The sequence below is a fragment of the Streptomyces sp. NPDC045026 genome, from assembly GCF_056432625.1.
In genome coordinates this window covers 1-57,671 of sequence record NZ_JBWKIS010000029.1, presented here as the reverse complement: position 1 = coordinate 57,671, position 57,671 = coordinate 1, and the positions used below count along the sequence as shown (strand labels likewise).

Sequence of the window (57,671 nt, the reverse complement as noted above, 5' to 3'; positions counted from 1 at the left end):
GGCGCGGGCGACGTACCGGAAGTAGCCGTCGCTCTCGCGGACGTACGTGTCCCCGGTGATGTTCCAGCCGCCGCGGACGTACGTCGTCTGCCGCTCGTCGGCGAGATAGCGGCAGCCCACCGGTCCGCGCACGGCGAGCAACCCCGGTTCCCCGTCCGGCAGTTCGGTGCCCGTTTCGTCGACCACGCGGGCCTGCCAGCCGGGCACGGGTACGCCCGTCGTCCCGGGGCGGATCGCGTCGTCGGCGGCGGAGATGAAGATGTGCAGGAGTTCCGTGGCCCCGATGCCGTTGATGATGCGGATGCCCGTCGCCTCGTGCCAGGCCCGCCAGGTCGAGGCCGGCAGGTTCTCGCCCGCGGAGACGCACCGCCGCAGCGACGCGAGGGCGTGCCCGCCGGTGCCGCCGATCCCGTCGAGGAGCGCGCGGTACGCGGTCGGCGCGGTGAACAGGACGGACACTCCGTGCTCGGCGATCGCGGGCAGCAACTGCCTCGGACCCGCCTGTTCGAGCAGCAGCGACGATGCGCCGGCCCGCAGCGGGAAGACGACGAGCCCGCCGAGACCGAACGTGAAACCGAGCGGCGGGCTCCCCGCGAACACGTCGTCCGGCGTCGGCCGCAGCACATGGCGCGCGAACGTGTCGGCTATGGCGAGGACGTCCCGGTGGAAGTGCATGCAGCCCTTGGGGCGCCCGGTCGTGCCCGAGGTGAAAGCGATCAGGGCGACGTCGTCGGCGGCGGTCGGCACGGCCTCGTACGTCTCGGGCAGTCCGGAGCCGCGGCGCAGGAGGTCGTCGGGCCCCTCGCCGCCGAACGGCGTGACGCGCAGCCCGGGGACCTCGGCCTTCACGAGGTCGTCCAGCGTCCTCGCGTCGCACAGTGCGTGCGTGACCTGCGCGATGGAGCAGATCGTCGCCAGCTCCGGAGCCCGTGCCTGCGCGAGCACGGTGACGGCGACCGCGCCCGCCTTCATCACGGCCAGCCAGCAGGTCGCGAGCCAGGGCGTGGTGGGGCCGCGCAGCAGCACGCGGTTCCCCGGCCGCACGCCCAGTTCGCCGCTGAGCAGATGCGCGATCCGGTCGACGCGGCGGCGCAGCTCCCCGTACGTCCACACCTCGCCGTCGCCCGTGCGGAAGGCGGGACGCTCCGCGCCGAACCGTTCGGCGGTGCGGTCGAGCAGTTCGGTCCCGCAGTTGAGCATGCGGGGATAGCGCAGCTCGGGGAGGTCGAAGACGAGGTCGGGCCAGAGTTCGGGCGGCGGGAGGTGGTCGCGCGCGAAGGTGTCGACGTGGGCCGACGTGTGCTGCGGCGGAGCGTCTGTCATGGCCGTGCGCCCCCTTGTCATGGTGGGCTCGCGCAAACAGGTATCGGTGGGCTCGCGGAACGAGCGTATCGTGATGGTGACGACAGTCAACGGTCCGCGATACGGTGACGGAGCCGGCCCGAGCCGCCGGCGAACCGGGAGGCGCCGCCAGATGACCGGAAAGTCCGCAGCTCCGTCATTCTCGCTCGACCCAGTACAGACCGCCTGGTGTGCGGAGCTGTGCGCGCTCGCCGCCGAGCGGCTCGCCCCCCTCGTCGAGAAGGGCGAGCCTGGCAAGGTGAACCGGCCGCTCGTCGCCGAGCTCGGCCGGCTCGGGCTCCTGGAGCGGCTGTTCCGCTCCGGCGCCCTCGACCTGTGCCTGATGCGCGAGTCCCTCGCCCGCGTCTGCACGGAGGCCGAGACCGCGCTCGCCCTCCAGGGGCTCGGCGCGCACCCCGTGCACGCGTACGGCACCGACGCGCAGCGCGCGCGCTGGCTGCCGCGCGTCAGCGACGGCACGGCCGTCGCGGCCTTCGCGCTCAGCGAGCCGGGCGCGGGCTCCGACGCCGCCGCCCTCGTCCTGCGGGCCGAGCCGGACGGCACCGGAGGCTGGTGCCTCATCGGCGAGAAGACCTGGATCTCGAACGCCCCCGAGGCCGACTTCTACACCGTCTTCGCCCGTACGGCCCAGGACGCCGGCGCCCGCGGCGTCACCGCGTTCCTGGTCCCCGCCGACCGCCCCGGCCTTTCCGGCACCCCGCTGGACATGCTCTCCCCGCACCCCATCGGCTCCCTGGACTTCGACGCGGTCCCGGTCACCGCCGACGACGTGCTCGGTGAACTTGACCGTGGCTTCCGCGTCGCCATGACCACCCTGAACCTCTTCCGCCCGAGCGTCGGCGCCTTCGCCGTCGGGATGGCGCAGGCCGCGCTCGACGCGACGCTCGACCACACCGCCCGGCGTGACGCCTTCGGCGGCAAGCTCAAGGACCTGCAGACGGTCGCCCACCAGGTGGCCGATCTCGCCCTGCGCACGGAGGCGGCCCGCCTCATGGTCTACGCGGCGGCCTCGGCGTACGACGCGGGCGCCCCCGACGTGCCGCAGCGCGCCGCGATGGCGAAGCTCCTGGCCACCGAGACCGCCCAGCACGTCGTCGACACGGCCGTCCAGTTGCACGGCGCGCGCGCCCTGCAACGCGGCCACCTTCTCGAACACCTCTACCGCGAGGTGCGGGCCCCCCGCATCTACGAAGGGGCGAGCGAGGTCCAACGCGCCATCATCGCCAAGGAGTTGTACGCGTGAGCAGCATCGAGCGGATCAACCCGCCTGAACTCTCCCCGCCCACCGGCTTCTCGCACGCCGTCACCGCCACCGGCGGCCGCCTCGTCTTCCTTGCCGGCCAGACCGCGCTCGACGCGGACGGCAAGGTCACCGGCGACACGCTCCCGGAGCAGTTCGAGCGGGCCCTGACCAACCTCCTCACCGCCCTGCGCCACGCGGGCGGCACCCCGAGCGCCCTCGCCCGCGTCACCGTCTACGCCACCGACATCGCCGACTACCGGGTCCACGCGCGCGAACTCGGCCGCATCTGGCGCGAGTTGGCGGGCCGCGACTACCCCGCGATGGCGGTGATCGGCACGACCCGCCTGTGGGACGAGCAGGCACTGGTGGAATTGGACGGACTGGCGGTCGTGCCGGACACCCCCTAGGGCCTCTCGTCAGGGCGGGGCCCGTCGGTCCCGGCCGGCTACTGCTGCGGCAGGATCACCGCGCGCCCGCGCACGGTCCCGTCGTGCAGCCGCTGGTACGCGGTGGGCGCGTGGTCGATCCCGTAGGTCTCCACGTGCACGGAGAGGGCCCCGGCCCGCGCCAGGTCGAGCACCTCCATCAGTTCGCCGCGGCTGCCCCAGTACGGCGCGCTCACCGACACCTCGTACGGTGTGGTGCCGAATCCGACCGCGAGGCTGCCGCCGCCGAGACCGACGATGGTGACATCGCCCTCGACCGCGGCGCAGCCGGCCGCCGTCGTCACCGTGGGCGCGGCTCCGACGAAGTCGAAGACCGCCTCGGCACCCCTGCCGCCCGTCAACTCCCTTACTTCTTCGACAGCTTGGGAGTCCGACAGGATCGCCTCGTGGGCGCCCACCTCGCGGGCGAGCGCCAGTTTCTCCTCGTTCACGTCGAGCGCGATCACCCAGGCCGGGGACAGCGCGCGCAGGAGCTGGATCGCGACGTGCCCGAGCCCGCCCGCACCGATCACGACGGCCGTCGACCCCGGCACCAGCTTCGGCAGCGACCGCTTGATCGCGTGGTACGGGGTCAGGCCGGCGTCCGTCAGCGGCACCGCCTGCACCGGGTCGAGGGCGCCGAGCGGCACGAGATGGCGGGGGTTGTCCACGACCATGTACTCGGCCATGGCGCCGGGCGCGCCGAGGCCGGGCGGGAAGATGCCGAGTTCCCTGGCGCGCAGGCAGTAATTCTCCTTGCCCTCCGCGCACTTGGCGCAGGTGCCGCAGCCCCACGGCCCGTAGACGGCGACGGCGTCCCCGACCTTGACGGCCACCACCCCGTCACCCACCTCCGCGACGGTGCCGACGCCCTCGTGGCCGAGCGTGAGCGGCAGCGGGAAGCCCAGCTGCTCGGCGGGCAGGCTCATCACGGCGATGTCGGAGTGGCAGACACCGGCCGCCGTCATCCGCAGCAGGACCTGGCCGGGACCGGGGGTGGGCACGGGGATCCGCACGACTTCGGGGGCGGCACCCACAGTGCGGTACTGGACGGCCTTCATCAGCTCGGTCATCGTGCGTTCCTCCCGGGGGGCGGTGCGGGGGCCCGGTGGCCGCCCTCCCCGGGATGAATGTCACCGGGCGGCGGCCGTCACACCCGCAGACGTGCTCAGTGGTCCATGTGCGCCGCGATGTCCTCCGCGCACGCGCGCAGGGCCGCGACGTGCGCGCGCAGTTCGCCGGCGCCGGTCAGGGCCACGGCCGCGCCGAGCGAGACGGCGAGGCGCGGCGGGTCACCGTGCGGCGAGGGCACGGCGACGGCGATCGACCGGACGCCGACCTCGTTCTCCTCGTCGACCTCGGCCCAGCCGCGCTCGCGCACCGCGTCGAGCTCCTCGCGGACCGCCGCCGGGTCGGTCACCGTGCGGCCGGTCACCGCGGCCAGCCCGGCCGCGAGCAGCTCGTCGCGCTCACGCTCGGGCAGGCCCGCGACGAGGACCTTGCCGAGCGAGGTCGCGTGCCAGGCGTTACGGGTGCCCTCCGCGCTGCGCAGCTGGAGGTGCTGCGTGCCCTGCGCGGTGAGGACGAGCAGCACCTCCGCGTCGTGGAGGACGCCCGCGATGGCGGGCAGCCCCGTGCGGTCGGCGAGCCTGCGCATCGGCGCCGCCGCCGCGGAGTAACCGGCCGGTGAGCGCTGGAAGCCCCGCGACAGTTCGAGCACCCGGACCCCCAGCGCGTAGCGCCGGGTGTCCTCGTCGTACGCCACGAACCGTTCCGCGGCGAGCCGGCCGAGGAGCCGGTGGGCGCTGCTGACCGGGAGCGCCGCGGCGCGGGCCGCGGCGCTCACCCCCAGGCCCGCGGGGTGGTCGGCGAGCACGGTGAGGAGTCGCAGGCCCCGGCCGAGCATGTCGTCGCCGGACGTCGTGGTCACGCTGCTCGTCTCCCGTGTGCTGCGCCCGTACGCGGGGACCGGTCCCCGGCGCACTCAGGTGGTGGTGGCAGCGGTGGGCTGCCGGTTCACCGTACCCGGGCGGGGGCTGGAGGGACGGGGCTCGTGCACCGCCAGCATCAGCGCGGCCGAGACCAGCGCCCCCGCCGCCATGAATGCGAAGGCTCCCGCGTCCCCGAGCGAGGTGCCGCGCACCCAGCCCACGAGATACGTCCCGGCGAACGAACCGAGCGCGCCGAACGAGTTGACCAGCGCCACCGCCGCACCCGAGACACCGGCCGGGGCGAGCGTGGAGACGAGGGCGAAGTACGGGCCGTAGGGCGCGTACAGGCACAGCCCGGCCACCACGAGCAGCGCGAGCGCGACGGGGAAGTGGGACCCGGCCGCGTACGAGCCGAACAGGGCGAGTCCGCCGCCGGCGAGCCAGGGCCACACGGCCGCCTTTCGTCGCCCGCTGCGGTCGGACATGCGGGAGTTGAGCAGCATGGCGAGGACCGCGAAGGCGTACGGCACGGCGGTCAGCAGGCCGGTGGTGCCGATGCCCTCGCCGGAGCCCTTCTTCACGATCGACGGCAGCCAGAAGATGAAGCCGTACATGCCGAACGACCAGAAGAAGTACTGCACCGCCATCAGCAGCACGGGACGCGAGCGCAGGACCTTGCCGTACTCCTCGCGCACGTTCCCGGAGACGGCCGGCACGGCGGCGCGGTCCTCGCGCAGGGCTGCCAGCTCGCCCGGCGCGACCCACTTGGCGTCCTCGGGACGGTCCTTGATGAGCCGCAGGCAGAACAGGCCCCAGACGACCGAGGGCACGCCCTCGACGATGAACATCACGCGCCAGTCCGTCACCGACACCAGCCAGCCCGACAGGGCGGAGAGCCACATCACGGTGACCGGATTGCCCAGGATGAGCAGGGTGTTGGCGCGGCCGCGCTCGCCGTGCGTGAACCAGCGGCTGAGCAGCATGACCATTGACGGCAGCACCGCACCTTCGACGACACCGAGCGCGAACCGCACGGCGATCAGCTGACCCGGGCTGCTGAGCAGGCCCTGCACGACGGCGAGGAGCCCCCACAGCACGGTCGACCAGGCGACGAGGCGGCGGGCGCTGCGCTGCTCCGCGTAGATCGTGCCGGGGATCTGGAAGACGAAGTAGCCGAGGAAGAACGACGCGGCGATCAGCGAGTCGAGGCCCGCGGACAGATGCAGCTCGTCGGCCATGCCGCCGGCGGACGCGATCGCGTAGTTGGACTTGTCGAGATAGGCGAGCGAGTACGTGATGAACGCGACCGGTATCAGGTGCCGGGCGCGGGTCGAGCTCCAGAAGCCGCCGGTGGACGGCCGGGAGGGCGACGGCGCTGTCATCCCTTGACCCCCTGTTTTCCGTGAGATGGAAAGTGTTTCACTGGGCGGGAAGACGTTACGAGGGAGTGGCGGCCGGGTCAATGGGTCGCCCGCATGCCACGACGGCAAGCAGCAGAAGGAGAAACCCGCGATGACCGAAACCGACGTACTCGTCCCCTGGCCGCAGCTCGACCAGCGGCACGGCCCCTGGCCCGACGGTGTCCGCGTCCACGTGTGGGACGGCGTGACGCCCGTATCCGAACTCCCGCAGGAGACCCTGGACGCCGTGGAGTTCTGGGTCATGCCCTACGCGGCCCCCGACGCGGACCGGCTGCTGCCCCGGCTCCCGCGCCTGCGCGCCGTCCAGTCCCTCAGCGCCGGAGTCGAGAAGCTCCAGCCGCTGCTGCCCGAAGGCGTCACCCTGCACAACGGCCGCGGCCTGCACGACGCCTCCACCGCGGAGCACGCCCTCGGCCTGATCCTCGCGGCCCAGCGCGAGCTGCCCCGCTGGGCCGCCGACCAGGTGGCGGGCCGCTGGGACCCGCACTTCACGCGCTCACTCGCGGACAGCCGCGTCGCGATCGTCGGCTACGGCTCGATCGGCTCGGCTCTGGAGGCCCGGCTCCTCGCCTGCGAGGCGGAGGTCGTCCGCGTCGCCCGGCGCGCCCGCCCCGACGAGCGGGTCCACGCCATCGCCGACCTGCCCGAACTGCTCCCCGGCCTCGACATCGTGGTCCTCGTCCTGCCCGAGAACCCGGCCACGGTCGGCCTGTTCGGCCCTAAGGAAATGACCGCACTGCCGGACGGCGCCCTCGTCGTCAACGTCGGCCGCGGCCGCACCCTCGACACCGAGGCCCTGCTCGCCGAGACCGCGACGGGCCGGCTGCGCGCCGCCCTCGACGTCACCGACCCGGAGCCCCTCCCCGCGGACCACGCCCTGCGCCACGCCCCCGGAGTCCTCATCACCCCGCACGTGGCCGGCGGTTCGGCAGCCTTCCGCCCGCGCGCCGAGTGCCTGATCGCGGAGCAGATACGCCGATGGGCCGCGGGAGAGGAACTGCTCAACCTCTTCCCGCGGCCCTGAAGTTCAACAATTGCGTCAGATGTCCCGGAACGTCTCGATCTGTGCGCCGACGGAGTTGAGCCGCTCGGCCAGGTCCTCGTAGCCGCGGTTGATCACGTAGACGTTGCGCAGCACGGATGTGCCCTCGGCGGCCATCATCGCGAGGAGCACGACGACGGCGGGGCGCAGCGCGGGCGGGCACATCATCTCGGCGGCGCGCCAGCGCGTCGGGCCCTCGACGAGGACGCGGTGCGGGTCGAGCAGCTGGAGGCGCCCGCCGAGCCGGTTCAGGTCGGTGAGATAGATCGCGCGGTTGTCGTAGACCCAGTCGTGGATGAGGGTCTGACCCTGGGCCGCCGCCGCGATGGCCGCGAAGAACGGCACGTTGTCGATGTTGAGGCCCGGGAACGGCATTGGGTGGATCTTGTCGATCGGCGCCTCCAGTTTGGAGGGCCGGACGGTGAGGTCCACCAGGCGCGTGCGGCCGTTGTCCGCGAAGTATTCGGCCGTGCGGTCGTGGTCGAGGCCCATCTCCTCCAGGACCGCGAGCTCGATCTCCAGGAACTCGATCGGCACCCGCTTCACGGTCAGTTCGGACTCGGTGACCACCGCGGCGGCCAGCAGGCTCATGGCCTCGACCGGGTCCTCGGACGGCGAGTAGTCCACGTCGACGTCGATCTGCGGCACGCCGTGCACGGTGAGGGTGGTCGTGCCGATGCCCTCGACCCGTACGCCCAGGGCCTCCAGGAAGAAGCAGAGGTCCTGGACCATGTAGTTCGAGGACGCGTTGCGGATGACGGTGGTGCCGTCGTGGCGGGCGGCCGCGAGCAGCGCGTTCTCGGTCACGGTGTCGCCGCGCTCGGTCAGCACGATCGGCCGCCCGGGGGAGACCCCCGCCTCGACCTGTGCGTGGTAGAGCCCCTCGGTCGCGGTGATGTCCAGACCGAACCGGCGCAGCGCGATCATGTGCGGCTCGATGGTGCGGGTGCCGAGGTCGCAGCCGCCCGCGTACGGGAGCTTGAAGTGGTCGAGGCGGTGCAGGAGCGGGCCGAGGAACATGATGATCGAGCGCGTGCGGCGGGCCGCGGCCGCGTCGATGGCGTCCATGTCGAGGGCGGCCGGCGGCACGATCTCCAGGTCCACGCCGCCGTTTGTCCACCGGGTCCGGACGCCGATGGAGTTCAGGACCTCGAGGAGGCGGTAGACCTCCTCGATGCGGGCGACGCGGCGCAGGACCGTGCGGCCCCGGTTGAGGAGCGAGGCGCACAGCAGCGCCACGCAGGCGTTCTTGCTCGTCTTCACGTCGATCGACCCGGACAGGCGACGGCCGCCGACCACGCGCAGGTGCATCGGACCCGCGTAACCCAGAGAGACGATTTCACTGTCGAGCGCTTCGCCGATGCGGGCGATCATCTCAAGGCTGATGTTCTGGTTGCCGCGCTCGATGCGGTTGACGGCGCTCTGGCTGGTGCCGAGCGCCTCGGCCAGCTGTGACTGTGTCCAGCCCCGGTGCTGGCGGGCGTCACGGATGAGCTTGCCGATACGTACGAGGTAGTCGTCTGCCATGTCGGCAGGCTATCTCAGATATGAGATGCCGCATTCTGGGGGGTCCATTGGAGTGACGGGCCGTCAATCGGCCCTGGTGGCGTGCGGGCGCGGGTGCGGGACGATGAGGGGGACGGTCCGCCGGTGGCGCGGCGGGACGGCTCGGCGAAGGCCGGGCATGACCAGTCCGGCCTCATGTACTAGAGTTATCTCGACATCGAGATATCTACAGAGGCACACCGCAGCCGCCGCGCTCGGTAAGGGTTACCTAACTTAGCCTTACCTTAGCGGATCGGCGAACCCGTCGTGGCGGCAGGATGCGGTGGAACGCGCACATATATGAAGGAGACTGTCGTGTCGGCGAACAGCTTCGACGCCCGCAGCACGCTGCGCGTGGGCGACGAGTCGTACGAGATCTTCAAGCTGGACAAGGTCGAGGGCTCCGCGCGCCTCCCTTACAGCCTGAAGGTTCTCCTTGAGAACCTGCTCCGCACCGAGGACGGCGCGAACATCACCGCCGACCACATCCGTGCGCTCGGCACCTGGGACTCCCAGGCCCAGCCGTCCCAGGAGATCCAGTTCACGCCGGCCCGCGTGATCATGCAGGACTTCACCGGTGTGCCCTGTGTCGTGGACCTCGCCACCATGCGTGAGGCCGTGAAGGAGCTCGGCGGCGACCCGGCGCAGATCAACCCGCTGGCCCCGGCCGAGCTGGTCATCGACCACTCCGTCATCGCCGACAAGTTCGGTACCGCCGACGCCTTCGGTCAGAACGTCGAGCTGGAGTACGGCCGCAACAAGGAGCGCTACCAGTTCCTGCGCTGGGGCCAGACCGCCTTCGACGAGTTCAAGGTCGTCCCCCCGGGCACCGGCATCGTCCACCAGGTCAACATCGAGAAGCTGGCCCGTACGGTCATGGTCCGTAACGGCCAGGCCTACCCCGACACCCTGGTCGGCACGGACTCGCACACCACGATGGTCAACGGCCTGGGCGTCCTGGGCTGGGGCGTCGGCGGCATCGAGGCCGAGGCCGCGATGCTCGGCCAGCCGGTCTCCATGCTCATCCCGCGCGTCGTCGGCTTCAAGCTGACCGGTGAGCTGCCGGCCGGTACCACCGCCACCGACCTCGTGCTGACCATCACCGAGATGCTGCGCAAGCACGGCGTCGTCGGCAAGTTCGTCGAGTTCTACGGCGAGGGTGTGGCGGCCACGAGCCTCGCCAACCGCGCCACCATCGGCAACATGTCGCCCGAGTTCGGCTCCACCGCCGCGATCTTCCCGATCGACGACGAGACGCTGAAGTACCTGAAGCTGACGGGCCGCGACGCCCAGCAGGTCGCGCTCGTCGAGGCGTACGCCAAGGAGCAGGGCCTCTGGCTCGACCCGGCCGCCGAGCCCGACTTCTCCGAGAAGCTGGAGCTCGACCTCTCCACGGTCGTCCCCTCTATCGCCGGCCCGAAGCGTCCGCAGGACCGCATCGTCCTCGCGAACGCCGCGCAGCAGTTCGCGCTCGACGTGCGCAACTACGTCGAGGACGACGACGAGGCGGGCAAGGAGTCCTTCCCGGCCTCCGACTCCCCGGCCTCCACCAACGGCGTTCCCTCGCGCCCGACCACGGTCACGGCCCCCGACGGCTCGACCTACGAGATCGACCACGGCGCCGTCACCGTCGCCGCGATCACCTCCTGCACCAACACGTCGAACCCGTACGTGATGGTCGCCGCCGCGCTCGTCGCGAAGAAGGCCGTGGAGAAGGGCCTGACCCGCAAGCCGTGGGTCAAGACCACCCTCGCCCCGGGCTCGAAGGTCGTCACCGACTACTTCGACAAGGCCGGTCTGACGCCGTACCTGGACAAGGTCGGTTTCAACCTCGTCGGCTACGGCTGCACCACCTGCATCGGCAACTCGGGCCCGCTGCCCGAGGAGGTCTCGAAGGCGGTCAACGAGCACGACCTGGCGGTCACGTCGGTCCTGTCCGGCAACCGCAACTTCGAGGGCCGCATCAACCCCGACGTCAAGATGAACTACCTGGCGTCCCCGCCGCTGGTCGTCGCGTACGCCCTCGCCGGTTCGATGAAGGTCGACATCACCAAGGACGCCCTGGGCATCGACCAGGACGGCAAGCCGGTCTACCTCGCGGACATCTGGCCGACGGAGGCCGAGGTCAACGACGTCGTCGCCAACTCCATCGGCGAGGACATGTTCAACAAGTCCTACCAGGACGTCTTCGCGGGTGACGCCCAGTGGCAGGCCCTGTCGATCCCGACCGGCAACACCTTCGAGTGGGACACCGAGTCCACCTACGTCCGTAAGCCCCCGTACTTCGAGGGCATGACGATGGAGACCACCCCGGTCTCCGACATCACGGGCGCGCGCGTCCTGGCCAAGCTGGGCGACTCGGTCACCACCGACCACATCTCCCCGGCCGGTGCGATCAAGGCCGACACCCCGGCCGGTCAGTACCTCACGGAGCACGGCGTCCAGCGCCGTGACTTCAACTCCTACGGCTCGCGCCGTGGCAACCACGAGGTCATGATCCGCGGCACGTTCGCCAACATCCGCCTGCGCAACCAGATCGCGCCGGGCACCGAGGGCGGCTACACCCGCGACTTCACCCAGGCCGACGCGCCGGTGTCGTTCATCTACGACGCCTCGCGCAACTACATCGAGCAGGGCACCCCGCTGGCCATCCTGGCCGGCAAGGAGTACGGCTCGGGCTCGTCCCGTGACTGGGCCGCCAAGGGCACCGCGCTCCTCGGCGTCAAGGCCGTCATCGCCGAGTCGTACGAGCGCATCCACCGCTCGAACCTCATCGGCATGGGCGTCCTGCCGCTCCAGTTCCCGGAGGGCGCGACCGCCGACTCCCTCGGCCTCACCGGCGAGGAGGCCTTCTCCTTCACCGGCGTGACCGAGCTGAACAACGGCACGACCCCCCGCACGGTCAAGGTCACCACCGACACCGGTGTGGAGTTCGACGCGGTCGTCCGCATCGACACCCCCGGCGAGGCGGACTACTACCGCAACGGCGGCATCATGCAGTACGTGCTGCGCAGCCTGATCCGCAAGTAAGCGGTCCGGCAAGCCAGTTGAGGGCCGCATCTCCGGCGACGGGGGTGCGGCCCTCCGCGCGTTTGATGTTGCTCCCGGCTGCCGGTAAGGTCGCGCTCTTCGCCGGTGTCGGCCGCGCGGAGTCCTCCGGCAGGTCACGTCAATGACCGAATCTCTCGTGCTCGACCCGTACGCGATGTGGCGCGACGCGCTCGCCGAGGTGGACGCCGCCTTCGCCTCGCCACCCGCACTCGACCGTCCCGTGTGGGGCTGTACGCACTGCACCCCTGAGTCGGAGCTGGCTCTCCTCGGCGGCGACCCGTCCCAGGTGCCGGACGACCTCCTCGGCCACTTCATGCGCGAGGTGGCGAGCCACTGGGCTCAGGACCAGTACCCCGTCCTGTGGCGCCGCTTCATCCCCCGCGCGCTGCGCCTGTGGGGCCCGGACGGGGACGGCGGCACCGACCCGTCGTACGAGATGGGACGCCTCGGACCCGGCGGCGCCCGCCTCGCGGACTGGCCCGTGGCCGAGCGCGTCGCGGTCGAGCGTGCCTTCCGGGCGCTGCTGACCGTCGCGGTGACCAGCGGCCGCCCACATGAGTGGTGCACCGAACTGATCGAGGGGATCGCCCATGCGACGGGCGCCCTGGACCCCTGGCTGGACCACATATACGGCCTCGCCGGCCCCGAGGCCGACGCCGGAGTGGTCCGCCTCGCGACCGGCTGGTCCGTCGAACTCCTCTGGGGCGAGATGGAGTTCACCTGGTGGTACGACGGCGATCCGCAGCTCATCGCCCGCCGGCTTCCCACCCTGCGCCCCCGCATCGAGGCCTTCGCCGCGCGGCACCCCCGCTGCAAGAACGCGTCCGACGCGCTGATCGGGCTCGACGCACTCGATGCCGGTGCCCGGAGTCCCTGGCTCTACCCGTACTACGAGGGGGCGGTTCAGGTACCGCTGGCCAAGAACGCGGTCCAGGCCTCCGGGGCGACCGTGAAGTGAGGCGACTTCGAGGCGGGCGGGCGTGAACCGACCACGCCCGCCCGTGACTTCACCCGGCCGGCGTCAGTTGCGGTACCGGTAGAGGATCCGGCCGCGCGTGAGGTCGTAGGGGCTGAGCTCCACGAGCACCCGGTCGAACGGGAGGATCTTGATGTAGTTCTTCCGGATCTTCCCGCTGATGTGCGCGAGCACCTTGTGCCCGCTCTCCAGTTCCACCTGGAAGGTGGCGTTGCGCAGGCACTCGACGACGGTGCCCTCGATCTCGATTCCTGGGTTTGTTTTCGGCATCAGTGAAGTACGACCTCCAGGTTGGCGCCGACGCGCTCGGCGCCGATCTTTTCGAAGAGTTCCGAGGCGGCGACGTTCCGCTCGCCGACCTCGGCCGTCGCCGTCGGGACCCCGGACCGGTGCAGGGAGCCGAGGACTTCGGCGAGCAGCGTGCGGGCGATGCCGTGGCGCTGCCGGTCGGCCCGGACCGCGATGAGGCCGATCCGTGGCTGCCGCGGCACCGGCGCCACCCGGAGCAGTCCCACGTACTCGCCGGACTCCACCTCCATCGCGACCGCGTACTTCGTCGGGTCCACGACGACGTCGTCGTCCAGGCGCGGCAGCACCTCGGCCGGCATCTCCTGCCAGCCGACGGAGGCCCCGACCTCGTCCCGGATCGCTCGGTCGAGGGCGCGCAGGGGGTCCTTCTCCGACGTGCCTGGGGGGAGGATCGTCACGCCTGACGGCGGCTGCGCCGAGCCGAGTCCCGTGACCTGCGGGTCGGTGGGTACTCGGTACAGCCACTCGCGGCGCCGGACGGTGAAACCGGCGCGCTCCCACCGGGACCTCAGGTCCACGTCGGAGTCGTCGACGATCGTGTACAGCGGCCTCGGCAGGTCCGCGAGCATGGCATCGGCCAGCTGCTCGAACGCCGCTTCCTGCCAGGTGTCGATACTGAGGAACAGCCGTCCGTCGTACCGGGGCCACGCCTCGCCCCGGCCGACCACCTGGTCGTCCTCCAGCGCGTGCCACTGCCTCTCGGCGACGCGCGTGATCACTGTTGTCTTCATAGGTCTCTGCCTTTCGGGATCGCCTTGTCCAGGCGCTCCCGGGCGACCTACGTCAGTCGACCGACCGTGGGGAGGGGAGGAGCACCCACATACGTACTGCGGTCATGGGTCCCACCTCCTCGGCACTGCGTCACGGTTCGGGCCAGACACTAGGCGGGCCGACGAGGCCCTGTCCACGCAATTAAATGCGCGCCAGTGAACGCGCGATGGCGCCGCTGAGTTCAGCGGCGCCATCACACTTCGGACCACCCAGGGCCTAGCCCAGCAGTTCCACCTCCGCCAGCGTCGCGGCCCCACCGGTGAACACCAGCCGGTAGTGCTTGTACGTGCCCGGCTTGCTCACCGAGAACGCCCGCGTCTGCTTGTCCCAGGAGAAGGACTCGCCGGACCGCTGGTCCAGCGTCTGCCACGACGAGCCGTCGGCCGAGGCCTCCAGCTTCCAGCCCGCCGGGGCCTTCGCCGCCTCGTCCGACGTCAGCGTGTACTGCACGGCCTTCGCGCCGTCAGCGCCGACCGGCAGCTCGACCGACTCCGAACTCGCGCTCGTGGCGGAGGAGTTGTCGAACAGCGGACCCGAACCCGTGATGGCGTCCTTGCGCGGCGACGGCACCTTGTCGTCCTGCGTGATCGAGACCGGCGCCGCGTTCTTGCCGGTGCCCCACTTGGACGGCTTCGGGCCCATGGCGAACTCCAGGACCCCGCCCTTCGCGACGACCGAGTGCGGCAGCGACGTCGACGTCCAGTTCTTGCCGTTGACCTTCAGGCCCTGCACGTAGATGTTCTTCGCGCTGTTCTTCGGGGCCTTGACGACGAGGTCCTTGCCGTTCTCCAGGTGCAGCGTCATCTTCGTGAACTGCGGTGACCCGATGGCGTATTCACCGCTGCCCATGACCAGCGGGTAGAAGCCGAGGGAGGAGAAGAGGTACCAGGCCGACTGCTCGCCGTTGTCCTCGTCGCCGTGGTAGCCCTGGCCGATCTCGCTGCCCGTGTAGAGCCGGGACAGGACCTCGCGGACCTTCTCCTGCGTCTTGTAGGGCTGGCCCGCCGCGTCGTACATGTACGTGATGTGGTGGCCCACCTGGTTCGAGTGGCCGTACATGCCCATCCGGACGTCACGCGCCTCCGTCATCTCGTGGATGACGCCGCCGTACGAGCCCGCGACGTCGTTCGTCGCCGTCTCCGGGGTGGCGAAGAACGTGTCGAGCTTCTTGGCGAGGCCGTCGCGGCCGCCGTAGAGGTTGGCGAGGCCGCGCGAGTCCTGCGGGGCGGTGAAGGCGTAGCCCCAGGCGTTGGTCTCCGTGTAGTCGTAGCCCCAGATGCGCGGGTCGAACTGCGACGACTCGACGCGCCAGTCGCCCTTCTCGCTCTTGCCCTGGAAGAAGCCCGCCTTCGGGTCGAACATGTTCACGTAGTCGCGGGCCCGGTTGAGGAAGTAGTCCGACTCCTCCTTGTAGTGCTTCTCGCCGGTCTTCTTGTAGAGGGCCTGGCCCATCTGCGCGATGCCGTAGTCGTTGAGGTAGCCCTCAAGAGCCCAGGACAGTCCCTCGTGGGTGTCCGTGCTCGTGTAGCCGAGGAACGGCGACGTCTGCATGCCCTTGCGGCCGACGCCGGCCGCGGGCGGCACGACGCTCGCGTTCTTCAGAGCCGCCTTGTACGCCGCCTCCGCGTCGAACTTGACGCCCTTGACGTACGCGTCGGCGAACGCCACGTCCGAGGACGTGCCCGTCATCAGGTCCGCGTAGCCCGGCGACGACCAGCGCGAGATCCAGCCGCCGTCCTTGTACTGCTGCACGAACCCGTCGACGAGCTCGCCCGCCTTCTTCGGCGTCAGGAGCGAGTACGCCGGCCACGTCGTGCGGTACGTGTCCCAGAAGCCGTTGTTGACGTACGGCTTGCCGTCGACGATCTTCGCGCCGGTGTGGGTCGGGGTGTCCGGGCCCGGCATCGGCGAGAACGGCGACGCGTACTGGTACTTCGAACCGACCTTCTCGAAGCCGGAGTTGGGGTACAGGTACAGCCGGTACAGGGACGAGTAGAGCGTGGTGCGCTGGTCGGCCGTGGCACCCTCCACCTCGACCTTGCCGAGGAGCTTGTCCCACTGCGCGCGGGCGCTGTCCCGTACGGACGTGAACGACGAGCCGGACGGCAGCTCCTGCGCGAGGTTGTCCTTGGCCTGGTCGATGCCGATCAGGGACGTCGCCAGACGCAGGGTGACCGTCTTGTCGGCGCCCGGCTTGAAGCGGAGGTAGCCCTTGGGGCCGGTGGAGTCGCCGCCGGTGACCGGGGTGTCGAAGACGCCGTAGACGAAGAGCCGGGTCGCGCCCGCGGAGAGCCCGGACTTCACGTCCGAGTAGCCGGTGACGATGCCCTTGTCCTTGTCGAGCGTGAGGCCCGCCTGGTCGGAGACGTTGTCGAAGATCACGCTCGCGTCGTCACCGGGGTAGGTGAAGCGCAGCATCGCCGCGTGGTCGGTCGGCGTCATCTCGGCCTTGAGGCCGTTCTCGAAGCGCACCCCGTAGTAATAGGGGCGGGCCGTCTCGTTCTCGTGCTTGAACGGCAGCGCGCGGCCGGTGCGGGAGGTGTCCGGGGTGCCGGACGCCGCCGATGGCATCATCTGGAACGTCTGCCGGTCGCCCATCCAGGGGCTGGGCTCGTGGCTGGCGCTGAACGCCTCCATCGTCGGCAGGTTGTCCGCGTTGTTGTCGCGGCTGTAGTCGTAGAGCCAGCTGAGCGAGCCGGCGTTGGTCACCGGCGTCCAGAAGTTGAAGCCGTGGGGGACCGCGGTGGCCGGGAACGTGTTGCCGCGCGAGAAGCCGCCGCTGGAGTTCGTGCCGCGGGTCGTGACCGCGTAGTCCGCCGGATGCGCCTTCGGCGGCTCCGGCTTCGCGGCCTTCAGCGAGATGTCGTCGACCCAGCCGCGGAACTTCGCCGGGCCCTTCGGCGAGTCGTACGCCACCAGGATCCGGTCGACGGTCTTGCCGGCCGCGACGGAGCCGATGGAGGAGGCGACGGCGTTCCACTGGTTGACGTAGAGCCGCTTGGCCGCGCCCTGGCCCTGCGGCGTCAGCAGCCCGCCGTTGCTGTCGGTGGCCTTCAGGTCGCTCAGATAGGTGCCGTCGGTGAAGGCGAGGTCCACGGAGACGTTCGTGGCGTCGTAGTCGCGGTCGCCGTCCGCCATCGACGGGAAGATCTTGTACGAGAGCTCCGTGTCACGGGCGACGGCCACGTCGACGTCGAAGACCTTGTTGTACGAGTACGCGCGGGAGTCGGCCTTGTGCGTGCCCGCGTAGCGCAGGGCCTTCTTGCCGGTGAAGCCCGCGCCCGCCTTCGCGGTGGGGGAGCCGCTGGGGCCCTTGTCCACGAGGGACAGCATGTCGTCGGGCGTGGGCGAGCCGGTGTCGGCGGTGGCCAGCTGGAGATCCGCGAGCTGCGTGGCGTCGTCCGCGCCGTTGTTCTTGGTGACCTCGATCCGGAAGTGCTGGTACTCGGCCGGGTTCTGGAGGTCGTACTTCTTGGTCTGGAAGCGGTCGGCGAAGCTCTCCCCGGTGCGGGTGTCGAGCGTCGTCCACTCCTTGCCGTCGGTGGAACCCTTGAGGGTCCAGTCCTTCGGGTCGCGCTCGGAGTGGTCGTTGGCCGACGTCAGGGCGTACGTCGTGATCTTGGCCGGCGCGTCCAGGTCGTACTCGACCCAGGCCGTCGGCTCGAAGGAGAGCCATTTGGTGCTCGACTCGCCGTCGAGGAGGTTCTCCTTGGTCTCACCGCCGCCCGCGTTCTCGTCGCTGGCGCGGACCTCCGTGACGTGGCTGTTGACATTGCCCGGAAATCCGCCGCTGTCGCCGCCGTCGACCCCTGACGACCGCTTCGTGCCGTCTGCAGTGGTATCCACGGTGTTCAGCCAGGTGGGGGCGGGATCGCCCGATTCGAACGAGGAGCTGAACTCGCGGTCCGCGTGCGGCCGTTGGCCGGGGGACGCGGCGGACGCTCCCTGGCCGGCGGCGACGAGCGCGAGTGAGGCCGCCCCCAGGGCTGCCGTGGACCTGAGTCTGTGTCTGGATCTGCCGACCATTCGCGAGCACCCTCCCGGCGCGAGACAACGTTGTCAATTCACAGCGCAGGGTCCAGTAGGGAGGTAAGTCGCCTGTGGTGTCAAGGGTGTTGGGATCGGCGTGTGGGACGCACGGGGAGAGAAGACTGGCGCGACCATCCATTAAACGAGGTCATCGGCCGCCCGGGGCCGCACGGGCCGCCCATGGGCGCCGCATATATCCGAGAGGTCTCAACTCGGGAAAGAACGCCGTCCAAACCTGCATTCGATCTTGCCCAGTTGACGTGAAGTGGACTATACCTGTCGGCGTCTGCCCAGCCGTTTCCACCGGCCGCGGACAGCGCGGGGGGATGGGGGAAACGGTGAGGTGCGCTCGAAGCGCCGTCGGCCGTGTGTTTCCGACCGATCCCGGCGTGTAGACATATCAGGCACGACCCCAGCTTCACATCACCGCGGTGCCGGGGAGGATCCGGTTCACCGCCTGAGTCCTGGAGAAGGCGAGGACTTGAGCATGGGATCCACTTCCGCCCAGAACAATGGTGAGGGCTTCGGCCGCCGCGATCTGATCAAGCGGTCCGCCGCACTCGGTCTGGTCGCCGTTCCCACGATGAGCTTCCTGTCGGCCTGCGCGAGCAGCGACAGCGGCTCGGGGGACAAGGCCGAAAAGGGCAAGACGTCCAAGAAGAACCCGCTCGGCGTAAATGAGACCGCGCCGCTCGCGGTCACCATCTTCGACGGCGGCTTCGGCACGAAGTACGCCACGGACGCCAACGCCGAGTACAAGAAGGCGTTCCCCAAGGCCAAGATCGACTTCCACAAGACGCAGAAGATCCAGTCGGAGCTGCAGCCGAAGTTCAACGGCGGCACGCCCCCCGACCTGATCGACAACTCGGGCGCCGAGCAGATGGACATGGGTGTCCTCGTCGGCCAGAAGCAGCTCACCGACCTGACCCCGCTCCTGGACGCGCCGTCGATCGACGACCCGTCGAAGAAGGTCCGCGACACCCTGCGCCCGGGCATCGTCGAGATGGGCCAGTTCGACGGCGACCCGGTCTGGATCATGTACTACGCGTACACGGTCTACGGCGTCTGGTACTCGCAGACCGCGCTCGAGAAGTTCGACGCGCAGTACCCCGAGACCTGGGACGACATGCTCGCCCTGTGCGCCAAGGCGAAGAAGAAGGGCGTCGCCGGCTGGACGTACGCGGGCAAGTACCCGTACTACCTGCCGTTCTCGCTCTACCCCTTCATCGCCAAGATCGGCGGCCGCGAGGTTCTCGACAAGATCGACAACCTGGAGCCGAACGCCTGGAAGGACCCGGCCGTCAAGTCCGCCTTCGAGGCGTACTACGAGCTGTACAAGAAGGGCTACATCCTCCAGGGCACGCCCGGCATCGACCACATCCAGTCGCAGACCGCCTGGGCCAAGGGCAAGGCGCTGTTCATCCCGAACGGCTCCTGGGTCGAGAACGAGTCGGCGAAGGTCATCCCCGCCGACTTCAACCTCGCGGTCTCCGCGCCCTCCAGCCTGGACGCCAGTGACAAGCTGCCCTTCGGCACCATCTGGGCCTCCGGCGGTGAGCCCTTCATCGTCCCGGCCAAGGCGAACAACGCCGAGGGCGGCATGGAGCAGCTGCGCATCATGCTCTCCGAGGCCTCCTCGAAGAACTTCACCTCCTCGGTCAAGTCGCTCACCGCGCTCAACGGCGGCACCGACGGCATCGAGCTGACCCCGGGCCTCAAGGCCGGTGTCGCGGCGCTGGAGAAGGCCGGCGACAACGTGGTCAACCCGCGCCTCCAGGACTGGTACGTCAAGCTCCAGAAGGAGCAGATCGGCGTCTCCGTCCTCGGCGAGATGATGGCGGGACGGCTGACCCCGGCCGAGGCCATCAAGAAGGCGCAGGGCTACGCGGACGCGGCCGCCAAGGACTCGTCCATCAAGCACTACAAGCACCAGTAACAGCTCGTGCGCACGCGTCATCAGCGGCGGCACCCGCGAATCGATCGGGGTCGGTAAACCATGCAACACGGCAAGTACAGGTTCATTGTGGGGTTCCTGGTAGCCCCCTTGGCGTTGTATGCAGTCTTCGTCATCTGGCCGTTCATCCAGTCCATCTACTATTCGTTCACGGACTGGACCGGCCTGAGCCCGGACTTCAAGATGGTCGGCTTCGCCAACTACAAGCGGATGTTCCAGGACGATGTCTTCTGGAAGTCCTTGCAGCACAGCGTGCTACTGGCTTTGCTGCTGCCGCTGGTGACGCTGGGCCTCGCGCTCTTCTTCGCCTTTATGCTCAATGTCGGTGGGCGGCGCCGAAAGGGCGCCGCCATCACCGGAGTGCGCGGTTCTGGTTTCTACAAGATCGCGTATTTCTTCCCGCAGGTGCTTTCGATCGCGATCGTCGCCATTCTCTTCCGGTTCGCCTTCAACCCCAATGACGGCGTGATCAACGGGACGCTGAAGGCGATCGGTCTCGGCAGCATCCAGCCGGACTGGCTGGGCGACCCGAACTTCGCTCTGTGGTGCGTCATGTCCGTCCTGGTCTGGAGCACCGTCGGATTCTTCGTCGTGCTCTTCTCGGCGGGCATGGCGTCCATTCCGAAGGACTTCTACGAGGCGGCGCTGCTCGACGGCGCGAGCCGCTTCACCACCTTCTTCAAGATCACGCTGCCGCTGCTCTGGGACACGGTGCAGTCCGGCTGGGTCTACATGGGAATCCTGGCCCTCGGCGCGGAGGCCTTCGCCTCGGTGCAGATCATGACGGTGGGCCCCGGCGGCCCCGACTACTCGACCACGGTCCTGCCGCTGTACGTCTACCAATCGGCGTTCCGCGACGCCAACGCTGCCTACGCCACAACGATCGGCGTCGCCCTGCTCATCGTCACGCTGCTCTTCGCGGCGATCGTGATGCGGCTCGGCCGGCGCGAGCGGCTGGAGTTCTGAGCATGAAGACCACCGACATCCCGCCCGCCGGCCCCATCGAGGACCGTCCGCCGGTGCGCAAGACGGCGGCTCCGGCCGTCAAGGAGAAGAGCAGCGAGGGCGGCGCCCTCAACGTCTTCTCACACGGTGTCCTCGTCATCTGGGCGATCATGGTCGTCCTGCCGCTGCTGTGGGCGGTGATGACGTCCTTCAAGGACGACAACTCGATCTTCGGCTCGCCCTGGTCACTGCCGGACAGGCTGCACTTCGAGAACTGGTCGCGCGCCTGGTCCCAGGCGCACATGAGTGACTACTTCGCCAACACCCTGATCGTGGTGGGCTTCTCGCTCGTCGGCACGCTCGTCCTCGGCTCCATGGCCGCGTACGTCCTGGCACGCTTCGACTTCCCGGGCAAGCGGTTCATCTACTTCCTCTTCGTCGGAGGAATGAGCTTCCCGATCATGCTGGCCCTGGTGCCGCTGTTCTACGTGATGCAGAACTTGCACCTCCTGAACACACTGCAGGGCCTGATCGTCGCCTACATCGCGTACTCGCTGCCGTTCACGGTCTTCTTTCTGACCTCCTTCTTCAGGACGCTGCCCAGCTCGATCGCGGAGGCCGCGTTCGTGGACGGTGCCTCGCACACCAGGACGTTCTTCCAGATCATGCTGCCGATGGCCAAGCCCGGCCTGATCAGCGTGGGGATCTTCAACTTCCTGGGGCAGTGGAACCAGTACATGCTGCCGACGGTGCTCAACACCGACCCCGACAAAAGGGTGCTGGCGCAGGGGCTTGTGGAGCTCGCGACGAGTCAGGGCTACCAGGGCGACTGGTCCGGTCTCTTCGCCGGCCTCGTGATGGCGATGCTGCCGGTGCTCGGGGCGTACATCATCTTCCAGCGGCAGGTCGTGCAGGGCCTGACCGCGGGAGCGCTCAAGTAACGCCACGAACACGTCGAGTGAGGGCCCGGTTCCGGAACATCTCGTCCGGAACCGGGCCCTCACCCCTGTCCGGGCCCGTGTGTGCTCTTCTGTGCTCTTCTGCGCCGGGTATCGCTCAAGCTCTTGACGGGAGGCAACCCGAAAGGCTCAGCTTAGAGTTCAATAGTTGGACATACGCCGAGGCCTCATCGAAGCGGCCTCGCACGCAGGAGGTCGTCGTGGAGACTCCGGGGTCGCAGTCGTCGCTGCATCGGGCCAATCTCGAGCGGGTCGTACGCGCCGTGCGGCTCGCCGGATCGCTCACGCAGGCGGAGATCGCGAGGTCGACCGGCCTGTCCGCGGCCACGGTCTCCAACATCGTCCGCGAGCTCAAGGACGGCGGCACGGTCGAGGTCACGCCCACCTCGGCGGGCGGCCGGCGGGCCCGCAGCGTCTCGCTCAGCGGCGACGCGGGCATCGTCATCGGCGTCGACTTCGGCCACACCCACCTGCGCGTGGCCATCGGAAACCTCGCCCACCAGGTCCTCGCCGAGGAGGCCGAGCCCCTCGATGTGGACGCCTCCGCGGCGCAGGGCTTCGACCGGGCGGAGGAGCTCGTCGAGCGGCTCGTGGCGGCCACCGGTGTGGACCGTACGAAGGTGGCGGGCGTCGGCCTTGGCGTGCCCGGCCCCATCGACGTGGAGAGCGGCACGCTGGGCTCCACGTCGATCCTGCCGGGCTGGACCGGCACCAAGCCCGCCGAGGAGATGAGCACGCGCCTCGGCGTCCCCGTGCACGTCGACAACGACGCCAATCTGGGTGCCCTCGGCGAGCTGGTCTGGGGCAGCGGGCGCGGCGTCAAGGACCTCGCGTACATCAAGGTCGCCAGCGGTGTCGGCGCCGGGCTCGTGATCGACGGCAAGATCTACCGGGGCCCCGGCGGGACCGCGGGCGAGATCGGGCACATCACCCTCGACGAGTCGGGTCCCGTCTGCCGGTGCGGCAACCGCGGCTGCCTGGAGACCTTCACGGCGGCCCGCTACGTGCTGCCGCTCCTGGAGTCCAGTCACGGCACCGGGCTGACCATGGAGTCCGTCGTGCGGCTCGCGCGGGACGGCGACCCGGGGTGCCGGCGGGTGATCGCCGACGTCGGCCGTCACATCGGCAGTGGTGTCGCGAATCTCTGCAACCTTCTCAACCCCAGCCGGGTCGTCCTCGGCGGCGATCTGGCGGAGGCCGGAGAGCTGGTCCTGGGGCCCATCAGGGAGTCCGTGGGACGCTACGCGATCCCCAGCGCCGCGCGTCAACTGTCCGTCCTTCCGGGGGCGTTGGGCGGCCGCGCGGAGGTGCTCGGGGCGCTCGCCCTGGCACTCAGCGAGATGGGCGATTCGACCCTTTTGGACGGTTCGCTGTCCGCCGTGGCACCTGCCTTCACTTAGAGAACGCATGACACCGTTGCCATCTCGTTAAGGATTTACTCCTTGACGCTGGGGTTGCGGCCGAGTTGACTTCCCGCTACCTCGGCCGCAACGTCGCGGCCTCGTCAGGGAGGTTTCTGAAGTGAACACGCGTATGCGTCGCGCCGCCGTTGCGTTCTGTGCCACTGGTATGGCTGTCTCTCTCGCCGCTTGCGGCAGCGCCAAGGAGTCCGGCGACAAGGGCAGCGACAAGGCGAGCCCCAAGAAGGGCGACGACATCACTGTCGGCCTGCTACTGCCGGAGAACCAGACCGCGCGCTACGAGAAGTTCGACAAGCCGATCATTGAGAAGCAGATCTCGACGCTGACCAATGGCAAGGGCAAGGTCGAGTACCTGAACGCCAAGCAGGAAGCGACCCTCCAGTCGCAGCAGATCGACACGATGATCACCAAGAAGGTCGACGTGCTGATCCTGGACGCGGTCGACTACAAGGCGGTCGCCGGCGGCGTGCAGAAGGCCAAGGAAGCCGGCATCCCCGTCGTCGCGTACGACCGCCTGGCCGAGGGTCCGATCTCCGCGTACACCTCGTTCGACAACACCGAGGTCGGCAAGACGCAGGGCGAGGCGCTGCTGAAGGCCATGGGTGACAAGGCCAAGCCCAGCTCCAAGATCGTCATGATGAACGGCGCGATCACCGACCCGAACGCGAAGCAGTTCAAGGACGGCGCGCTCTCGGTGCTCAAGGGCAAGGTGAACATCGCCAAGTCCTACGACACCAAGGAGTGGAAGCCGGAGAACGCCAACCAGAACATGGATGCCGCGATCTCCGCGATCGGCAAGGACAAGATCGCCGGCGTCTACTCCGCCAACGACGGCATGGCGGGCGGCATCATCACCGCGCTCAAGGGCGCGGGCCTGAGCAAGCTCCCGCCGGTCACCGGCCAGGACGCCGAGCTCGCGGGTGTGCAGCGGATCGTCACGGGCGACCAGAACATGAGCGTCTTCAAGTCGTACCCGCAGGAGGCCGAGACCGTCGCCAAGATGGCCGTCGCCGTCGCCAAGGGTGAGAGCCTCGACTCCATCAAGACCGGCACGGTCGACAGCGGCACCAAGAAGGGTGTCCCCTCGGTGATCGTCCCGGTGGTCTCCCTGACCCAGGACAACATCAAGGACACGGTCATCAAGCAGGGTTACTACACCCTCGGCGAGATCTGCACGGCCAAGTACAAGGCCGCCTGCGACAAGATCGGCCTGAAGTAGCCAGACCGGAGTCGCCTTGCGGCAACTCCCTTGTCCTGCACGGGACGTGAGCGCACCTTGAAGGAGCGCCCCGTGTGAGCACGTCCGGCGCCCCGCCGCCGAAAGCCCCGCAAGCTCAACGGCGGGGCGCCGGACGGAACGACGTACGACAGCACCACCCCTGCGCGTACGCACCCCCCTCTCAGTCTCTTCTGTTCAACCTCCCGCCGGGTCAGGCCTTTGGCGGCGAAGGAGATGGTTCACGTGTCCGCTACGCCCGTGCTGGCGTTGCGCGGAGTCTCCAAGCGATTCGGTGCCGTCCAGGCGCTCACCGATGTAGAGCTTGAGGTCCACGCCGGTGAGGTGGTCGCCCTGGTCGGCGACAACGGTGCCGGAAAGTCCACCCTTGTCAAGACGATCGCCGGCGTGCACCCCATCGATGACGGTGTCATCGAGTGGGACGGCAAGGCCGTCGCGGTCAACCGGCCGCACGACGCCCAGGCCCTGGGCATCGCGACCGTCTACCAGGACCTCGCGCTGTGCGACAACATCGACGTCGTCGGCAACCTCTTCCTGGGCCGTGAGCTCAAGCGCCGCGGTGTCCTCGACGAGGTCGAGATGGAGCGCCGCTCCAGGGAGCTCCTCGAGACGCTCTCCATCCGCATCCCGAGCGTGCGCATCCCGATCGCCTCGCTCTCCGGCGGTCAGCGCCAGGTCGTGGCCATCGCCCGCTCCATGCTCGGCGAGCCCAAGCTGGTCATCCTCGACGAGCCGACGGCAGCCCTCGGTGTCGAGCAGACCGCGCAGGTCCTCGACCTCGTCGAGCGTCTTCGCGAGCGCGGGCACGCGGTCATCCTCATCAGCCACAACATGGCCGATGTGAAGGCCGTCGCTGACAAGGTCGCCGTCCTGCGGCTCGGCCGCAACAACGGCGTTTTCGAGGTCAAGACCACCTCGCAGGAAGAGATCATCTCCGCCATCACCGGCGCCACGGACAACGCCGTGACCCGTCGTGCGGCGCGCAGCAACGCGGAGGCTCAGAAGTGAGCATCGAAAAGACCGACCAGCCGCAGGCCACCGTGGACGCCCCGGCGGCCGCCGGTGACGCCAGCGTCGCCATCGACCCCCGCCTCCTCGTGCGCGAGCAGGGATTCGCGGGCTACATAGGCGAGTTCAAGCGCAAGATGCGCGCCGGTGACCTCGGCGCGACGCCGGTCGTCATCGGCCTGATCGTCATCTGCGCGATCTTCCAGAGCCTGAACTCGGCGTTCCTGGGCGCGGAGAACCTCAACAACATCTTCGTCGCCATGGTCGCGACGGGCATGATGTCGGTCGGCATCATCTTCGTGCTGCTGCTCGGTGAGATCGACCTGTCGGTGGGCTCCGTCTCCGGTGTCTCCGCGGCGATCACGGCCGTGCTGAGCGTCACCCACGGCGTCAACGAGTGGCTCGCGGTCCTCACCGCCCTCGCCGCCGGCGCGGTCATCGGAGCCCTGCACGGCTTCTTCTTCGCCCGGATCGGCGCCCCCGCGTTCGCCGTGACCCTGGCGGGCCTGCTGTTCTGGAACGGCTTCATGCTCCAGATCCTGGGCTCCAACGGCACGATCAACATCGACGGCGACGGCGTGGTCGGCAAGCTCACCACGTACTACTTCTCCGATGTCGCCGCCGCCTACGGGCTCGCCGTCGTCGCGGTCGCCGCCTACTTCCTGTCGGCCTTCTTCGGCAACCGGCGCCGCGAGGCCGCCGGGATCCCGTCCCGCCCGCTGAGCGAGCTCGTGCTGCGCACTGTGCTGCTCGCGATCGCGGCCTTCGCCGTGGCGATCATGTTCAACCAGTACAAGGGCCTGCCGCTCGCCGTGCTGCTGTTCGCGATCGTCCTCGTCGCCACCGACTTCGTGCTGCGCCGCACCTCGTACGGCCGCAAGATCTTCGCGCTCGGCGGCAGCGTCGAGGCGTCGCGCCGTGCCGGTATCAACGTCACGGCGGTCCGTGTCTCGGTCTTCGCCGTCGCGGGTCTGTTCGCGGCGGTCGGCGGCCTCTTCTGGGCCTCCAAGATCGCGGCGGCCAACCAGAGCGCCGGTTCCGGTGACCTCCTGATGAACGTCATCGCGGCGGCCGTCATCGGCGGCACCAGCCTCTTCGGCGGCCGGGGCCGCACCTGGAACGCCCTGCTCGGTGTCCTCGTGATCACGTCGATCCAGTACGGCCTGGCCCTTCAGGGGATCGCCACCCCGATCCAGTACATGATCACCGGCGGTGTGCTCCTCGCCACGGTCGTCATCGACTCGGTCACCCGCAAGACCCAGAAGTCGGCGGGCCGCGCGTAAGCGCTCCGCTCGGCCACGTGTGAACTCTGCGGACCGGCTGTGGCTGGTCGCGCAGTTCCCCGCGCCCCTTGGGCGCGGGGCTTGTGCCCGGTGTCAACGAAGACGCCGGGCACAGGCGTGTCCGCACCGATTTCCTGAACACGCGTACGTCTCGCGTACGGCCGATCGCGTGACGTACAACGCATAGCCCGGGCGCCGCGCGCTGAGGCGGAACATTAGACTCGACAGACCCGGCAAAAGCTCGAACAGCTCTATCGCAAGGAGGCACGGGTGCCGCTGCTGACCCGCATCACGGGACCGCGCGATCTGGACCGGCTCAGCCCGGAACAGCTGGACCAGCTGGCCGGTGAGATCCGGACCTTCCTGGTCGACGCGGTATCCAAGACCGGCGGCCACCTCGGCCCCAACCTCGGCGTCGTCGAGCTCACCATCGCACTGCACCGCGTCTTCGACTCGCCGAAGGACCGGGTGCTCTTCGACACCGGCCACCAGTCCTACGTGCACAAGCTGCTCACGGGCCGCCAGGACTTCGGCAAGCTGCGCACCAAGGGCGGCCTGTCCGGCTACCCCTCGCGCGCCGAGTCCGACCACGACGTGATCGAGAACTCGCACGCCTCCACAGTCCTCGGCTGGGCCGACGGCCTCGCCAAGGCGAACGAGGTGCGCGGCAAGGACGACCACGTCGTCGCCGTGATCGGCGACGGAGCCCTCACCGGCGGCATGGCCTGGGAGGCGCTGAACAACATCGCGGCCGCCAAGGACCGCCCCCTCGTGATCGTCGTCAACGACAACGAGCGCTCGTACGCCCCCACCATCGGCGGCCTCGCCAACCACCTGGCCACCCTGCGCACCACGGACGGCTACGAGCGGTTCCTGGCCCGCGGCAAGGACCTCCTGGAGCGCACGCCGGTCGTCGGCCGCCCGCTCTACGAGACCCTGCACGGCGCCAAGAAGGGCCTCAAGGACTTCATCGCCCCGCAGGGCATGTTCGAGGACCTCGGCCTGAAGTACGTCGGCCCCATCGACGGCCACGACATCGAGGCCCTGGAGTCGGCCCTGGCCCGCGCCAAGCGGTTCGGCGGACCCGTCATCGTGCACTGCCTCACCGAGAAGGGCCGCGGCTACAAGCCGGCCGAGCAGGACGAGGCCGACCGCTTCCACGGCATCGGCCCGATCCACCCGGACACCGGCCTGCCCATCAAGGCCTCGGCCGCCAGCTGGACGTCCGTCTTCGGCGACGAGATGGTCAAGCTCGGCCACGACCGCGAGGACATCGTCGCGATCACCGCCGCGATGCTCCAGCCCGTCGGCCTGAAGAAGTTCGCCGACGCCTTCCCCGACCGCATCTACGACGTCGGCATCGCCGAGCAGCACGCCGCCACCTCGGCCGCGGGCCTCGCCACCGGCGGGGTGCACCCGGTCTTCGCGGTCTACGCGACGTTCCTCAACCGCGCCTTCGACCAGGTCCTCATGGACGTCGCGCTGCACAAGTGCGGTGTCACGTTCGTCCTGGACCGGGCGGGCGTCACGGGCGACGACGGCGCCTCGCACAACGGCATGTGGGACATGTCCATGCTCCAGGTCGTCCCCGGCCTGCGCCTGGCCGCCCCGCGCGACGCCGAGCAGCTGCGCGCCCAGCTGCGCGAGGCCGTCGAGGTCGACGACGCCCCGACCGTCGTGCGCTACTCGAAGGGTGTCGTCGGACCCGCGGTCCCGGCCGTCGGCAAGGTCGGCTCGATGGACGTGCTGCGCAAGCCGTCGGCGGTCAAGCCGGACGTGCTCCTGGTCTCCGTCGGGGCGCTCGCCCCGATGTGCCTGGAGATCGCCGGCCTCCTCGACAAGCAGGGCATCACCACGACCGTCGTCGACCCGCGCTGGGTCAAGCCGGTCGACGAGGCGCTCGCGCCGCTCGCCGAGCAGCACCGCGTCGTCGTCACCGTCGAGGACAACTCCCGTGTGGGAGGCGTCGGTTCGGCGATCGCGCAGGCCCTGCGTGACGCGGGCGTCGACATGCCGCTGCGGGACTTCGGCATTCCGCCGCGCTTCCTCGACCACGCCTCGCGCAAGGAGGTCATGGCCGAGATCGGCCTCACGGCCCCCGACATCGCGCGTCAGGTCACCGGTCTGGTCGCCAAGCTGGACGGCCGCTTCGAGCGCGCCACGGCCACCGACGCGGTGGAGCCCGCGCGCGACTGACCCACACAGGCTGCTGCTCCATGGGCCGGTCCCACCACCCCGCAAGGGTGGTGGGACCGGCCCATTCGCGTGAATGCCCCCGCGCCGGGACATAAGGGGAGAAAGCCCCCTCGATCATGTCGGGGACGACAATGCGTGGGAGGTACGCCCGTGAGCAGCACCCTCTTCAGGACGAAGAAGGTCGAACAGTCGATCTTGGACACTGAGGAGCCGGAGCACGCACTCAAGAAGTCGCTGTCCGCTCTGGACCTCACCGTGTTCGGTGTCGGAGTCATCATCGGCACCGGCATCTTCGTCCTCACCGGCAAGGTCGCCAAGGAGAACGCGGGCCCCTCGGTGGCCCTGGCGTTCATCGTGGCCGGCGTCGTCTGCGGCCTGGCCGCGCTCTGCTACGCGGAGTTCGCGTCCACTGTCCCGGTCGCCGGATCCGCGTACACCTTCTCCTACGCGTCACTCGGCGAACTCCCCGCCTGGATCATCGGCTGGGACCTGGTGCTCGAATTCGCGCTCGGCACGGCGGTGGTCGCCGTCGGCTGGTCCGGATATGTGCGCTCGCTGCTGGACAACGCGGGCTGGCATCTGCCCGCGTCCCTGAGCGGGCGGGACGGGGCCTCAGGATTCGGCTTCGACATCCTCGCCGCCGCCCTGGTCCTGGTGCTCACCGTCATCCTCGTCCTCGGGATGAAGCTCTCCGCCCGCGTCACCACGGTCGTCGTCGCGATCAAGGTGGCTGTCGTCCTCATCGTGATCGTCGCGGGGGCCTTCTTCGTCACGGCCGACAACTACAAGCCCTTCATCCCGAAGGCGCAGGCGCAGGAAGCGGGCCCCAGCCTCCAGTCCCCGCTCGTGCAGCTGATGTTCGGCTACACGCCGACCGACTTCGGCGTCATGGGCATCTTCACCGCCGCCTCCGTCGTCTTCTTCGCCTTCATCGGCTTCGACGTCGTGGCCACCGCCGCCGAGGAGACGAAGAACCCGCAGCGGGACATGCCCCGCGGCATCCTCGGCTCCCTGATCATCTGCACCACGCTCTACGTGGCGGTGTCGATCGTCGTCACAGGTATGCAGAGGTACAGCGAGCTGTCCATCGACGCCCCGCTCGCGGACGCCTTCAAGGCCACCGGGCACCCCTGGTACGCGGGTGTCATCAGCTTCGGCGCGGCGGTCGGCCTGACGACGGTCTGTCTGATCCTTCTCCTCGGCCAGACCCGGGTCTTCTTCGCGATGAGCCGCGACGGACTGCTGCCCCGCTTCTTCTCCGTCGTCCACCCGAGATTCAAGACCCCGTACCGGCCGACCATCCTGCTCGGCGTGATCATCGCGATCCTGGCCGGGTTCACCAGCCTCAGCGAGCTCGCGGAACTGGTGAACATCGGCACGCTCTTCGCCTTCATCGTCGTCGCGCTCGGCGTCATCATCCTGCGCCGCACCCGCCCCGACCTGCCCCGCTCCTTCCGCACCCCCCTGGTGCCGCTGATCCCGATCCTGTCGGTCCTCGCGTCCCTGTGGCTGATGCTGAACCTGCCCGCGGAGACCTGGCTCCGCTTCGCGGCCTGGATGGTGCTCGGCTTCATCGTCTACTTCGCGTACGGGCGCTCGCACAGCCGGCTGGGCCGGCAGGAGGAGGCGACGGCGGGCGAGGTGCCCAAGGCGCCGGGGCGGGACGGGGAGTAGGGGGGGGCAGGCGCCGGCTCCGGCGTTCTTCCGTGACGGCGGCCGGCCGTGACGCCAGGTAACGCAATGGGGACGGATTTCGCTGAGGCATATGATGTGGCGAATTCATGGTTTCCCTGCGCACATGCCGGGCGTGAGGTTGACGGAAGGTGACGGCGGTCATGCGGGGCAGAAACGCTATCGACGAGCGAACCGATGACCACGGCTCCGAGCGTCGTGCCGCCACCGGTGCCGCCGACGGGCGTTGGCTGACACTGGGCAAGGACGGCAGGCTCACCGCGTACGCGCTCACCGAGGGCGGCATGCTGCGCTGGACCGAGGTCACGCCCGGCGGCCCCCGGTGGTCGGGGCCCGACTTCCTCCCCGCCGCCCATCTGGGCGATGTCACCGTCGTGCAGGGCGCAAACACGTATGTGCACTTCCTCGGCCGCCGGGCGAAGCCGCGGGCCGACGGGGGAGTGGACGTCGACATCGTGCACGCCATCCAGTACCAGACGGGCAGACCGGTCACCGAGTGGCGCTCGCTCGGCAACCCGCACAAGGACCGCGCCAAGGGCGCCCGGTTCGGTGTGCCGGTCGGCGCCGTGAACTCGAACGGCACGGTGCACGTCTTCGCTCGCAACGCAGGCGGCGGCCTGATGATGCGTCGTGAGGACAAGACGGGCAGCTGGGAGGCGTGGGCGGACCTGAAGGGCAGTGGTCTCGCCGACGGAATAGCCGCCGTCCCCACCACGGCGGGACGCGTGGAGGTCCTCGCCCCGACGCGCAACCCTGTTGCCCTGCACTGGTATCAGACCGCGACGGACGGCGAGTTCCGCCAGTCCCAGGACGTCCCGCTCCAGGCGCCCGCCGACGGCGTCGTCGGTCTGGAGACGGGCCCCGACCGGCTGACGTACTACTGGAACGACACCGGCGGCAACGGGATCGTCGCCTACCGGCACGGCAGTTGGGCGATCCCCCTGGGCGGGGCTCCCGCCCCCAGCCCGGTCGCCGCGCTGCGCACCCACCTCGACGGCTACGACTGCACGGTGCTCGCGCACCGCGCGGTCGACGACCAGATCATGCTCGCGGCCTGTGTCTCGGAGAACGAGAGCCAGGGTCTGTGGTGGTCCCCCACAGGTGAACAGGCCGTGGGCGCGCCCGCGTTGGCGGTCGACGCTCTCGGTCGCGTGGTCCTCGCCGTCATCGGCAAGGACGGGGCGCTCTACGTCGCGCGCCAGCGCCGCGAGCCGGGCCTCGCCCTGGAGACCTCGGTCCGCGCCTGACGCGGGACCGCCCGGAATCCGAGTCCCGTCAGGCGGCGGGACACCTGAACCACGAAGCGTCCCGCCCGGAGTGATCCGGGCGGGACGCTTCGTTCGTGACGCCGGGTCAGCCGCCCGTGGCGGGCGACTTCTTGGCCGACTCCGGGACGGGCTCGCCGGCCCGCAGCGCCTTCCACAGGTCGTGCGCCTGCGGCTCGGCCGCGACGACCCGGTTGGGGTCCTGCTTGTCGTACGCCACCGGGAGCATGATCGTCTCCATGGTGCCGGGGTCGACGCCGTTCATGCTGCGCCCGAAGTCCGCGAGCGAAGTCAGCGAGTCTAGGCCCGAGTCGGTGGTGAGCGACGAGGTCAGCGTGTCCGCGATCTTGTAGGTCTTGGTGGGGCTGCCGAGCAGGTCCTGCTTCTTGATCTCGCCGAGCAGCGCCAGCATGAACTGCTGCTGCAGGCCTATGCGTCCGAGGTCGCTGCCGTCACCGACGCCGTGCCGGGTCCGGACGAAGGCGAGCGACTCGGTGCCGTTCAGCTTGTGCGTGCCCGCCGCGAGGTCGAGGCCGCTCGACTTGTCGTGAATGGGCTTGTCGACGGTCACCGGCACTCCGCCGATGGCGTCGACCAGGCCCTTGAAGCCGGCGAAGTCGATCTCCATGTAGTGGTCCATGCGGATGCCGGAGATCTTCTCGACCGTCTTCACCACACAGGCCGGACCGCCCGTCGAATAAACGGAGTTGAACATGACGCGCTGTGCCTGGGGCAGTGACTTGCCCGAGGTCGTGGTGCAGGCCGGGCGGGTCACCAGGGTGTCGCGGGGGATGCTCACCGCGGTCGCCCGGCTGCGGCCCTCCGGGATGTGCACGACGAGGGCGGTGTCGGAGCGGGCTCCGCTGACCTTGGCGCCGTCGAGCGCGGAGTTGGCGCCCGCGCGCGAGTCCGAGCCGAGCACCAGGATGTTCTGGCCACTGGTCGGCAGCTTCTCGGGGCGGTCGTCGCCGAGAGCCTTGTCGATGTCGACGTTGTTCAGGTTCGAGTTGAGGCTGTGGTACATCCACCAGGCGGTGCCGCCCAGGGCGAGCAGTACGAGCACCAGGCCGAGGGCGATCCAACGCCCCACCCGGCGCTTGCGCTTCGGCTTCTTCTTGCGCCGGTCGGGCGCCGCGCGCCGGGCGCCGCGCGCGCCGGAGTCCGTCAGGGTGTGGGACATGCCAGGAGGCCTCTCTCCGCTTTCGATTCCGATACCCGAGGTGCAAGTGGGACTGGGCTCGGGTGGGGGGAGGCGGCCGGCCCGGGGCTTTGCATGGATGTTGATGCACTATAGACACATTTTCGAATCCTCAGACTTGGCCTCTGTTCCTTTGCTGTTCACGATGGCCGTTATGTCTTGGTGTGAGGTGACAGGTCTGATTGATCGTGAAATGTGGGCGGTGTTGACATCGGCCGAGTTGGCGTCTGAAGATGTGCGCAGCCTGTGAATGTCAGTCATTTATGAGCACATTTTGGGCTTAATCAGGCTTGATCGAAGTTTTTTAGGCAAAAGGCAAACGGCTCGGGGGGGTCGCGCACGCCAGGACCTGAGGTTCGCCACAGGTCCACGCCTGCGTTCCGTGATGGAGGAGTTGGTGTTGTCCGAGTGGCTGAGGCCGCGCGCCGGGGGGCTCCGGGTGTCGCGATACGCCGGGGGGCGGGCCGCATGACGACCATTCCCGGTCCCATCACGTACTCGGACGCGTGGAACATCGCGCCGCAGTCCGTCCCGCTCCGCTCCGGTGTGCCGGCACAGGCTCCCCCGTACCCGCAGGCCGAATCGCCGCACGAGGGTGCGTACGTCGAGACCTCGGTGACGCCGCTCGGGGCCCGCGAGGCCAACCGCTCGGCCGTCGCCGCGCTCCTCGACGCCGAGGGCATCCCGTACTTCGCCGTCCGCGGCACGTCCGACCACGGATCCGTCATCGCCGTCGCCGAACCCGACCGTGAGCGCGTCCTGGGTGCCGTCTTCCGTGGCCTGGGCCGTTTCCCCGGCCACCTCAGCGTCATCGCGCAGGACCCGGTGCGCGCGCCCAAGCCACTGCCTTCCGCGGACCCCAGCGCCTGGCGGGGCGTGCGCGACGCGGCCGCGATCCAGGTCAGCTGGTACCGCACCGACCCCGGCGGCCACCTGCTGCTCGGTCACGAGTACGGGTGCGCCATCGAGTTCTGGCGCTGGCACGGCGGTCACCTCGTGGCCCCCCGCGCCAACCGCGTGACCTGGTCCGTGTGGGGCGACCAGCCCAACGTGACCGGACCCGCCCGCCTGTTCAGCCGCTTCGTCTCGGACGCGACGCCCGCGCACCTCGCACCCGCCCTGCCCACCCGGCCGGAGTTCCTCGTACCGATGGCCGAGGACATCGACTTCCCCGTCGACGCGGTCTACACCTGGGTCGACGGCAACGACCCGGCCTGGCAGCGCCGCAAGGCCTCCGCCAAGGGCGAGGTCTACCACGCCGAGTCCGCCAGCGACGCGCGCTTCATCAGCCGCGACGAGCTGCGCTACTCGGTGCGCTCGCTGTACCTGTTCGCGCCGTGGATCCGGAACATCTACATCGTCACCGACGACCAGGTGCCGGAGTGGATGCGCGAGGACCTGCCGGGCTGCCGCATCGCAACTCACCGCGAGATCTTCCGCAACCCCGCGGACCTGCCCACGTTCAACTCGCACTCCATCGAGAGCCAGCTGCACCACATCCAGGGCCTGTCCGAGCACTTCCTGTACTTCAACGACGACATGTTCATGGGCCGCCCCGTCGCCCCCCACGCCTTCTTCACCCCTTCCGGCACGGCCCGGTACTTCCCCTCCCGCAACCGCATCCCGCAGGGCCCGGTCGTCGAGACCGACACCCCCGTCGACGCGGCCTGCAAGAACAACCGCGCCCTCCTGCGCGAGCGCTTCGGCAAAGTCATCACCCAGCCCATGGAGCACATCCCCTACGCCCTGCGGCGCAGCGCGATGGAGGAGGCGGAGGAGGACTTCCCTCAGGCCTGGGCGCGCACGTCGGCGAGCCGGTTCCGCGCGATGACGGACCTGTCACCCACCTCGTCGTTCGCCCTCTACTACGCGGCGATGACCGGCCGCGCCCAGACCGGCTCCATGCCGTTCACCTACCTCCAGCTCGCGGTGCCGGACCTAGCGGACCGGCTGCAGCGCCTGCTCGACGGCCGCAGCCAGGACTCCTTCTGCCTCAACGACGCCTTCTCCACACCGGAGGACATCGAGGCGCAGCAGGAACTCCTCGACGGATTCCTCAACGCGTACTTCCCCACACCCAGCCCCTACGAGCGATGAAACGGAGTTCGTGAAGTGTCCGACTCGACGTCCATGAGCTCCGCCGCGCACGTCTACCAGCGGATCGTTCCCCAGCCGGTGCGCTCCGTCGCCGCCCACAGCGTGCCGCCCCGCGTACGGCGCAAGGTGAAGGGCGGGCTCGCCAGGACCCTCAACCGCCGCGAGGCCCGGCTGCACCGGCGCGCGCTGCGCCGCGTCCGCAAGTCCGACGCCATCAGCGTCTCCGAGCGCCGCGTCCCCGCGCCCGACGGCCGGATCGCCCACGTCCACAGCGGGGTGACCGCCGACCTCGCACGCCGCCTCGACCACGATCTCGTCACCTACGCCCTCGACGCGGCCGGCATCCCCTGGTTCGCCGTGCCCGCGCTCGACGACCGGCGCGTCTGTATCGCCGTGGAACAGCGGGACAAGGGCCAGGTCCGGCGCGTGCTACGCGCGTTGCTGGAGGAACACACCGGCTATGTCGTCTCGGTGTCGCCCGCCGCGAACGACACCGCGACCGTTCCCGGCAGCCACATCAAGGCGTGGAAGAACTTCGGCAAGGCCAAGGTCGTACGCCTCACCTGGCTGCGCACCGACCCCACCCAGAACCTGTGGGTGGGCGACGACCAGGGCGTCGAGATCGAGTTCTGGACCGTCAACGACGAGCTGGCCGACGAGCGCCTCGTCGGGCCCCGCCCCAACCGCGTCCAGCGCGTGGTCCCGCGCGACGCCCTGGGCATCGAGATCGCCTTCGACCGGCTCTGCGCCTACTCCGACATCGATGGCGACGCCGAACCGACCATCACGCTCGAGGGCTTCGACATCTCGCGCCTCGAAGAGATCACGTTCCCCGTCGACGCGGTGGTCCTGTGGCAGCACCCGACCCCCTGGGGCGAGGAACTGCTGCGCGCGACGCTGCGCTCCCTGCACCAGTACGCGCCCTGGATCGACCTCGTCCACGTCGTCGCGCAGGCTCCGCCCCCGCACTGGCTGCGCGCCGACGAACGGCTCACCGTCGTCCCCGCGGGCGCCGGGGCCACCTCCCAGCTGCACCGGCTCCCCGACGTCGCCGAGACCTTCCTGCTGATGCGCCCCGGCGCCGTCCTCGGCCGACCGGTGCGCCCCTTCGACTACTTCACGCCGCACCGCGAGACCCGCCCCCGCAAGGGCCTGTGGACCGCCGAGGAGTCCTTCCAGCAGTGGCCGCGGGCAGCCGTCAGCGCCACCGGGCGCGCCGTGTCGCACGGCTACGCCGCCGGCCCGCAGCCGCACTCGTGCCAGGCCCTCGGGCGGCTCGCGGGCGTCGGCATGCTGCTCGTTCCCGGCCCCGACGACCAACGGGTGCCCACGCTCCCCGGCACCCACCCCGGCGACGGACTGGCGCACCACTTCGCCCACTGCTCCGGGCTCGCCGACCCCTCCGGCGAGGCCACCGTCGCGCTGCACGCCGCACTGCCGCACATCGGCCGCCGCCTGGAACGGCTCCTGGTACGGCGCGACACCCAGCAGATGCACCTCTTCGGGCTCGGCAGCGACGAAGCGCTGGCCCACGGCGGCACCGATGCCGTCATCCGCTTCCTGCACCGCTACTTCCCCGTGCCCAGCCCGTTCGAGCGCGGCGGCCCAGACGACCCGGACAACCACACGTGAGCAATGGCAACCCCGAGGCATCCGCTGCGGTCGGCGTATACCGCGCCCTCGTCCCCGCCTCCCTCAGACGCCGCGTCGCACGCCGCGTACCGGCGCGGCTGCGCATGGCCGTCAAGCGCGTGCTGCGCCGCCTGACGACCCTGACCCTCGGTTTCCGCTTCGCCCGCGGGGTCAGGGCCCGGCGGGCCTGGCCGCATCTGTTCGGCGACGGCGAACGGCTCGCCGTGCTCGCCGACCGCGGCGCGCAGATCGCCCTCGTACGCCCCACCGCCTCCCCGCTCGGACTGCGCGAGGCCAACGTCGAACTCGTCGTCTCGCTCCTCGAAGCGGCGGGCATCGACCACTTCGCGGTGCGCGGCACCTCCGAGTTCCGCTCCACGCTCGCCGTCGCCGAGGCCGACCGGGCGCGGGTGGCCGACGTCCTGGTGGGCACCCGCGCGACCGCGCCTGTCTACATCGTCGCCTGCCACGGCGCGGCCCAGCGGGGCAAGCCCGTACTGTGCGCGTCACGCGGCGGCCGGCGCATCGCCGAGGCCGCGCCCGTCCTGCGCACCGGCATGGTGTGGAGCGATCCCGGCGCCTCGCTCGTCCTCGGCCTGGAGCACGGCTGCGACATCGAGTTCTGGCACACGAGCGAGGGCCGCCTCGTCGCGCCCCGCCCCAACCGGGTCGCCGAGGACATCGCCCTCGACGAGCCCCGCATCAGCGTCCCCATCAGCCGACTCACCGGCTTCGCCGCCCTGCACACCCGGCGCACCCGGTCCGTGCGCACCGTCGCGGCCTGCGCCCAGCCGCTGCCGGAGGACGTGCGCTTCCCCATCGACGTCGTCTACACCTGGGTGGACGGCAACGACCCCGCCTGGCAGCGCAGGAGGGCCGGCATCGAGGACGGCGGCTACCACGCCGAGTCCGCCAACGCGGCCCGCTACATCAGCCGGGACGAGCTGCGTTACTCCCTGCGGGCGCTGGAGCAGAACGCCCCCTGGGTGCGGCACATCTACGTGGTGACCGACCAGCAGCGTCCGGCATGGCTGAACGAGCGGGGCTCCCGCATCACCGTCGTCGACCACTCCGAGATCTTCGACGACCCCGACGCCCTGCCGACCTTCAACTCGCACGCCATCGAGAGCCAGCTCCACCACATCGACGGCCTGTCCGAGCACTTCCTCTACTTCAACGACGACATGTTCCTCGGCGCGCCCGTCACCCCCCAGGACTTCTTCCTCTCCAACGGCGTGAGCCGCACCTTCTTCTCCCCCTCCCAACTCCCGCGCTGGGACGACGCGTTGGGGGACAGGCCGGTGGACGCGGCAGGCAGGAACAACCGCCGCCTCATCCTGGAGAACTTCGGCTCCGCGATCGTCCAGAAGCTGCGTCACGCTCCGTACGCACTGCGCCGCAGCGTCCTGTACGAGATCGAGAACGAGTTCAGGGACGCGCACCTCGGTACGTCCCACAGCCGGTTCCGCAGCGCGACCGACATCTCCATCCCGTCGTCGCTGTACCACTACTACGCCTACTTCACCGGCCGCGCGGTCCCCTCGGACATCGCGTTCGCCTATCTCGACCTGGCCAGGCCGGAGATCGCGCGCCGCCTGGGGATCCTGCTGGCCCGCCGGGACCGTCAGGCGTTCTGCATCAACGACACGGTCTCCGACACGTTCGACGTGGGGCGCCAGGGCGACATGGTCCGGGACTTCCTCCAGTCGTACTACCCCGTGCCGAGCCCGTTCGAGAAACAGCACGCCGAGGCGCTGATCCCCACGCAGCGCGTGCCCCAGCAGCGGAAGGAGAGCGAGATCCGATGAAGATCTCCTTCCTGATCAACAACATCTACGGCATCGGCGGCACCAACCGCACCGTCATCAACCTCGCCGAGGCCCTCGCCGTCCGCCACGACGTCGAGATCGTCTCCGTGTTCCGGCGCACCACCGCCACGAAGTTCGAGATCTCTCCTCGCATCACCGTGCGCGCCCTCGTCGACCTGCGCCCCGGATCCTCCGACCGTGACGCGCCCGGCAGCAGCGAGCCGAGCGCGGTGGTGCCGCGCCAGGAGGAGTTCTACGCGCAGTACAGCAAGTTCACCGACCAGCGCATCATCCAGGACCTGGAGCGCACGGGCGCCGATGTCGTCATCGGCACCCGCCCCAGCCTCAACCTCTTCGTCGCCGAGTTCACCCGCGACGGAGCACTGCGCGTGGCCCAGGAGCACATGACACACCTGGCGATCCCGCCCGCCGTACGGGCCAGGATGGCGCAGGTCTACCCCCGCCTCGACGCCATCACCACGGTCACCGAGGCGGACGCCCGCTCCTTCATGGAGAACACGCCCATCCCGGGCATCCCCGTGGTCGGCATCCCCAACAGCGTTCCGCAGCCCGCCGTCGAGCCGTCGGACTGCGCGCACAAGGTCGTCGTCAGCGCGGGCCGCATGCACCACATCAAGCGCTACGACCTCCTCATCCGCGCCTTCGGCCTGCTCGCGGACGAGTTCCCCGACTGGCAGCTGCGCATCTACGGCGACGGCGGTGAGGCCGCCAAGCTGCGCGCCCTGGTCACCGAACTCGGCCTGGCGGGACGGGCGTTGCTCATGGGCGGCTTCTCGCCCATCGAGTCCGAGTGGGCCAAGGGCTCCATCGCCGCGGTCACCTCGAGCGCCGAGTCCTTCGGCATGACCCTGGTCGAGGCCATGCGCTGCGGCCTGCCCGTCGTCTCCACCGACTGCCCGGTGGGCCCCCGGGAGATCCTGCGCCACGGAGAGGACGGCTTCCTCGTCAGGACCGGTGACGCCGAGGCCATCGCCCAGGGGCTGCGCCGGCTCATGGCCGACGACATGCTCCGGGCCCACATGGGCGCGAACGCGCTGCGCAACTCCGCCCGTTACGACCCCGAAGCCGTCGCGGCCACCTACGTGGACCTCTTCGACGATGCCGCGAGCCGCCGCGCCGCCGCCGGCCGCGGCTACCGCAGGCCCGCCGCGCCGCGCGAGGCCACGCACGCCGACGCGACCGTGCCGCCCGTGTCGATGGGAGCGGCGCGCGCCGACGTCACGAGTGACGACGCGGGGTGGCTGCGGTTCGCCCTCGACGGGCCGGCCGACGGCAAGCGCCGCTGGCAGTTCGTGCTGCGCCACAGCCCGTCCGACGGGCCGCCCCTGCCCGACATGGAGCTGCGGACCGTCCGCAAAACCCTCGCCAACGGCGGCACCCGCTACGGCGCCGCACTGACCCCGGCCGCGCTCGACGACCTCGGTGACGGCCGCTGGCGCGTGACCATGCGCTCCGCCAAGCACGAGAACGTCCACCTCAAGGCCGGGCTTCGCGACACCCGGGCGCTCATCGACGCACGGGCCCGCCTGCTCTCGCGTCCCGTGGCCGGTCAGGTCGGCTGGAACCTTCCCTACGCCCAGCCGAACGGGAAGCTCATGCTGCGCACCGTGGTGCGCGCGACCCACGTGGAGTGCACGTCCGTCGAGGTCGGCGACGCCGCCATCGAGCTCACCGGCGTGCTGTGCGGGGGACCCAGGATTCAGCCGGGCGCCCTGTTCGTGCTCAGCCGCCGCGGCCCCCACGCACTCAACTTCACGGTGCCCGTACAGGTTCTCGGCAGCCATTCCTTCCGGGCCGAGGCCCCGGTCCGGCGCGTCGTCGACCACCGGCTGGAGCGGTGGGAGGACTGGGACTGGTGGCTGCAGCCCGATCCGCACGACCGCGCGAAGGTGCGCATCTGCCATGTGCTGGAGGACTTCCCCGACGTCAAGAGCGCCTTCGCCTACCCGGGCGTCCCGCTGGTCGGCGACGAACCGTCGCAGTTCTCCACCGTGCACCCGGCGAAGCCCGTGTGGGTGCGGCCGTACTGCTCGGCGTCCGGGGCCATGGCCATGAACGTCGTAGACCGCTGAAGCCTTCTTGGGACCGGCCGATCCCGTGGACGGAGACGAAATGAACCGCACGCTGTTTGTCCTCGGGGACTCCGTACCGGCTCCCCGCACGGAGGAGGAAGCCCCGATGGCGGGGTGGGGCCAGAAGCTCCAGGAACTTCTGGTGGGCCCCTTCGAAGTGGCCAACTACGCCCGCAGCGCGATGACGACGCGCAAATACTTCACGCAGCGCCTGCCCGCCCTGCTCAACCGGATGAACCGCGGCGACATCGTCCTCATCGGGTTCGGCTACGTGGACCACATGATCCACAACGGCACGCGGCACGTGCCGGTCGCCGAGTACCAGGAGCTGCTGCGCCTCTTCGCCGCGTACGTGCACGAGGCGGGCGGAGTGCCGGTCATGGTCACGCCGACGGCGCGCTACGCGTTCTCGACGCAGGGCGAGGTGCTCAACACCCTTGGCGACTACCCCCGTGCCATGGCGGAGGTCGCCGCCCGGCTCGGTGTGCCACTGGTGGACCTGACCGGCCGCACCATGCAGCTGTGGTCCCAGCTCGGGCCCACGCGACTGCGCCAGTTCTTCTGCTGGACGGACGCGGGCGAGCACCCGCTGCACCCCGACGGGACGATCGACTCGACCCATCTCAACCACACGGGAGCGTTCGAGGTCGCGCGTCTGGTGCTGGCCGAACTGTGCAACCTCGGTGTCCTCGACAAGACCGAGGTGAACGTCCCCGCTCTCACGGAGCCCCTGATGATGCCGCCGGTCTCCGGCGAATTCACGGTCCAGGCGCCGGAGTCGGCCCTCCAGTACGGCCGGGCGGCCGGCCCGGCTCCGGTGATCACCAAGCCGGCCGCGGGAGGGATCGCCGGACCCATGGTGAAGTTCTCCGGAAGCGTCGCTCCAGGCACCGACTATCTGCTCTTCTTCGAGCAGGGCCGGTACATCGGCGGTACGGGCGTGGGCGGCGCGGGGCAGTGGAGCTGGCGCCGCTCGGTGAACTGGGCGGCGGGCGAGCGCCTCGTGCAGTGCGTCGGACTACGCGGCGACGGCGTCTCGGCGATCGAGGAGCACCGCTTCACGGTGGTGACCGACGTGCCGAGCCCGCTGATCACGGCCCCGGCCGACGCGGCCTACACCGGGCCTCGCCCCCGCTTCTCCGGCAGCGTGCACCAGGGCGTCACCAAGGTGGTACTGATGGAGAGGGGTGTCCTGATCGGTGCGACCGGCGTCGACGAGCGGGGCGAGTGGGTGTTCACGCACCCGCACGCCTGGCGCCCCGGAACCCACACGATCGAGGTGATCGCCCTCTTCGGCGCGGCCGAATCAGCGCCTGCGCCGCGCACGTTCACGGTCGTCGGCATCCCCGAGGACAGCCCGATCCGGGGGCTGGGAGCGACCCGCCACACATGTGGTGACGTATGTGGGCACAGGCCGTTCACCGGAGACTGGTAGACGGCTGCGCACCGGCAGGGAGAGCCTTGAGGAACGGACCCGCCGCATGGGGGACGGCGGTCGTGGCCGCGATCGCGGCGCTGCTCGTCCTGCTCGCAACGCTGCTCGTCCTGCCGGACGAGAAGGCGAGCCCGGCAGAGGGATCACGCGCGGTCCGCGTGCTGCAGTACAACCTGTGCGGCGCGGCCGCCGGATGTCCGTGGAACGCGGGCGGGTCCGGGCGCGGCACGTCGGTGGCCCGCCTCGTGAAGTCCGCGGTCCGGTACGAGCCGGACATCGTCGCCGTCAACGAGATCTGCCTGACCCAGTACGCGGCGCTGAAGGAACAACTCGCCCGCGCCGGCCGGCGGATGGACGGCACGTACGCCTCGTCCCAGGACAACGTGCCGGCCTGCGGCAGGACGGGCCGGTTCGGCAGCGCGGTGCTCAGCCGGGGCGACGTCCCGGACGGCCGGCAGGACTACCGCCCCTTCACGCACACCGGCGGCGAGACCTACACGAACGGCGGGCGCACCGTCCTGGTCCACAGGGGACTGCTCTGCGCCCACACACGCGTCCAGGGCGAGCGCCTCGTCGCGTGCACGGCGCACGCGTACTCCAAGGCCCCTGAGCAGCTACGGGAGATCAGGGACTGGACGGCGTCGTTCCCCGGGAGCGTGCCCGTCGTACTCGCGGGCGACTTGAACCTGCCTCCTGACGCGCCCGCGCTGTCCCTGCTCACGAGTCGGTTCACGGAGGCGGACCGGGCGGACGACGAACCCACCGCCGGCGGGCGCAAGATCGACTACCTCTTCGCCGACCGGCGCCACGTCCGGTCCGTCGACGCCGACGCGGTGAAGTACCCGGAGTCGGACCACGCCCTGCTGGAGGGAACGTTCACGCTCACGCTCCGGCCTGGGGAGCTACCGGTCACCCTGCCCTCCGTACACCGTCCGCGGCCCCACGCACTCGGCCCCCAACTCGCCCACCCGGCGCCGCAGTTCACGATCCGCGGTCACCACCACGCACGGCTGCTCCGCCGCGGCCACCAGCTCCACGATGTGGTCGTCCCCGCTCCCGGCAGCCGACTCGACCCGTACGCCCGGCACCGACTCCACGCCGCGCGCCGCGCCCTCGACGACGAGCACGATGTCGACGCCCTCGCGCTCGCGCTCGGCGCGGGTCACCAGGCTGTCCCGCAGGCGTTCGGCCGCGCCCCGACGGTCGCGCCACCACCCGTCGGGCACCGAACCGACGACGTTGGCACCGTCGACGATGAGCAGTGTCGTCATGTGCATCGGCCCTTCTTCCGGCGGCGGTGAGCGCCGCCGCACGCGGGGAGCGTACCCAGGCCGCGCAAACGCCGGTGCCCGGCACGCCAGTTGGCATGCCGGGCACCGAAAACGCGGGGGAGTTACGCGGGAACGCTGGCCACGCCCTGCGCCAGGAACCGCTTGCCGGTCACGCGCTCGCTGACGCCCTCGCGGTCCAGGTACGGCGTGATGCCGCCCAGGTGGAAGGGCCAGCCGGCGCCGGTGATCAGGCACAGGTCGATGTCCTGGGCCTCGGCGACGACACCCTCGTCGAGCATGAGCCCGATCTCCTGCGCCACCGCGTCGAGCACGCGGTCACGGACCTGCTCCTGTGTCAGGACGACATCGCCCTGCTTGAGGAGCGCCGCGACCTCGGGGTCGAGCTCCGGCTTGAAGTCGTTCTCGGGGGAGTAGACGTAGAAGCCGCGCTTGCCGGCCTTGACGACGGCCGCGAGGTTCGGGGACACCGTGAAGCGCTCCGGGAAGGCGCGGTTCAGGGTCTCCGAGACGTGCAGACCGATCGCCGGACCGACGAGCTCCAGGAGCACCAGCGGGGACATCGGCAGACCGAGCGGCTCGACGGCCTTCTCGGCGACCTCGACGGGGGTGCCCTCGTCGATGACGTTCTGGATCTCGCCCATGAAGCGCGTCAGGATGCGGTTCACGACGAACGCCGGGGCGTCCTTCACCAGAACCGCGGTCTTCTTCAGCTTCTTGGCGACACCGAAGGCCGTGGCCAGCGAGGCGTCGTCGGTCTGCTCGCCGCGGACGATCTCCAGGAGCGGGAGGATCGCGACGGGGTTGAAGAAGTGGAAGCCGACGACCCGCTCGGGGTGCTTCAGCTTCGACGCCATCTCGCTGACCGAGAGGGACGAGGTGTTGGTGGCGAGGATCGCGTGCGCCGGGGCGACCGCCTCGACCTCCGCGAACACCTGCTGCTTGACACCGATCTCCTCGAAGACGGCCTCGATGATGAAGTCCGCGTCGGAGAAGCCCTCGGCCTTGTCCAGGACACCGGATACCAGGCCCTTGAGGCGGTTGGCCTTGTCCTGGTTGATGCGGCCCTTGCCGAGCAGCTTGTCGATCTCGGCGTGGACGTAGCCCACACCCTTGTCGACGCGCTCCTGGTCGATGTCGGTCAGGACGACCGGCACCTCGAGGCGGCGCAGGAACAGCAGCGCGAGCTGCGAGGCCATCAGGCCCGCACCCACGACGCCGACCTTGGTGACCGGACGCGCGAGGGACTTGTCCGGGGCACCCGCCGGGCGCTTGCCGCGCTTCTGGACGAGGTTGAACGAGTAGATGCCCGCGCGCAGTTCGCCACCCATGATGAGGTCGGCGAGCGCCTTGTCCTCGGCGTCGAACCCGGCCTGCAGGTTCCCGTCCTTGGCGGCGGCGATGATCTCCAGCGCGCGGTACGCGGCCGGGGCCGCCCCGTGCACCTTGCCGTCGGCGATGGACTTGCCGCGCGCGACGGCCTGGTCCCACGCGTCACCGCGGTCGACCTCGGCGCGCTCGACACTCACGTCGCCCTTGAGGACGTTCGCCGTCCAGATCAGCGACTGCTCAAGGAAGTCGGCGCCCTCGAAGAGCGCGTCGGCGATGCCGAGTTCGAAGACCTGCTTGCCCTTGAGCTGGCGGTTCTGGTTGAGCGAGTTCTCGATGATGACCGAGACGGCCTTGTCCGCGCCGATCAGGTTGGGCAGGAGGGCGCAGCCGCCCCAGCCCGGGACCAGACCGAGGAAGACCTCGGGGAGCGAGAAGGCCGGGAGCGCCTTGGAGACGGTGCGGTAGGTGCAGTGCAGACCGACCTCGACACCGCCGCCCATGGCCGCGCCGTTGTAGTACGCGAACGTCGGCACGGCGAGGCCCGAGAGGCGCTTGAAGACCTCGTGGCCGCCCTTGCCGATGGCCAGCGCGTCGTCGTGCTTCTTGAGGAGCTCGACGCCCTTGAGGTCGGCGCCGACGGCGAAGATGAACGGCTTGCCGGTGATGCCGGCGCCGACGATCGTGCCCGCGGCCGCCTCCTGCTCGACCTGGTCGATCGCGGCGTTCAGGTTCGCGAGCGAGGCCGGGCCGAAGGTGGTCGGCTTGGTGTGGTCGAAGCCGTTGTCGAGCGTGATCAGAGCGAACCGGCCCGCACCGAACGGGAGGTCGAGGTGGCGTACGTTCGCCGACGTGACGACCTCGTCCGGGAACAGCTCGGCGGCGCCCTTCAGGAGCTCAGCGGTGGTGGTGCTCACTTGTCGCCTCCGGCGTCCTTGTGGTGCGGGTTTTCCCAGATGACCGTGGCGCCCATGCCGAAGCCGACGCACATCGTCGTCAGGCCGTAGCGGACCTCGGGCTGCTCCTCGAACTGGCGGGCCAGCTGCGTCATCAGGCGCACGCCGGACGAGGCGAGGGGGTGGCCGTAGGCGATGGCGCCGCCGTACTGGTTGACGCGCGCGTCGTCGTCCGCGATGCCGTAGTGCTCCAGGAAGGCGAGGACCTGGACCGCGAAGGCCTCGTTGATCTCGAAGAGGTTGATGTCCTCGATCGACAGATCGGCCTTGGCGAGGGCCTTCTCCGTCGCCGGGATCGGGCCGTAGCCCATGACCTCGGGCTCGACGCCCGCGAAGGCGTAGGAGACGAGGCGCATCTTCACCGGGAGGTTGTTCTCGCGGGCGAAGTCTTCGGAGGCGAGGATCGAGGCGGTGGCACCGTCGTTGAGACCGGCGGCGTTGCCCGCGGTGACGCGGCCGTGCGTACGGAACGGCGTCTTCAGCCCGGTGAGGTTCTCCAGGGTCGTCCCCGGGCGCATCGGCTCGTCGGCGGTGACCAGGCCCCAGCCGGTCTCGCCGACGTCCGGGTTGGTGTTGCGCACGGAGATCGGGACGAGGTCCTGCTGGATCTTCCCGTTCGCGTACGCCTTCGCCGCCTTCTCCTGCGAGCGCACGGCGTACTCGTCGGCGCGCTGCTTGGTGATGGTGGGGTAGCGGTCGTGCAGGTTCTCGGCGGTCATGCCCATGAACAGGGCGGACTCGTCGACGAGCTTCTCCGACACGAAGCGCGGGTTCGGGTCGACGCCCTCGCCCATCGGGTGGCGGCCCATGTGCTCGACACCGCCCGCGATGACGGCGTCGTACGCGCCGAAGGCGATGGAGCCCGCGGTGCTGGTCACGGCGGTCAGAGCGCCGGCGCACATGCGGTCGATGGAGTAGCCGGGCACGGACTGCGGGAGGCCCGCGAGGATGCCGGCGGTGCGGCCGAGGGTCAGGCCCTGGTCGCCGATCTGCGTGGTCGCGGCGATGGCGACCTCGTCGATCTTCGCGGGGTCGAGGGCCGGGTTGCGGCGCAGCAGCTCCCTGATGGCCTTCACGACGAGATCGTCGGCACGGGTCTCGTGGTAGATGCCCTTCGGGCCCGCCTTGCCGAACGGGGTGCGGACGCCGTCGACGAAGACGACGTCCCTGACGGTACGAGGCACGATGGCTCTCCTCCAGATGCGGGATGGCACTGCCGCGCGGCACGCACCCGGGATGCGGGAAGCGCGCTGCGAATACCGTCATGCTACTTGCGGGTAACCAAGTCGTGTAGTCCCCCCGGCCGGAGCGGCGAACGTCACACCGCGCGATCGAGGATCGAGCGCACCACAGGCCCCGCCGAAGCCGCCACGTCACGGACGAACCGCACCCGTCCCACCCCGAACCCGCGCAGCGCCGGGCCGTGGTCGCAGGCGACGAGGAGCGCCGCGGCGAGGAGCAGCGCCCGCCACCCCAGAAGCACCAGGCGCCCCACCGGGCGCGGCACCCGCGCGAACGCCTCGCGCAGCCGCTCGCAGTGGAACGGCACGTGCCGCTCCTCGTCGGCGAGGATCGCCCCGGCCACCTGTGTCGTGAGCGCGTCGTCGGTGCCGTCGCGCAGCGCCCGGTAGTAACGCAGCGCCACGACCTCGGCGACCATCAGGACGAGGAGTTCGAGCCGCAGCCCGAGGAGCCGGCGCAGCCGGACGAAGACGGTGTCGCTCCAGTGCGACGCGAGCGGCGGCACCCCGCCGGCGCCGAGCAGCAGCCCGAGCAGCCGGGCGTGGTTCTGCTCCTCGGCCACGAACAGCCGCACGGCACGCGCGTACGGGGCGTCGCCCGCCCGGTCGGCCTTGGCGATCAGGTTCGCCCCGTCACCGCTCTCGCCGACCTGGAAGCGCCGCACGCTCCGCCAGATCGCGGGATGCACCCGCGCGCCCCGCTCCCAGGCGGGTTCCCCTGCCGCGGCCCGGCGCTCCCGCTCGACCTCGAAATCCCGCACCCATGCCTCGTACCCCCTGGTGATCATGGGAGTGACCGTAGGCAGGCCCTCCCCGCCGCGACGAGCGAGGAGGGGCCACCGGTACGAAACCGCTACGAACGCGGGCGCCCGCGCGGCGCCCCGCGGGTCAGGCGGTCTGCTTCAGCGCCTCGGCGAGCAGTGGCGTGACCTGCTCGACCTGCCAGGGCCGCGCCCCGTACCCGCGCAGCGCCTCGGCCACCGCCGTCTCGGAGCGGTCGCCCGGGGGCTCCCAGCACACACGGCGGACCGTGTCCGGCGTGATCAGGTTCTCCTGCGGCATGTTCAGCGTCTCGGCCAGCGACGACACCGAGGCCCGCGCCGCGGAGAGCCGCGCCGCGGCGACCGGGTCCTTGTCGGCCCAGGCCCGCGGGGGAGGCGGCCCGGCGAGCGGCGCCCCTGGCTGCGGCAGCTCCGCGTCGGGCAGCTCCTTCGCCCGGTCCACCGCCGCCTGCCACTGCTCCAGCTGACGCCGCCCCGTACGGTGCCCGAAACCGGGCAGCGCCGCCAACGCGTGCACGTTCGCCGGCAGCGAGAGCGCCGCCTCGACGATCGCGCCGTCGCCGAGCACCTTGCCCGGCGACACGTCACGCCGCTGCGCGATCCGGTCCCGCGCGGTCCACAGCTCCCGCACGACGGCCATCTGCCGGCGCCGCCGCACCTTGTGCATCCCGGACGTGCGCCGCCACGGGTCCTTGCGGGGCGGCGCGGGCGGCGCCGAGGCGATGGCGTCGAACTCCTGGTGCGCCCAGTCGAGCTTGCCCTGCCGGTCGAGCTCCTTCTCCAGCGCGTCCCGCAGGTCCACGAGGAGCTCCACGTCGAGCGCGGCGTAGCGCAGCCACGGGTCGGGCAGGGGCCGCGTCGACCAGTCGACGGCCGAGTGGCCCTTCTCCAGGACGTAGCCGAGGACGTTCTCCACCATCGCGCCGAGCCCCACGCGCGGGAAACCGGCCAGGCGCCCGGCGAGCTCGGTGTCGAAGAGGCGGCTGGGGACCATTCCTATCTCGCGCAGACACGGAAGATCCTGTGTCGCGGCGTGCAGCACCCACTCGGCATCGGCGATCGCGTCGCCGAGCGCGGACAGGTCGGGGCACGCGACGGGGTCGATGAGGGCGGAGCCCGCGCCCTCGCGGCGCAGCTGCACCAGGTAGGCGCGCTGACCGTAGCGGTAGCCGGAGGCGCGCTCGGCGTCGACGGCCACGGGTCCGGTGCCCGCGGCGAAGGCCGCGACCACCTCGGCCAGGGAGGCCTCGTCGGTGATCACCGGCGGGATGCCCTCGCGCGGCTCGAGCAGGGGGATCGGCACCTCCGCAACTGAGCCGCCGTCGTCCGGGGGTGCGCCCCCGGTGGTTCGCAGTGAAGCGTCTGCTGCGGTCTCTTGGGCGTCGGTCACCTGTCAAGGGTATCTGTACGTGCGTGTGCCTGACCTGCGTGTTCTGGCCATTGGTCAACTGACCTGCGAAAACGCGTCTGGACAGGTCTCGGTGCGGCTGCGGGGTTCTCGCACCAGAGTGCCCGAAATATGCATGTTAGTCCCAATAATCCATACTTGATCTACAGGCATGGGAAGGCCCTCTTGTCGAGGCTTGCACCGTGAGGCACACCGCAAAGGGTCCGTCAGCAAGCTGACGGACCCTCATGAACGATCGACGATGCGTGCGGTGAGTTCTAAGGCCGGGAGGCCATTTGAACGTCAGAGCAGCCGCGCAGTTTCGCCTCGTGGTCGGCGAAGGTCTTGAGTGCCGATGCGGCGAACCGGGCGGAGTAGTGAGCGGCCGGGTATGTGTCGGTGTCCCTGTCGTACAGGTGGTACAGCACGAACACTGCGGGCTGTGCGGACCTGGGGCACCTGGCGGTGGCCCAGGCATATTCTTTGTCGCTGTACGTGGGGCCGCGGCCCTTCTTGAGGTTGTCGCCCTCACTCGTGAGGAAGTCCTTGGCGGCGCCGCCGTAGTAGGCGTACAGGCCGTATCCGGGCTTTTTCTCCGGTGTCGCCAGGTAGCAGTTCACTTGCGGCGTCTGCGCATCCGCGGGGTACTCCATGACCTCGGGTACACCGTTCCCTGCGGCCGTCGGGGCAAGCCCCCGCAACGGGGCGCAGGAACCTTGCGCCTGCTTCAAGGGTTTCGCCGTATCAGGCGTGCCGAGCCGGGAGGGGGGCACGCTGGTGAGCCGCTCGCCGGCCTTCACCTGGCACCCGTGCTCCTCGGCTGCCTTCTGGGCCGTCTCGGTGGTCACCCGGCCGAGCCCGGCCAATGTGGCGCTGTTCGGCTCCCCGTACAGGTCACCGTATGCGACAAGAGCCTTGTTCTTCTGGTTCTGGCAGTCGAGCGCGACCATGACCTGCCAGCCGCCCTGGTACCTGGCGACGCCGGACCAGCCGTGGCCGAGGGGCACCGCCTGCCCCCTCACGCCGTTGTAGTCCTCGTTGTACCAGGAGAGGTCGGCGGAGGGGGGCGCCGCACTGCTCCAGCGCAGCTTCACATCCAGGGAACTGCGCTGTGGTCCGGTCTCTGCGTTGCGGACACTGCAGGAAGCCAGGTAGTCACTGTCGCCCTCGGAGCCGGCGCTCAGGTGCGACGAGTGCAGAGCTGCGCGAAGTCCGCCCTGAGCCAGGGTGCCGTCGCAGGCGTGGTCGAGCGATCGGTCGTCCTTCCACTGGTCGAACGTGCCGGTGCTGTACAGCACGAAGCCCACGATCCCGAGGGTCAGAACGAGTGCCGGCGCGCACCACCTTGCGCGTATACGTCGGAGCCTGGACTTGGTTTGCATCGTGCTCATTCTGTCGGGTGCCACTTTCTCCGAGCGTCAACGGTCGGCTCGAAGGGTGTCGAGCGTACGGTTGCGGCCCAAGTCGTACTGGTCCTGCCCCGCGTGGACGAAGGACTTCGTCCAGTCGCTGTCGATGCCGTGCCCGCGGCTGTCGGCCCATGCCCTGACCATGTGATCCACGTCGTGCAGCCCGGCGTCGTAGGTCTTGGCGTTCTTCTCGGTGGCCTCGACGTTCGCCTCGGCGGTGTGTTCCTTGTTGGACTCGTAGGCCCACACGTCGATCGCCTTCGTGGTGAGGTCTCCCACCGGGGCGAGATCAGCTACGGGATTGAACATCAGTGCTGTGCTGAAACCCGTGCCGATCCCGTGGTTGAAGTCGGCGGCCCACTGTGTCTTGTTGAACCGTTCGTCGAAGATGACGTCCGACCGGATGCCGTCATAGGCGCCCATGGCGCGTGAGGACTCGACGACGCGGTTCTGGATCGTCTTGTCGCCTGCGTCCTGGGGGATATCCGCCAGGACATGGTGCGAATACTGCTGCTCAGCCCCGTAGAGGTGGCCGAAGGCTCCCCCGTCGTCGGCGATGCCCCTCATTACGGCGGCGAGGCGCTGGTGCCCCACAGCCATGTGCGCCCCGTCCTTGTCGCTCCAGACCTCGCCCGTGCTGTCCCAGTCGATGTCGTACTTCGAGTCCGAGGCGGCGTAGATCTCGTGCGTGTCGGGTGTGTACGACGTCAGGACGTGCGCCAGCGGTGTGGACAGGTTCTTCGGCAGGTGGTCCGCCGCCTTGTCCGAGTACAGGGTGTTGATGGTCTCCTGCAGGATGCGGGCCTGCGGCTCGCTGTGCTGTCCGACCGCGTGGTAGGCGCCAGGCGCCTCCCCGGTCGTGGCGGCCTCCAGGGCGGCGCCGAAGCCCTTGCGTACGTCGCCGTCCTCCGCCATGACCGGCATGCCTGTCGTGGTGCCGCCGGGCGGAGTCGCGTAGTGGTCGACGACCGTGTCCCAATCGCGCCCGTGCAGCAGGTACTTGAGGTTGTCGTTGTGCGCCGGGTCCAGGTATTCGGTGCTGGTCTTCGGGTCCTCGGACATGATGCCGAGTACGCCGTCGAGCGGGTCGTTGGCGAACCAACCCCGGTCCTTGCCGTTGAAATCGTCCCGCAGGGCCCAGATGGATTCCGGGTTCCCCTTGGCGAAGTGCGACTCCTCGGCCTTGCGGACGTCGTCGGCGGTGTCCTCGAGGAACTGCCCGGAATAGCCGTGTCCCTGCTGCATCAGCGTGACGAGGCTCTGGTAGCCGCGGACCCTCTCGTTCGGAATCGGGCTGAGGCCGTCCACCTTGAACTCCTCGACCCCCGCCTTCTGCATGTCCGCACGAAAGTGCTTGTAGAACTCGGAGTTCGGGTCGCGGGTCGCGGTGGCCAGCGTGGTCGCGAGGCCGTTCTCGAGGTCCTTGTACCGGCCGGCGTTCTTCTTGTCGTCGTAGTGGCCGAGGCTTTCGAGGTCGTTGGACAGCTTCACCGTTCCCCGCGCTCCGAGGTCGTCCAGGAGGGTCTGGCTGAACGCCTTGTCGTGGGAGTTGTCACGGAAGAGCCGCTGCAGTTCCTGGTAATCGCGCGCGGAGGCCTTGCCGGAATTGATGCGCGTCGCGATGTCCTCGGCCTCGACAGCCTCGTACTTCTCTATGTCGCCCTGCGCCTTGCCGTTGAAGCCGTTCATCGTGCCGTCGGAGATGTCGGAGTCGATCACGACAGCCGTGAAGGCGACCTCGACGCCCTTGTCCGCGTCGTCCACGTTCTGAACGCACTGATCGATGCGCTGCTGCCAGGAGTTGACGGCCGTGCGGATGCTCGCCTGGTAGTCGGGATCGTGGGCCAGCACCTGGTGCTCGCTCTGGGTGAGCTTGCTGTAGTCGTACGTGACGACGCCCTGGTCGGACACCTTCATGTCCTTCGCCACGGCTTCGTCCCGGGCTGTCTCCAGCTTCTTGTGAAGGTCCACGAACTGCGTGTGCGCGTCACGGAGGAGTGCGGCGATCGCCTTGGCCTCGACCTGGGCGTTCTGGAATTCCTTGAGCGTGATGTCGAAGCGCCGATTGGCGGCGTCCGCACTCAGTCCTATCCACGTCTGGCCCATGGATATGCCGTGCACATCCCGCCGGTACGCGGTCTCCTGCTTGTGGAACTTCTCCGCCATGCCGTCCCAGCGTTCGGCAGCGGTGGTGAGCGTGGACAGGTCGGTCGTCATTATCTCGTGGTAAGTCGGCATGGATCCCCGTTGAGTGCGAACGCGTACGAGCGGGCTGTCTGTCAGGGATGCGGTGGCGGTGAGTATGTGTCGAGTACCGACACCTTGCGCACCCCGGCGAGCACTCCGAAGTCCGTCCCGGTCAGCAACGTGTTGCTGCTCTGCAGTGCCCCCTTCTCCGAGGACAGCCGGTTCATGAGGTTCTTGGCCTGTTCGCCCCACGTCTTGTGCGCTTTGCTCACGGCGCCCGAAGTGAGCCACCCGTGCCCGTCCTTGGGCCCGAACGCCTTCACTGCACTGCCCGTCTCCTCATCCGCCCAGGCGCCCGCCTGCTTGGTGTCGGGTTCGATGTGCTGCTCGATTGCCTTGCCTGCGGCCTTCTTCTCGGCCGGTGAGGACGCCAGATCTGTCTGGCCGCCAGAAAGACCAGGAGGATTGGCCGAGCCGCTAGGGTCGGTTGGTATTTGGTTGAGTCGCATCTGTGTCGACTCGTGCCCTGTCGTTTCCATTGCTCGCTGCTCTCCCCCGTGCGCGTTGGATCTTCAGTGCTGGTTCGCATGCGAAATTGGCTGGATGGGGTGTGTCAGGCGCATGGGAGTGCCGGGTTCCGGCGGCGGCCACGCACGACGACAACTGCCGTGCCGCCTCGCCACCGCGGCGTCGGACAGCGGGTACAGCGGGGTCGCCAGAGTTCTGCAGCACGAGCAGCGGCCCCGCCGCACTCGTCGGTCACGAGCCGATCCGTGCTGTCCACCGCCACTGTGACCTCCCCGTACAGCACACTCCGTGGGAGTCACCCTAGGTGCAGGTGGCGACAGAAGAAACCCCAACTGCCCCAGACGCAACAGGGGAAGGGGCGGTGTTCCCCCGGGCCCGGACACGGGTGGCCAGGGTGTGTCGTGCGAACGCGGTTCTGGAAGCTGCCGGGTACCGAGAGTTGGTGAAGATCGTCCAGATGCGTCTGGGGCACTCGAAGCCGAGCGTCATGCTCGGCGCCTGCACCCACCTCTGGCCGGACGGTGTGGACACCGCCTGGGCGGCCGTCGAGGTTGCCCTCGGTGGTGTGCCCTGAGCGGCGGGTTGGATGGTATCTCCACAGGTCAGGACCATGCTGGGACAGATCAATGTATCTGTGTACGTACAGCGCCCGTCGACGGAACGTTCCGTCGACGGGCGATGAAGGTACGCAAACCAGTCAGTGTCAGTGAATGATGCCGGTGCGCAGAGCCACCGCCACCATCCCGGCGCGGTCGCCCGTGCCGAGCTTGCGCGCGATGCGGGCGAGGTGGCTCTTGACGGTCAGCGCGGACAGGCCCATCGAGACGCCGATGGCCTTGTTCGACTGGCCCTCGGCGACGAGCCGGAGCACCTCGACCTCACGGCCTGACAGTTCGCGGTAGCCACCCGGGTGGCTCGGAGCACCCGGGGGGCGGCGGTGCATACGGGCCGCGGCTGACCCGATGGGGGCGGCGCCGGGGCGGGAGGGCAGCCCGACGTTGGTACGGGTGCCGGTGACGACGTAGCCCTTGACTCCGCCCGCGAGGGCGTTGCGCACGGCACCGATGTCGTCAGCGGCGGAGAGGGCGAGCCCATTGGGCCAGCCCGCGGCACGGGTTTCGGACAGAAGGGTCAGGCCGGAGCCGTCGGGAAGGTGGACGTCGGCGACGCAGATGTCGCGGGGGTTGCCGATGCGGGGACGAGCCTCCGCGACGGACGAGGCCTCGATGACGTCACGTACACCGAGCGCCCACAGGTGGCGGGTGACGGTGGAACGGACGCGGGGGTCGGCCACGACCACCATGGCGGTCGGCTTGTTCGGGCGGTAGGCGACCAGGCTTGCGGGCTGCTCGAGGAGAACGGACACCAGGCCTCCTGGGGTGCGGGACGGGACCGGCTCGGGGATGAAGCCGGGGCGAACCGTGCTTTCAAGGTCACAGACCTCTTCGGCAGTAAACCCGCCCGCCTTTAGAGAAAGATCACGATTTAGTGAGTAACAATTCGTGCAATTCGGACACGCGATCGATCATCCGAAGATCGAACCGAATCACAACGGGACCGGAACTCTTCGAGGTCCGATCCCGATTCACCCGATCCAGGCAGTCCCTGCCCCGCGTCACCGGCGACGGAAGGCCGAAAGTCGCCTACCGATGGCTGTTCTTCGTCGCCCGTCAGACCTTCTGTACCGCCGTTCAGGACTCTGTACCGCCGTCAGGACGTCTGCGGCCCCCGGCGCTGAGGCAGCGTCACCACGGACGCGTCCCCGGGGCCGGCCGGCGGCAGGCCCGCGATCTGGCTGAGCAGGTCGCACCAGGCCGCCAGGTGCGAGGCCGTGTCCGGCACGCCGCCGAGCCCCTCGCGCGGTGTCCATGAGGCCCTGATCTCGATCTGCGACGCCGGTGGACGCTCCCCGAGCCCGCCGAAGTAGTGCGAACTCGCCCGCGTCACCGTGCCGCTCGGCTCCCCGTACGAGAGCCCCCGCCCCTGGAGCGCGCCCGTCAGCCACGACCAGCAGACCTCGGGGAGCAGCGGGTCCGCCGCCATCTCCGGCTCCAGCTCCGCCCGCACCAGCGTCACCAGGCGGAACGTCCCGTGCCACGCCTCGTGCCCCGCCGGGTCGTGCAGCAGGACGAGGCGGCCGTCCGCGAGGTCGTCGTCGCCGTCCACCACCGCGGCCTCCAGGGCGTACGCGTGCGGCGCGAGGCGCTGGGGCGGCCTGGTCGGGTCCACCTCGATCTCCGGGCGCAGTCGTGCCCCGCGCAAGGCGTCGACCGCCGCGCGGAACTGCGGTGGTGCCGAGTCCACCGGATCCTTCGTCTTGCGCCCCTCCCGCTCCGCTTCACTCATTCCCTCAGCGTCGTCCGACAGTCTTCCCTCAGCCGCAGCCATGCGGGGAAGGTTAAGGGGAACGCGGCCTTCGCGCAGGGAGAGACACCCGGCACCCCTGCCCCGATGTCCCCGCGCCCGACTGTCCCCGCGCCCGACGGGGTTCGCACCCGTGCGAGACTTTCCGACGTGAGTGCCAACCTCCGCCCCACGGGCCAGCAGCCGACAGCGACGTACGAATCCGCCTTCCTCAAGGCGTGCCGGCGTGAGCCGGTGCCGCACACCCCGGTGTGGTTCATGCGGCAGGCCGGTCGCTCGCTGCCCGAGTACCTCAAGGTGCGCGAGGGCATCCCGATGCTCGAGTCCTGCATGATGCCCGAGCTCGTCGCCGAGATCACGATGCAGCCGGTGCGCCGCCACCACGTCGACGCGGCCATCTACTTCAGCGACATCGTCGTCCCGCTCAAGGCCATCGGCATCGACCTCGACATCAAGCCGGGCGTCGGTCCCGTCGTCGAGCAGCCGATCCGCTCGCGCGCCGACCTCGCGCGGCTGCGCGACCTCACGCCCGAGGACGTCTGGTACGTCACCGAGGCGATCGGTCTGCTGACGGCCGAGCTCGGCTCCACCCCGCTCATCGGTTTCGCTGGCGCGCCCTTCACCCTCGCGAGCTACCTCGTGGAGGGCGGCCCGTCCAAGAACCACGAGCACACCAAGGCGCTCATGTACGGCGACCCGCAGCTGTGGGCCGACCTGCTCGACCGCCTCGCCGAGATCACCTCCACCTTCCTCAAGGTGCAGATCGAGGCGGGCGCCTCCGCCGTCCAGCTCTTCGACTCCTGGGTCGGCGCGCTGGCCCCCGCCGACTACCGGCGCTCCGTGATGCCCGCGTCGTCCAAGGTGTTCAAGGCCGTCGAGGCGTACGGCGTGCCGCGCATCCACTTCGGTGTCGGCACCGGAGAGCTCCTCGGTCTGATGGGCGAGGCCGGCGCCGACGTGGTCGGCGTCGACTGGCGCGTCCCGCTCGACGAGGCCGCGCGTCGCGTCGGCCCCGGCAAGGCGCTCCAGGGCAACATCGACCCGGCCGTCCTCTTCTCCACGCCGGAAGCGGTGGAGGCCAAGGCGCGCGAGGTGCTCGACGCGGCGGCGGACCTGGAGGGCCACGTCTTCAACCTCGGCCACGGTGTGCCGCCCACCACCGACCCGGACTCCCTGACGCGTCTCGCGGAGTACGTCCACACGCAGACCGCCCGCTAGGTGGAGCGGGGGCGGGATCCTTCCCCGCCCCCGTCACACTGGACGACCAGGGCCCGCCTGAGCGACCGGCGCCCGCCTGAACGCAGGGCGCCCGTCGCGCGTACGTCATGCCGAGCAGTGTCCCGCCGCCCCAAGCGAGGAGACCAGCCCATGACCGACCATCAGCCGGGTGCCCCCGTCCCTCCCCTCACCGCCCTGCCGGACGGTGAGGCCCAGCTAGCCGTGGTGCTGCGCCTCACCTGGGAGGACCTGGCCGCGCTCGGTCAGGAGGCGGGCCGCATCGCCGCCCGCACGCACCGCCCGGTCACGCTCGACGAGGCCGTCAGCCACCGGCTGCGCACCCGCCTGCCGGCGGCCCACGCCAAACCCCCGCAGGCCACGGCCGCTTCCGCCCTGAGCGCGGCCCCGCCCCGGACCCCCGGCGACCAGGCGCGCCAGGCCATAGAGAAGATCAACGGCACGTCCACACCGATGCCGCCCCCCACCTCCGGCCCGGACACGCCCCAGGGACTGTCCGGCGCGACCCCGACATGATCCGGCCTGATCCGAACGCGAGGCCCTAGGTGTATTGAGCATGAGCGTTGTTGACACGCGCGGGCCTTGAAGAGGGCGAAGGCCTCCGTGTGTGGTGGAGGTGTCGAATCTTCACCGCA

At 69.7% G+C, this 57,671-nt stretch carries 42 protein-coding genes and 1 pseudogene (1 of these 43 running past the window's edge); 24 read left to right on the top strand and 19 right to left on the bottom strand.

From position 1 onward, the window contains the following. Positions 1–1,323: the 5' portion of an AMP-binding protein gene (locus AC07EJ_RS38100; RefSeq protein ID WP_478885969.1), read on the bottom strand. It extends 312 nt beyond the left edge of the window; only the first 1,323 of its 1,635 coding nucleotides appear in the window; the start codon lies at positions 1,321–1,323; its stop codon lies off the left edge, out of view. 151 nt (positions 1,324–1,474) lie between these two features. Between AC07EJ_RS38100 and AC07EJ_RS38095 the strand changes: the two genes are divergently transcribed. Both AC07EJ_RS38095 and AC07EJ_RS38090 read left to right on the top strand, forming a co-directional pair. Continuing rightward, positions 1,475–2,605 (top strand): acyl-CoA dehydrogenase family protein, encoded by a 1,131-nt coding sequence (locus AC07EJ_RS38095; protein WP_478885968.1) that lies wholly within the window; start codon positions 1,475–1,477, stop codon positions 2,603–2,605. Then, entirely contained in the window at positions 2,602–3,012 is a 411-nt protein-coding gene (locus AC07EJ_RS38090; RefSeq protein WP_389480220.1) for a RidA family protein, read from the top strand. The genes AC07EJ_RS38095 and AC07EJ_RS38090 overlap by 4 nt, the downstream gene beginning before the upstream one ends. 38 nt (positions 3,013–3,050) lie before the next feature. Here the strand turns inward: AC07EJ_RS38090 and AC07EJ_RS38085 are convergent, their stop codons facing one another. From AC07EJ_RS38085 to AC07EJ_RS38075, 3 genes are all read right to left on the bottom strand, one after another. After that, on the bottom strand, positions 3,051–4,091 hold the full coding sequence (locus tag AC07EJ_RS38085) for an NAD(P)-dependent alcohol dehydrogenase (protein ID WP_389480478.1): 1,041 nt from the start codon (positions 4,089–4,091) through the stop codon (positions 3,051–3,053). Positions 4,092–4,198: 107 nt separating this feature from the next. Further along, complete coding sequence (locus AC07EJ_RS38080; RefSeq protein WP_389480223.1) at positions 4,199–4,960, bottom strand: IclR family transcriptional regulator; 762 nt, start codon at positions 4,958–4,960, stop codon at positions 4,199–4,201. Between the two features lie 54 nt (positions 4,961–5,014). Next, positions 5,015–6,343: an MFS transporter gene (locus tag AC07EJ_RS38075; protein WP_389480226.1), complete on the bottom strand. Its 1,329-nt coding sequence runs from the start codon at positions 6,341–6,343 to the stop codon at positions 5,015–5,017. A gap of 130 nt (positions 6,344–6,473) precedes the next feature. Here AC07EJ_RS38075 and AC07EJ_RS38070 point away from each other — a divergent pair, with 130 nt between their 5' ends. Further along, positions 6,474–7,406: a 2-hydroxyacid dehydrogenase gene (locus AC07EJ_RS38070; protein WP_478885967.1), complete on the top strand. Its 933-nt coding sequence runs from the start codon at positions 6,474–6,476 to the stop codon at positions 7,404–7,406. Between the two features lie 15 nt (positions 7,407–7,421). Here the strand turns inward: AC07EJ_RS38070 and AC07EJ_RS38065 are convergent, their stop codons facing one another. Next, positions 7,422–8,951 (bottom strand): helix-turn-helix domain-containing protein, encoded by a 1,530-nt coding sequence (locus AC07EJ_RS38065; protein ID WP_389480232.1) that lies wholly within the window; start codon positions 8,949–8,951, stop codon positions 7,422–7,424. A gap of 333 nt (positions 8,952–9,284) precedes the next feature. On the opposite strand from AC07EJ_RS38065, the gene acnA reads away from it, so the two are divergent. Both acnA and AC07EJ_RS38055 read left to right on the top strand, forming a co-directional pair. Further along, positions 9,285–11,999: an aconitate hydratase AcnA gene (gene acnA / locus AC07EJ_RS38060; RefSeq protein WP_389480235.1), complete on the top strand. Its 2,715-nt coding sequence runs from the start codon at positions 9,285–9,287 to the stop codon at positions 11,997–11,999. 142 nt (positions 12,000–12,141) lie between these two features. Continuing rightward, entirely contained in the window at positions 12,142–12,978 is an 837-nt protein-coding gene (locus AC07EJ_RS38055) for a hypothetical protein (protein WP_393583078.1), read from the top strand. Positions 12,979–13,041: 63 nt separating this feature from the next. Here AC07EJ_RS38055 and infA read toward each other — a convergent pair whose 3' ends face one another. The 3 genes from infA to AC07EJ_RS38040 form a co-directional block, all read right to left on the bottom strand. Then, positions 13,042–13,266 (bottom strand): translation initiation factor IF-1, encoded by a 225-nt coding sequence (infA, locus tag AC07EJ_RS38050; RefSeq protein WP_006607078.1) that lies wholly within the window; start codon positions 13,264–13,266, stop codon positions 13,042–13,044. Beyond that, on the bottom strand, positions 13,266–14,036 hold the full coding sequence (locus AC07EJ_RS38045; RefSeq protein WP_389480241.1) for a GNAT family N-acetyltransferase: 771 nt from the start codon (positions 14,034–14,036) through the stop codon (positions 13,266–13,268). The genes infA and AC07EJ_RS38045 overlap by 1 nt, the downstream gene beginning before the upstream one ends. Positions 14,037–14,292: 256 nt before the next feature. Continuing rightward, on the bottom strand, positions 14,293–18,102 hold the full coding sequence (locus AC07EJ_RS38040) for a GH92 family glycosyl hydrolase (protein ID WP_389480244.1): 3,810 nt from the start codon (positions 18,100–18,102) through the stop codon (positions 14,293–14,295). Between the two features lie 490 nt (positions 18,103–18,592). Here AC07EJ_RS38040 and ngcE point away from each other — a divergent pair, with 490 nt between their 5' ends. The 10 genes from ngcE to AC07EJ_RS37990 all read left to right on the top strand — a co-directional run bounded on the left by ngcE (position 18,593) and on the right by AC07EJ_RS37990 (position 32,047). Then, a complete protein-coding gene (gene ngcE / locus AC07EJ_RS38035; protein WP_389480246.1) occupies positions 18,593–20,041 on the top strand; it encodes an N-acetylglucosamine/diacetylchitobiose ABC transporter substrate-binding protein in 1,449 nt (482 codons plus the stop codon). Between the two features lie 60 nt (positions 20,042–20,101). Beyond that, a complete protein-coding gene (locus AC07EJ_RS38030) occupies positions 20,102–21,025 on the top strand; it encodes a carbohydrate ABC transporter permease (protein ID WP_389480249.1) in 924 nt (307 codons plus the stop codon). A gap of 2 nt (positions 21,026–21,027) precedes the next feature. After that, the gene (locus AC07EJ_RS38025) at positions 21,028–21,945 is read left to right on the top strand and encodes a carbohydrate ABC transporter permease (protein WP_389480251.1); all 918 of its coding nucleotides are present in this window, start codon (positions 21,028–21,030) and stop codon (positions 21,943–21,945) included. 218 nt (positions 21,946–22,163) lie between these two features. Then, a complete protein-coding gene (locus AC07EJ_RS38020; protein WP_389480254.1) occupies positions 22,164–23,363 on the top strand; it encodes an ROK family transcriptional regulator in 1,200 nt (399 codons plus the stop codon). Between the two features lie 121 nt (positions 23,364–23,484). Then, positions 23,485–24,603, top strand: a complete 1,119-nt coding sequence (locus AC07EJ_RS38015; RefSeq protein WP_393583073.1) for a sugar ABC transporter substrate-binding protein — start codon at positions 23,485–23,487, stop codon at positions 24,601–24,603. A 234-nt stretch (positions 24,604–24,837) separates the two neighbouring features. Further along, positions 24,838–25,629, top strand: coding sequence for an ATP-binding cassette domain-containing protein (locus AC07EJ_RS38010; RefSeq protein WP_199841620.1), 792 nt, complete (start codon positions 24,838–24,840; stop codon positions 25,627–25,629). Continuing rightward, a complete protein-coding gene (locus AC07EJ_RS38005) occupies positions 25,626–26,912 on the top strand; it encodes a sugar ABC transporter permease (RefSeq protein ID WP_389480259.1) in 1,287 nt (428 codons plus the stop codon). The genes AC07EJ_RS38010 and AC07EJ_RS38005 overlap by 4 nt, the downstream gene beginning before the upstream one ends. Before the next feature lie 270 nt (positions 26,913–27,182). Continuing rightward, positions 27,183–29,108, top strand: coding sequence for a 1-deoxy-D-xylulose-5-phosphate synthase (gene dxs / locus AC07EJ_RS38000; protein WP_389480261.1), 1,926 nt, complete (start codon positions 27,183–27,185; stop codon positions 29,106–29,108). 150 nt (positions 29,109–29,258) lie between these two features. Then, positions 29,259–30,782 (top strand): amino acid permease, encoded by a 1,524-nt coding sequence (locus AC07EJ_RS37995; RefSeq protein WP_393583069.1) that lies wholly within the window; start codon positions 29,259–29,261, stop codon positions 30,780–30,782. 161 nt (positions 30,783–30,943) lie between these two features. Next, on the top strand, positions 30,944–32,047 hold the full coding sequence (locus tag AC07EJ_RS37990) for a DUF8189 domain-containing protein (RefSeq protein WP_389480267.1): 1,104 nt from the start codon (positions 30,944–30,946) through the stop codon (positions 32,045–32,047). Between the two features lie 106 nt (positions 32,048–32,153). Here the strand turns inward: AC07EJ_RS37990 and AC07EJ_RS37985 are convergent, their stop codons facing one another. After that, on the bottom strand, positions 32,154–33,245 hold the full coding sequence (locus AC07EJ_RS37985; protein WP_393583067.1) for an LCP family protein: 1,092 nt from the start codon (positions 33,243–33,245) through the stop codon (positions 32,154–32,156). A gap of 486 nt (positions 33,246–33,731) precedes the next feature. On the opposite strand from AC07EJ_RS37985, the gene AC07EJ_RS37980 reads away from it, so the two are divergent. The 6 genes and pseudogenes from AC07EJ_RS37980 to AC07EJ_RS37955 all read left to right on the top strand — a co-directional run. Then, positions 33,732–35,360: a stealth family protein gene (locus tag AC07EJ_RS37980; protein WP_389480273.1), complete on the top strand. Its 1,629-nt coding sequence runs from the start codon at positions 33,732–33,734 to the stop codon at positions 35,358–35,360. A gap of 15 nt (positions 35,361–35,375) precedes the next feature. Beyond that, positions 35,376–36,992, top strand: coding sequence for a sugar phosphotransferase (locus AC07EJ_RS37975; RefSeq protein ID WP_389480276.1), 1,617 nt, complete (start codon positions 35,376–35,378; stop codon positions 36,990–36,992). Further along, positions 36,989–38,800, top strand: coding sequence for a stealth family protein (locus AC07EJ_RS37970; protein ID WP_393583065.1), 1,812 nt, complete (start codon positions 36,989–36,991; stop codon positions 38,798–38,800). The genes AC07EJ_RS37975 and AC07EJ_RS37970 overlap by 4 nt, the downstream gene beginning before the upstream one ends. Next, positions 38,797–40,893 (top strand): glycosyltransferase family 4 protein, encoded by a 2,097-nt coding sequence (locus AC07EJ_RS37965; protein ID WP_478885966.1) that lies wholly within the window; start codon positions 38,797–38,799, stop codon positions 40,891–40,893. Before AC07EJ_RS37970 ends, AC07EJ_RS37965 begins: the two co-directional genes overlap by 4 nt. Positions 40,894–40,933: 40 nt before the next feature. Next, positions 40,934–42,328, top strand: coding sequence for a GDSL-type esterase/lipase family protein (locus AC07EJ_RS37960; RefSeq protein WP_478885965.1), 1,395 nt, complete (start codon positions 40,934–40,936; stop codon positions 42,326–42,328). Further along, positions 42,295–43,173 (top strand): annotated as a pseudogene (locus AC07EJ_RS37955) (endonuclease/exonuclease/phosphatase family protein); the annotation flags it as partial. The gene AC07EJ_RS37960 and the pseudogene AC07EJ_RS37955, both read left to right, overlap by 34 nt. 57 nt (positions 43,174–43,230) lie before the next feature. On the opposite strand, the gene AC07EJ_RS37950 reads toward AC07EJ_RS37955, so the two are convergent. The 8 genes from AC07EJ_RS37950 to AC07EJ_RS37915 all read right to left on the bottom strand — a co-directional run bounded on the left by AC07EJ_RS37950 (position 43,231) and on the right by AC07EJ_RS37915 (position 53,417). Further along, entirely contained in the window at positions 43,231–43,599 is a 369-nt protein-coding gene (locus AC07EJ_RS37950; RefSeq protein ID WP_389480288.1) for a PIN domain-containing protein, read from the bottom strand. 122 nt (positions 43,600–43,721) lie between these two features. Continuing rightward, on the bottom strand, positions 43,722–45,863 hold the full coding sequence (locus AC07EJ_RS37945; RefSeq protein WP_389480291.1) for a 3-hydroxyacyl-CoA dehydrogenase NAD-binding domain-containing protein: 2,142 nt from the start codon (positions 45,861–45,863) through the stop codon (positions 43,722–43,724). Continuing rightward, the gene (locus AC07EJ_RS37940) at positions 45,860–47,086 is read right to left on the bottom strand and encodes a thiolase family protein (RefSeq protein ID WP_393583060.1); all 1,227 of its coding nucleotides are present in this window, start codon (positions 47,084–47,086) and stop codon (positions 45,860–45,862) included. The genes AC07EJ_RS37945 and AC07EJ_RS37940 overlap by 4 nt, the downstream gene beginning before the upstream one ends. Before the next feature lie 134 nt (positions 47,087–47,220). After that, positions 47,221–47,931, bottom strand: a complete 711-nt coding sequence (locus tag AC07EJ_RS37935) for a ferritin-like domain-containing protein (RefSeq protein WP_478885964.1) — start codon at positions 47,929–47,931, stop codon at positions 47,221–47,223. A 100-nt stretch (positions 47,932–48,031) separates the two neighbouring features. Continuing rightward, positions 48,032–49,315, bottom strand: a complete 1,284-nt coding sequence (locus AC07EJ_RS37930) for an HRDC domain-containing protein (protein ID WP_389480299.1) — start codon at positions 49,313–49,315, stop codon at positions 48,032–48,034. A 275-nt stretch (positions 49,316–49,590) separates the two neighbouring features. Further along, a complete protein-coding gene (locus AC07EJ_RS37925) occupies positions 49,591–50,619 on the bottom strand; it encodes a hypothetical protein (protein WP_478885963.1) in 1,029 nt (342 codons plus the stop codon). A 111-nt stretch (positions 50,620–50,730) separates the two neighbouring features. Then, positions 50,731–52,938 (bottom strand): hypothetical protein, encoded by a 2,208-nt coding sequence (locus tag AC07EJ_RS37920; protein ID WP_389480305.1) that lies wholly within the window; start codon positions 52,936–52,938, stop codon positions 50,731–50,733. 62 nt (positions 52,939–53,000) lie between these two features. Beyond that, positions 53,001–53,417, bottom strand: a complete 417-nt coding sequence (locus tag AC07EJ_RS37915) for a hypothetical protein (RefSeq protein ID WP_478885962.1) — start codon at positions 53,415–53,417, stop codon at positions 53,001–53,003. Between the two features lie 461 nt (positions 53,418–53,878). On the opposite strand from AC07EJ_RS37915, the gene AC07EJ_RS37910 reads away from it, so the two are divergent. After that, complete coding sequence (locus AC07EJ_RS37910; RefSeq protein WP_389480310.1) at positions 53,879–54,010, top strand: integrase; 132 nt, start codon at positions 53,879–53,881, stop codon at positions 54,008–54,010. Positions 54,011–54,139: 129 nt separating this feature from the next. Here AC07EJ_RS37910 and AC07EJ_RS37905 read toward each other — a convergent pair whose 3' ends face one another. Then, the gene (locus tag AC07EJ_RS37905) at positions 54,140–54,802 is read right to left on the bottom strand and encodes a response regulator transcription factor (protein ID WP_100591261.1); all 663 of its coding nucleotides are present in this window, start codon (positions 54,800–54,802) and stop codon (positions 54,140–54,142) included. Between the two features lie 344 nt (positions 54,803–55,146). Next, positions 55,147–55,782, bottom strand: coding sequence for a DUF3000 domain-containing protein (locus AC07EJ_RS37900; protein WP_389480312.1), 636 nt, complete (start codon positions 55,780–55,782; stop codon positions 55,147–55,149). Positions 55,783–55,950: 168 nt separating this feature from the next. Between AC07EJ_RS37900 and hemE the strand changes: the two genes are divergently transcribed. Together hemE and AC07EJ_RS37890 are read left to right on the top strand one after the other, a co-directional pair. Further along, positions 55,951–57,018: a uroporphyrinogen decarboxylase gene (gene hemE, locus AC07EJ_RS37895; protein WP_389480314.1), complete on the top strand. Its 1,068-nt coding sequence runs from the start codon at positions 55,951–55,953 to the stop codon at positions 57,016–57,018. A gap of 150 nt (positions 57,019–57,168) precedes the next feature. Continuing rightward, positions 57,169–57,552 carry a hypothetical protein gene (locus AC07EJ_RS37890; RefSeq protein WP_478885961.1) on the top strand — a complete coding sequence of 128 codons (384 nt, stop codon included), beginning with the start codon at positions 57,169–57,171 and terminating at the stop codon, positions 57,550–57,552. Positions 57,553–57,671 lie beyond the last annotated feature (119 nt).

What these genes read in the sequence shown, in the direction of transcription:
- AC07EJ_RS37960 (WP_478885965.1), top strand. Translation starts at nt 40,934, where the DNA reads ATGAACCGCACGCTGTTTGTCCTCGGGGACTCCGTACCGGCTCCCCGC.
- AC07EJ_RS38030 (WP_389480249.1), top strand. Translation starts at nt 20,102, where the DNA reads ATGCAACACGGCAAGTACAGGTTCATTGTGGGGTTCCTGGTAGCCCCC.
- AC07EJ_RS37920 (WP_389480305.1), bottom strand. Translation starts at nt 52,938, where the DNA reads ATGACGACCGACCTGTCCACGCTCACCACCGCTGCCGAACGCTGGGAC.
- AC07EJ_RS37965 (WP_478885966.1), top strand. Translation starts at nt 38,797, where the DNA reads ATGAAGATCTCCTTCCTGATCAACAACATCTACGGCATCGGCGGCACC.
- ngcE (WP_389480246.1), top strand. Translation starts at nt 18,593, where the DNA reads ATGGGATCCACTTCCGCCCAGAACAATGGTGAGGGCTTCGGCCGCCGC.
- AC07EJ_RS37935 (WP_478885964.1), bottom strand. Translation starts at nt 47,931, where the DNA reads ATGATCACCAGGGGGTACGAGGCATGGGTGCGGGATTTCGAGGTCGAG.
- AC07EJ_RS38070 (WP_478885967.1), top strand. Translation starts at nt 6,474, where the DNA reads ATGACCGAAACCGACGTACTCGTCCCCTGGCCGCAGCTCGACCAGCGG.
- AC07EJ_RS38055 (WP_393583078.1), top strand. Translation starts at nt 12,142, where the DNA reads ATGACCGAATCTCTCGTGCTCGACCCGTACGCGATGTGGCGCGACGCG.
- AC07EJ_RS37985 (WP_393583067.1), bottom strand. Translation starts at nt 33,245, where the DNA reads ATGTCCCACACCCTGACGGACTCCGGCGCGCGCGGCGCCCGGCGCGCG.
- AC07EJ_RS38010 (WP_199841620.1), top strand. Translation starts at nt 24,838, where the DNA reads ATGGTTCACGTGTCCGCTACGCCCGTGCTGGCGTTGCGCGGAGTCTCC.
- AC07EJ_RS38025 (WP_389480251.1), top strand. Translation starts at nt 21,028, where the DNA reads ATGAAGACCACCGACATCCCGCCCGCCGGCCCCATCGAGGACCGTCCG.
- AC07EJ_RS37950 (WP_389480288.1), bottom strand. Translation starts at nt 43,599, where the DNA reads ATGACGACACTGCTCATCGTCGACGGTGCCAACGTCGTCGGTTCGGTG.
- AC07EJ_RS37990 (WP_389480267.1), top strand. Translation starts at nt 30,944, where the DNA reads ATGCGGGGCAGAAACGCTATCGACGAGCGAACCGATGACCACGGCTCC.
- AC07EJ_RS38085 (WP_389480478.1), bottom strand. Translation starts at nt 4,091, where the DNA reads ATGAAGGCCGTCCAGTACCGCACTGTGGGTGCCGCCCCCGAAGTCGTG.
- AC07EJ_RS37900 (WP_389480312.1), bottom strand. Translation starts at nt 55,782, where the DNA reads ATGAGTGAAGCGGAGCGGGAGGGGCGCAAGACGAAGGATCCGGTGGAC.
- AC07EJ_RS38040 (WP_389480244.1), bottom strand. Translation starts at nt 18,102, where the DNA reads ATGGTCGGCAGATCCAGACACAGACTCAGGTCCACGGCAGCCCTGGGG.
- infA (WP_006607078.1), bottom strand. Translation starts at nt 13,266, where the DNA reads ATGCCGAAAACAAACCCAGGAATCGAGATCGAGGGCACCGTCGTCGAG.
- AC07EJ_RS38045 (WP_389480241.1), bottom strand. Translation starts at nt 14,036, where the DNA reads ATGAAGACAACAGTGATCACGCGCGTCGCCGAGAGGCAGTGGCACGCG.
- AC07EJ_RS38075 (WP_389480226.1), bottom strand. Translation starts at nt 6,343, where the DNA reads ATGACAGCGCCGTCGCCCTCCCGGCCGTCCACCGGCGGCTTCTGGAGC.
- AC07EJ_RS37890 (WP_478885961.1), top strand. Translation starts at nt 57,169, where the DNA reads ATGACCGACCATCAGCCGGGTGCCCCCGTCCCTCCCCTCACCGCCCTG.
- AC07EJ_RS37915 (WP_478885962.1), bottom strand. Translation starts at nt 53,417, where the DNA reads ATGCGACTCAACCAAATACCAACCGACCCTAGCGGCTCGGCCAATCCT.
- AC07EJ_RS38095 (WP_478885968.1), top strand. Translation starts at nt 1,475, where the DNA reads ATGACCGGAAAGTCCGCAGCTCCGTCATTCTCGCTCGACCCAGTACAG.
- AC07EJ_RS37980 (WP_389480273.1), top strand. Translation starts at nt 33,732, where the DNA reads ATGACGACCATTCCCGGTCCCATCACGTACTCGGACGCGTGGAACATC.
- AC07EJ_RS38065 (WP_389480232.1), bottom strand. Translation starts at nt 8,951, where the DNA reads ATGGCAGACGACTACCTCGTACGTATCGGCAAGCTCATCCGTGACGCC.